Origin of the sequence: Parabacteroides sp. CAG:2, assembly GCF_000436315.1 — a bacterium.
Taxonomy (GTDB): Bacteria; Bacteroidota; Bacteroidia; order Bacteroidales; family Tannerellaceae; genus Parabacteroides; species Parabacteroides distasonis.
Map to the genome: position 1 here is coordinate 217,316 of NZ_FR885330.1, position 56,958 is coordinate 274,273.

The following is a 56,958-nucleotide window of genomic DNA, read 5'->3' on the forward strand; positions in this document are numbered from 1 at the left end:
ATCGCCCGGGGCGCTAGCCGTGGCCGAGGAGAACGCCCGACTGAATCAAGTTTCCGTATCTTTTCTCGAATTGGATATCCTTTCCGAAGGTTATCCCAGTTTCATGCAAGGAAAACTAAAGTTTCACGTAGAAGAAACAAAAGTTTCACGTAAGGAAAACAAAAGTTTCACGTACATGAAACCAAAATCCCATACGGAAGAAACCGCTGTTTCTCCTATAGGCAACTTCAATTGCATCGTCAGCAACCCTCCTTATATAATGAATAAGGAGAAAGCGACCATGGAAGCGAACGTTCTGGAGAACGAGCCTCATCTAGCCTTGTTCGTTCCCGACGACGATCCGCTTCTCTTCTACCGGGCCATCGCCCGCTTCGGACAAAGGCATTTGGCGGAAGGCGGGCATCTATACTTCGAGATCAACGCCCTTTGCGGAAAAGAGACCGTAGCGATGCTACGTCAAGAGAATTACACCGAAGTCGAATTAATACAAGATTTATACGGAAAAGACCGTATCGTAAAAGCAAAAATATGAAAGAGATAACCGAACCCGAGATGTTGCACCGGGCAGCCGCCTATTGCTCCGCCGCCGAACGCTGCATACAAGACGTACAGAAAAAGATCGATGCCGCCGGACTTCCTCCCGACGCCTCCGAGCGTATCATCGCCCGATTGCTGAAAGAGCGGGTTATCGACGAATCCCGTTACACCCGTTTCTTCGTGAACGATAAGCTACGGTTCAATAAATGGGGACGGGTAAAAATAGGATACGAGCTTTATAAGAAAAACATCCCCTCCCCGATCCGGGAAGAATCGCTCGCCGCCATCGACGAGGGAGAATACCGCTCCATCTTACTCGATTTACTAAAAAGCAAAAAGAAATCGACAAAAGGAAAAGACGAGCGGGACCTATTCAACAAGTTACTCCGTTTCGCCGCCGGACGAGGTTTCGAAAGCCAGATCACGTTGGATTGCCTAAGCCAATTATTCAAAGGAACAGACTGCGAGGATTATGCCGACGACATGGAATAATCTGCTCAACCTGTTTTTCCCAAACTTATGCAAAATATGTAAACGACCACTCGTCGAGGGAGAAGAACAAATTTGCCTGAAATGCCTATGCGACCTGCCGCACACGGGATATCATCGACAGGCGAACAACCCCGTCGAGCAACTTTTTATCGGAAAAGACCGGATCGAATACGCCACCGCTTATCTACGATACGAGAAAGGCGGAAAAGTACAAAGCCTGATCCACTCGCTCAAATACCATGATAATAAAGAGTTGGGCTATCTACTCGGACGGCAGATAGCGAGAGAGCTCCAAGCGGATCACAGCCCGATATGTACCGTAGACCTCCTTATCCCCGTTCCCCTGCATCCCCGCAAAAAACGGCAAAGAGGTTACAACCAGTCCGAATGGATCGCCTCCGGCATCCGTTCCATATGGGATATCCCCATCGATACGCAAAGTCTAGCCCGCACCACCCACACAAGTACCCAAACTCGTAAGGCCATTTACGACCGCTGGTTAAATGTATGTTCTATTTTTAATGTCATTCATCCGGAAAGCTTAAAAAACAAACATATCCTGCTCATAGACGACGTGATCACAACCGGAGCCACGATTTCCGCTTGCGCAAAGGCTTTATCAGGGATTCCGGGCATACGCATCAGCATTTTAGCCCTGTCTGTCGCATAAATATTAATAAAAAATTAACGTACGATATTCAAGGTAATGTCATTCAGTTTATCTATTTTTGCAGACTGATATAAATATAGGATTGTATGAAAACACTGGAAAGTTTAGTAGCAGAAAAATTATTAAAGATTAAAGCCGTAAAGTTGCAACCGGCCAATCCGTTTACTTGGGCATCCGGCTGGAAATCTCCGATCTACAATGACAACCGAAAGACTCTTTCTTATCCGGTCGTTCGTAGCTTCATTAAATTGGAGTTGGCTCGTGTGATTAGTGAAAAATTCGAGAACGTAGATGCCATTGCCGGTGTTGCTACAGGCGCGATCGCTCAAGGTGCTTTAGTAGCCGATTTATTAGGATTGCCATTCGTATACATCCGCTCTACGCCAAAAGATCATGGATTGGAAAACCTTATCGAGGGAGAATTGAAACCGGGTTCTAAAGTAGTGATCATCGAGGATTTGGTATCTACCGGAGGTAGTAGCTTGAAAGCCGTACAGGCCGTACGTAACTTTGGTTGCGATGTCGCGGGTATGGTAGCTATCTTTACCTATGGATTCCCTGTAGCGGAAGCCGCTTTCAAGGACGCTAAAGTAACATTGACTACATTGAGTAACTACGACGCTGTCTTGGAAGAAGCTGTCCGTACGCATTACATCGATGAGTCTGAGATCGCGGTTCTTCAGGAATGGCGTAAAGATCCGGCTAACTGGGACCCGAAATAAGTAATAAACAAAAAAACACTCAATGACTGAAGAATTTGTGAGTGAGGTCAAACAGATCCCACACAATGATGAACGTATCTTCACGATGTTGTCCGATCTTTCCAACTTGGAACGTATCAAGGATCGCATCCCGCAAGATAAAATAAAAAATTTTGAGTTCGACAGCGATACCTGTAGTTTCGCTGTCGATCCCGTTGGTAAGATTACCTTCCAGATCGTAGAAAGAGAGCCGAATAAATTAATCAAGTTCACGACGACCAACTCTCCTGTTCCCCTTTTCTTGTGGATACAATTGAAACAGGTGGCCGAGGACGACACACGGTTAAAAATCACGGTTCGTGCCGATCTGAATCCGTTCTTGAAACCAATGGTATCGAAACCTTTGCAAGAGGCTGTCGATAAAATCTCGGCCGTTATCGCCTCCTTGCCTTATTAATTCCTTTTTCATTATGGCTCAGAAACTTTGGGAAAAAAATGTACAGGTAGATCATGAAGTAGATATCTTCACGGTAGGTAAGGACCGTGAGCTGGATCTTTACCTCGCTAAATATGACGTATTAGGCTCTATGGCGCATATCACGATGCTGGAAAGTATCGGTTTGTTGACCAAAGAGGAACTAAACGTCTTATTAGCAGAATTACGGAATATATACGCCGTAGCGGATCGTGGAGAATTCATCATCGAGGAAGGCATCGAGGATGTGCACTCGCAGGTGGAACTCATGCTTACACGCCGTTTGGGCGATATGGGCAAGAAGATCCATAGCGGGCGTTCCCGCAATGATCAGGTTCTATTGGATCTGAAACTTTTCACCCGTTCGCAAATACAAGAATTGGTTGAGTTGGTTTCCGGCTTGTTCGACGTTTTGATCTCCCAGAGTAACCGGTACAAGGATGTACTGCTTCCCGGATATACGCATCTACAGGTAGCTATGCCCTCTTCGTTCGGACTTTGGTTCGGCGCTTATGCGGAGAGCTTGGTAGATGATTTGCAACTTATGCAAGCCGCATACCGTATTTGCAACCGTAACCCGCTGGGTTCCGCCGCCGGATATGGTTCATCCTTCCCGCTAAACCGCCAGATGACTACGGATTTATTAGGTTTCGACTCGCTGGACTACAATGTGGTATACGCCCAGATGGGACGTGGCAAGATGGAACGCACCGTAGCTTTCGCTATGGCGGGTATCGCCGCTACGCTCTCCAAGTTAGCGTTCGACGCTTGTATGTTCAATAGCCAGAACTTTGGCTTCATCAAACTGCCGGATCAGTTCACGACCGGCTCCAGTATCATGCCGCATAAGAAGAATCCGGATGTATTTGAGTTGACACGTGCCAAATGCAATAAGCTTCAAGGCTTGCCTCAGCAAATCATCTTGATCAGCAATAATCTTCCTTCCGGTTACTTCCGGGATCTCCAGATCATCAAGGAAGTCTTCCTACCGGCTTTCGACGAGCTGAAGGATTGCTTACGCATGGTAACTCATATGATGCGTGAGGTGAAAGTGAACGAGCATATATTGGACGATGATAAATATTCTCTATTGTTTAGCGTGGAAGAAGTGAACCGCCGTGTCTTGGCCGGAATGCCTTTCCGTGACGCTTATAAGCAAGTAGGTTTGGATATCGAGGCCGGTAAATTCGTTCCTTCGAAGAGCGTTAACCATACACACGAAGGCAGTATCGGTAATCTATGTAACGAACCAATCGCCACCATGATGCGTAGCGTGATAGGTTCTTTCTCTTTCGAACGGATGAACGAGGCTGAAAAGAAATTGATCCATGGATAAGATAAGACGGATATTTCCACTTTTGATCTTGTTTACGCTATTATCTTGCGCAGATACGATAGAGACTCGCATTCCCTATCGTGCGGTCTATCTGGAACTAGATCTGACTTATCAAGATAAAGCGTTGAATGCAATACAGGCTTATAAGATCTACACCTCTAAAGATGTAGACCAAGCTGGCGAGCAAACAGGTTTTGGAGGCGTATTGGTCTATCATGGATTGTCCAGTAACGGAACTGGAGCATTCTTCGCGTTCGATGCCGCTTGTCCTCATGAGGCATCCGCTAATGTCATCGTAGATGTGGACGAATCTGCCGTATACGCCATTTGTCCGAAATGCGGTAGTAAATTTGAACTTTTAAACGGTATCGGCAATCCGGTGGAAGGACCTTGCGCTGAGGAGAAACAAGCCCTCAAACAATATGTCGTCGATACAAACGGTAATAAAATTTACATCCATAATTAAATTTTTCACCGAAAATGTTTGGTAGTATAAATATTTGTACTACCTTTGCACTCGCAAAAGAGAAACAAACAATGCGGAAGTAGCTCAGTTGGTAGAGCATAACCTTGCCAAGGTTAGGGTCGCGGGTTCGAGTCCCGTCTTCCGCTCAACTCTTAGAGAAGAGGTGGATGCTCGAATGGTGGAATCGGTAGACACGAAGGACTTAAAATCCTTTGGCCATTGCGGCTGTGCGGGTTCAAGTCCCGCTTCGAGTACGATCTAATTTAATTGCGGAAGTAGCTCAGTTGGTAGAGCATAACCTTGCCAAGGTTAGGGTCGCGGGTTCGAGTCCCGTCTTCCGCTCGCTTCCAAAAGGCCTCGCTGTTCGAAAGAATAGCGGGGCTTTTTATTTCTAAAATATAATCGTATCTTTATCTTCAATTAAAGTGAGGGTTATGGAATTACGTACTGCGAATGTTACCCGATATATCATGCCTCTGCGGGAAGGCGGATCATTGCCTGCTTTAGCGGAGGCGGACGATGAGTTTAAATATGTCGTTAAGTTCCGGGGAGCCGGACATGGGACAAAAGCCTTGATAGCCGAGGTGATCGGAGGTGAGATCGCTCGTTGCTTGGGTTTCCATGTACCAGAATTGGTCTTCCTGAATCTTGACGAGGCTTTCGGGCGGTCGGAAGGTGACGAGGAGATACAAGACTTACTACAAGCAAGTCAAGGGCTCAATCTGGGATTACATTTTTTATCCGGAGCCTTAACTTTCGATCCGGTAGTCAATCGTGTAGATCCCAAACTCGCCTCACAAGTCGTATGGCTCGATGCTCTTTTGACAAATATAGACCGCACGGTCCGGAATACGAATATGTTGATATGGAATAATGAACTTTGGCTCATCGATCATGGAGCTTCCTTATTTTTCCATTTCTCATGGGTAAATTGGCAAAAACATGCGATCGGCCCTTTCATCCATATCAAGGATCATGTATTATTGCCACAAGCGACGCTGCTGGAGGAAGTAGACAAGGATTTCAAACGTATCTTAACGGAAGAGAAAATTCGTGAGATCGTAGGTCTAGTACCCGACGATTGGTTGCATTGGAACGATAGTCCCGGTACGCCTCAAGAGATACGTGATGTATATATCCGGTTCTTAATTGACCGAATCGCCCATTCTGACACGTTTATAAATGAAGTTCGACATGCAAGACAAACACTTATATGAATATGCCGTAATCCGTATCGTACCGAAAATCGAACGGGAGGAGTTTATCAATGTAGGCCTTATCATGTTCTGTAAACGGCCTAAATTCATCAAGGCTCGCTATCATGTAGACGAGAAGAAACTTCGTCTGTTCACATCAGATATAGATAAAGAATCTTTGTGCACCAATCTCCACGTTTTCGATAAGATATGTTCCGGCGCCAAGGATGGAGGCCCTATAGCTAGCCTAGATATTCCAGAGCGCTTTCGTTGGCTTACCGCCATAAGAAGTGCCTCTATCCAAACCTCACGTCCACATCCCGGTTTTTCCAACGATCTAGAACAGACATTTGAGAGATTATTTCAAGAATTAGTCTTATAGATAATAAACATAAATCTCCGTATCACGATAAAAGAAAAAAGACGGATCGTTTAAACAACCCGTCTTTCCTTATTAAATTAATAGATATTATACTTTTCCTTTTAAGTCCGCATCCATAGCGGCGGCGGCCTTACGACCGTCTCCCATCGCCAGAATCACGGTAGCTCCACCACGAACGATGTCACCACCGGCATACACATCGCCTAAAGTGGAACGCATACTGTCTTCCTCCACTACGATCGTACCCTTCTTGCTCACCTCCAAGCCTCCAAAGGCACGGGGTATTAATGGATTCGGAGATACACCGACGCTAACGATCACCTCATCCACATCAATTGTTTCGATAGCGCCCTCGATAGGTACCGGACGACGGCGACCAGAGGCATCCGGCTCGCCCAATTCCATCTTCTGCAAACGCATCTGTTTCACACGGCCTCTTTCATCACCTATATATTCAATCGGATTATGAAGCGTCAAGAACTCCACACCTTCTTCCTTCGCATGTTTCACCTCTTCCAGACGGGCAGGCATCTCCTCCTCGCTACGACGGTAGACGATCATAGCACGCTCAGCACCCAGACGACGAGCGGTACGGACAGAGTCCATAGCGGTATTTCCTCCACCGATCACGGCCACCTTCTTTCCTTGTAGCACCGGCGTATCACTTTCCGGATTCGCCGCATCCATTAAGTTTACACGGGTCAAATACTCGTTGGACGACATCACGCCCACAAAGTTCTCACCCGGAATGTTCATAAAGTTAGGCAGACCGGCGCCACTTGCCACAAACACGCCCTTAAAGCCATCCGCATGCAAATCATCATAACTGATCGTCTTGCCCACGATACAATCTTTCTCAAACTGTACGCCCATCTTCCGAAGGCCATCAATCTCCACGTCCACGATCTTATTCGGTAGGCGGAACTCCGGGATACCATATTTCAATACACCACCGATCTCATGCAATGCCTCGAACACAGTCACATCATATCCACGCTTCGCCATATCTCCGGCAAAAGACAATCCGGCAGGACCGGAACCTACCACGGCAATCTTGATACCGTTCTTCTCCGCGATCTCCGGAACCGAGATATTACCGCTCTCACGTTCGTAATCAGCGGCGAAACGCTCCAAGTAGCCAATGGCAACCGCTTCCTTACTCATTTTCAAATGGATACACTTGCTCTCGCATTGTTTCTCCTGCGGACAGACACGACCGCAAACAGCGGGCAGAGCACTTGTCTCTTTCAAGGTCTTAGCGGCCTCCAAGAATTCCCCACGCTCGATATTCTTGATAAAAGTAGGTATATTGATATTTACCGGACATCCCTGCATACAAGTAGGATTCGGACAATCCAAACAGCGCTCGGCCTCTTGCATGGCCTGTTCTTTTGTCAAGCCTAAGTTAACTTCCTCCAAACGGGTACGACTCCGGTATTCCGGGTCCAACTCGTTCATCTTCACGCGGGGGATATCCGCACGTTCTTTATTTTTCTTGCTTTTGCGAAGTGCCTCCCGCCAAGGTTCGGCACGACGAGCAGCGATTAATTCTTCTGTTGTCATGATTCAATTACGTGGTTTCGTTATTTCTTCTCTATATCCTTATAAGCGCCGAGACGCATAATCATCTCATCAAAATCCACTTGATGAGCATCGAACTCCGGTCCGTCCACACAAACGAACTTGGTCTTCCCGCCTACCGTGATACGGCAAGCACCACACATACCCGTTCCGTCCACCATGATCGTATTCAAGGAAGCTACGGTAGGAATCTCGTATTTCTTTGTAAGAGCGGAAACGAATTTCATCATAATGGCCGGACCGATCGTAACGCATAAATCCACCTTCTCCCGGTTGATCACGCTCTCCACACCATTCGTCACCAAGCCTTTCGTACCATACGATCCGTCATCGGTCATGATAATTACCTCATCCGAGTTTTGGCGCATCTGCTCCTCAAGGATCACCAAGTCCTTGGTACGGGCCGCCAATACGACGATCACACGGTTTCCCGCCTTATGGAAAGCCTCCACGATCGGCAACAACGGAGCGACACCTACGCCACCACCGGCACAAACAACCGTTCCAACCTTCTCGATATGGGTAGCCTGCCCTAACGGACCCACCACATCCGTGATATAGTCACCCTCGTTCAATTCACAGATTTTACGGGATGAGCCGCCTACCGCTTGGATCACCAAGGTGATGGTACCTTTCTCGGTATCCGCCCCGGCAATGGTAAGAGGTATACGTTCGCCTTTATCGCCAACCTTCACGATCACGAAGTGACCGGCCTTGCGGGAGCGGGCGATCAAAGGAGCCTCGACTTCCAGCTTCACCACGTTGGCTGAGAAATGTTCTTTACTTACAATCTTATTCATTATAATCGCTACTGTTGATAGTTTGTCTTGTTTTGCTGGCAAAAATAAGATAAAAAAGTGAATATAGCCCTATTTTCCTTAACAAAAGGCTTTATTCAAACAAACCTTCATCACGCACTAACATCAAAATAGCGGAATGAGGGACAATCAAGAACTTTTCGTCATTAAAATTGATCTCGTAAGCGGCATTCTGCAAATAGACAGCCAAATCACCTTCACGGGCTTGAAGCGGCAAGTATTGCACCTCCTCCCCTTTCTTTTTCTCCCAGACCTCATGCTCCTCAGATTGAGAAGGCAACGGATATCCGGGCCCCGTCTTTATGATATAACCCGCTTGTATCTTCTCCCCTTGTTGAACCGAGGGAGGCAGATACAATCCGGTCTTCGTCTGGCTCTGTGGATTCTTAGGCTTAATCAATACTTTATCGCCTATCATCAGAAATTTATCGATGTCTTTTTGATCTATGGATAGTTGCATGATTATAAGATGTTAAATTTTTATTTCGCGAACTTACGGAAAGTTTACCGAAAATAAAAGCGAGCCTTCTTGATGAAAGCCCGCTCTTATTTATAATGAACATTTATCTACATTAAATAGAACGTCCCTTGAACACATTCGACTCGCTCGAAGGATAGAGATTTCCCGTAAAGGATATACGGTTGCTATTAAAGTTAGGCGATACCGTGGCAGTACATTTATTCGTACCTTTCGCCATACGGAACGTAACCCTAGCGGATACCGCTACACCCTGCACATTCATCTCGTACATAACGTTTCCTTTTTTGTCAGTCTTCATCTGTACACCGGAAGTTGTTCCATCAACCGTTATACCTCCTATTCCGTTAGGACCGGCCGCCGGAGTATTAAACGCTAACTGAATGGTAGCCTTCTCACCCTTCACCGAAACGAAGTTCGTGTTCGGAGTAACATAAACAAAACTACCGCGCTTAAACTCTATACGATCCGCTTCCAATACGAAATCCTTATTCTTCAAAGCTTGCACCGCTTGTTCAAACAATGCGTTAGCCTCGGCTTCCTCCGCAGCTTTCTTCGCTGCCTTCTCTGCTTTCTTTGCTTCTTTCTCGGCCTGCTTCGCAGCTTTCTCTGCTGACTTGTCCTGCTGTGCCATCATCGACCCTGCACCAAATAATAAAACGGCGAGCAATAATACAATCTTCTTCATATTAACTCATTTTTAAAGGTTTGTCTATAAAAGTACTTTTATATGTACAATAAAAATACAATTAACATCGACATAAGTTCATCTTTAACCCTTATTTTTCACGTTTTTAACATGATACCATAAAAAGCCCCATGCGGTTACCGCCGCAATGAAATCGGAGAAAGGTTGCGCTAGCCAAACGCCATCCAATCCCCAGATCGGAGGAAATAGCAGAATAGCCGGTATCAAGAATAAAACCTGCCGACTTAGACTCAGAAACATCGCTTTCCATGCGACACCGATACTTTGAAAAAACTGGCTGATCGTAATCTGGGAACCGACAACGAAAAAGACCAGCATCGTCAGACGTAATCCATTATCCGTAATCGACACCAATTCGGCATCCGTCGAGAATACGCTAACGATCAGTCTCGGGAATAATAAACTGACGATACATCCTACCCCTGTAATCAAGGTCGATACTATAATAGACAACCGCAAGGTAGCCAATACCCGGTCATGATGCCCAGCGCCATGATTAAACCCGACAATCGGTTGCATCCCTTGGGCGATACCGATAATCAACATAACCAGCAGCATGGCGATACTGGAAATAATACCGCTGGCACCAATCGCCAAATCGCCTCCATTCTCTTTCAACGCATGGTTCATGATCACCACAACCACACTGCCCGCCAGCTGCATGGAAAATGGAGACATGCCGATCGTAAATATATTCCAAATAATGGGACCTTTCAACCGGAAATATTTCGTATGGAAACGTACGATACTATCCTTGCTGATAAAATGACTCATCACGAAAGCGGCACCGGCAGCCATGGAGATCACCGTAGCGATAGCGGCACCCTGTATCCCCATATCCAGCCAAAAGATAAAGATCGGATCTAGGATCACGTTCAAGACGGCACCGATCATCATCGTGAACATCGCCTTTTTCGGATATCCGGAAGCACGCATCACGGCATTAAAGCTAAAGCTTAATGTAGCTAGCAAATTACCCGGGATAGCGATATATAAATAGTCTTTCGCATAAGGTATCGTCTGCTCGCTTCCCCCGAACCACATTAACAAATCATCCAAGAAAATCATACTGGGGATAATCGTCAAGGCTCCGATAATGAATGTCAAAGTGAAAGCGTTTCCTAATACGTTATCTGCCAGATCATTCGCCTTACGGCCTAGATGAATGGAGACCCTTGTAGCGGCTCCCGCACCGATCAACATTCCAAATGCCTGCATAAAGAGTAGTATCGGGAAAGTCAAAGTCAATCCGGAGATAGCTAGCGCACCCACTCCTTGTCCGATAAATATACGATCTACGATATTATAAAGAGCATTAACCATGGTCCCGATAACGGCGGGAATCGCGTAATGTACCAACAAACGGCCTATATTCTCATTTTCCAGCCGCCATGTAATCTCATTTGACATATATAACTTATGATTTATGAATTATGATTGAGATCATCTCCGCCACACTTCCTACGATTCTCGTGCCCTCTTCCGCAGGGAACTGAATACGCAGGCTATCCGGAGCATTACAATAAACACTTATATAATCCTCGCTAACCGACGAGGGCTTAAAGCCATTCCGGATCAAGGCATTCCCAACCCAATAAGAAGTCATAAAATCCCCCTCAACCCCAATAAGCTTTGTTGGAGCTGCCGTATTCAATTTCCCGGTATTCGGATCAAACACGATTCCTTCCTTGCTAAAGAAAGTCTCGAAAGCTCCTCCCATAATCAAGTCCTCCGGCGTTCCACATGCCATTGGGCGACTTTTCTCCTGTAACCATAGACAGTCTCCCAGCTGGATCGCCAAATCAAGATCATGCGTCGATAGCAGAATCGCTTTTTGTTGCTCTACCGCTAAAGTATGTAACAAGACCATAGTCTCTATCCGACTTGTCACATCTAAAAAGGCCGTCGGCTCATCCAACAATATGATGGGGCATTGCTGTGCCAGCGCTTTGGCGATCATGGCTTTCTGACGCTCGCCATCACTAAGTTCCGACACATAATTATAAGCCTTATGAGCGATACCGGCGGCAGCAAGCGATTCCTCGATAATCCTGCGATCTTCCTGCCTTAATTGTCCGAAAAAGCCGGTATAGGGATGTCTTCCTAAAGAGACCAACTCGTAAACCGTTATTCCACCGGCATTTGTCTTCTCCGTGAGAACAACACCTACCATCCGGGAAAAATCACCTTGCGAGTAAGAGGCCAACGGCTTTCCTTTCAATTCGATCTCGCCCCCCAGAGAGGGCTGGAAGCCGCACAGCGTACGCAATAAGGTAGACTTTCCCGCACCATTCAACCCGAGAAGGCAAGTCACCTCGCCCGGATATAAATTCAAGTCGAGGGCATCATGCACCAACTTTAGGTGTCCACCTTTCAAAACATATCCAATACTCAGATTTCTTGTCCTTATAACTGGAATCCTTTCCATAACCACTAATTAAAATATTGAATATTCTTCCGGTTCACGATTACGTAAATAATAACAGGCGCCCCAAGCATAGGGGTAACGGCATTCAATGGCAGGATCGTATTACTGCCCGGTACCACCATCAGCATATTACATAGAAGAGCAACGCAGGAACCTGTCAGCATTGTAACTGGCACCAACATCTTATGATTGGAAGAGCCTAACATCAACCGGGCGATATGTGGAACTGCTAATCCGACAAAGGAAATGGGGCCGCAAAAAGCAGTAGTTGTAGCCGTTAATACTCCCGTACACAAAAGAATCGCGATCCGTGTTCGTTTGATCCGGATACCTAAATTAGCGGCATACATTTCTCCCAATAATAAGGCATTCAAAGGCTTGATCAGCAAGATCGCTAATAACAGCCCGATTAACGCACAAGTTCCAAAGAATGGTAATTGTTCCAAGGATACACCGGAAAAATTACCAAGCCCCCACATCACGAACGCATGTACCCGGTCTGTAGATGAATAATAATTCAAGATAGAAATAACCGAAGAAGCTAGATAGCCAATCATGATTCCGATAATCAGAAGCATGACATTATTCTTCACTTTTGCCGAAAAATAGATAATCAGTCCCAGTATCACGCAAGCCCCCACAAAGGCCGCGAGGATTACCGCCATATATCCGCTGATCGGCCAATCCGTGAACTGCTCCAACGTACCACCGAAATAGAGCATGATAGCGGCTACTCCAAGATTAGCGCCATCACTAATGCCCAATATGGAAGGTCCCGCCAACGGATTCCGGAACAATGTCTGTAATAGCAACCCGCTGGTAGCCAAGGAAGCCCCCGCCAATAATGCGGTTATAGCCTGAGGCAAACGAGATTGCAACACGATATTCTGCCATGCGATCTTATCAGATCCCTTCCCCAGCAAAATATCCATCACGTGATCCAAAGGAATCGGTACGGCCCCATACGCCAGCCCTCCCACAAAGAGCACCAAAAGAACCACCCCCAACAACGGATAAAAAAGCAGTGCTTGTTTGTTCATGGCGCGAAGGTATACAAAAAAGCGGAGTTATGTTATACTTCTCCCTACCTCACGAAGAAAACCAAAATATTGCTCACGTACGCAATTATTAGGAATACACATTCTTAAACGATCGCCTCGAGTACCACACATCGTAAGCAAACCGTAATAATAAAGTAGACTACGGAAATTATCTATATCCGTTACCCGTTCGGCAGGAAAGGATGTATGTAAGTCCACCAAGATCTTTCCTTTTGCCGCGATTTCCTCGATGGTACCCATACGATTTTCCTCCTGTACAGAGTCACGATCAATACGTGCCAGCATCTTCAGCTTACTATAGTCCGTTCGGATATTCTTATCGGCCATTTCTCCCGGGGAACAATGAAAATCAACTTGCCAACGTAAATAATACAAAGTCATATCACAGTTAAAAATCCGATCGTCACCCAAGCTCTCTCTTGCGAAACAGTAATTATCATACCAAGGCTTCATTTCCGTAATCATAGCCTCAGCATCCCCTTTGAGCATATCGTTTTGCTGATAATAACGGAACATCTCACGAACATCCGTTTCATCAAAACCCATCATGGCATTAAAACGAGGATCTACCGAGATATTCCAGTCTATATTATATCCACTCGACAAATCATCCAGCGTCACAGGGCTTACCCCCATCATGAATATACGGTCAAACATTCCCTTGAATTGTTTGAAATACTCCCGGTAGAAACCACTGGCGTGAGTCAAGTCATGAAACATTCGCTGCCCATGCTCACTCAATATCACATTGGTAAAGTTGTCGTACTCATCTATAATGAGATACAGGGGATATCCCTTTTCCTTCGCTTTTACCTCTATGTAAGCCAGCTTAGACTTCGCGCTTTCTATATGCTCGACGGTCTCCTTAAAATCAGCGTCATAATAAGCTGCGTACACATGCGCGAACTGATTAATGATTAAGCCGCAATAATCATTGAAACTTGTCATCAGGTCCGCTCCCGGCATCGAACAGCCCGCTTTAGAGAAATCGAAATAAAGTACCTGATACTTATTCCTTTCACCGGTTGGATGCGTACCAATCCAGAGATCTCCAAAATATGCATCAAAATCATCCTGACGCAATATATCATAATACGTTAATACGTACGCATCATGCTTAGGAATACGCTCTTGCCAAACCGTCTCGGACGGATCAAGAAAAGATAGCTAGGCATCTTCTCGATAAGCGGAAGGTACATCGTTTTATCCACGAAATAGAAATTACCATTCCTTATTCGATTGAAATCTGATAATCCGTAAGGGATTCCTTTCACTTGACTCATATACTGGATAACTTTTATACTTGTTGTAGGCAAAGTTAGTCTATTCCTTGCAATAAGCACTAATATTTAGAAAAAAGAGCAACCACAATGTTTGCAAATGCATTTATTCAAGTTTAGTTCACAAACGAATGCATCTGTCTGTTGTTTTGGTTCGATAAAACTCGATCAAGTCATTCATTTCAATATTTTGCTTACAGTTCCATTCTCTCAAAAGGAGATGCTTTGGTCGTTGAGAAGCACACTATTTTTGGCTGTTGAAGTGAATAACTAACGGCTTGTCGAGTGAATAACTAACGGCTTGTCGAGTGAATAACTAACGACTATACCTAGCCGTTAGCTTGCGGCTTGGGAAGTGAATAACTAATCACTTGAAAAGCCTTTTACGAGTGACTTAATCAACTGTATACCAGATATATTTCGCAAACGCATTTTACTACTCAACTAGCTCTTCAACTAAATTAAAGAAGAACCAGCTATTTCAAGAAAAGACACACTGTGGCTAAAGCCCAAAAAGCAAGTTATATTATACCAGTTAGATTGTCACGGTTATACTATGGGCATGATTTTGAGATGGGAAATAAGAATAAAGAGGAGATATGTTTCTGCACGGAAATAAGGTGTGTCAAGGAAACATCAAAAAAGGATCAAAAGGGCGTTTTTCAAGAAATCACTATAAGGCAATGGATTGCTAAAATTTTCTTTCAAATTTGATGACAAGACATACTTTGGCTCGAAATAAACGATTCTTCCTTACTTTAGTGAGCTAGACAAAGTACTACCGTACCTCATCTAGCTCTGAAAGTCTTTATTTGAATGCAGGATAACCCGGATTCTGAGTCAATTTATCGTTAGATTGATAAGCATCTTGAGATATAGGGAACAATTTCAAATAATCATCTGTCTTTCTCACACAATTTGAAGCAGCCCACATACCTTTGTCATAGACCCCGAAACGGATATCATCCTGGCGGTTGTGCATCTCCCAAGACAATTCGAGGCGACGCTCAAGAAGGATATCATCCAGCGTAACAGTAGCGTAATTGTGATTGGAATCACCAAACGCACGTTCACGGACTTGATTAACCAAGCTTGTGGCCTCAGACGCACTACCACCACTACGAAGCAATGCCTCTGCTTTCATTAAAAGAACATCCGCATAACGGAACACATGGAAGTCATTACCCATAGCGTCTGTCAAAGTCGTTGAGTACGGCCATTTCTGGCAACGTGCGCCATCGTGCTGATTTACCGCTCCCCAAGTTGTTCCATCATATTCCGTACCAGCCAACATAGTAACATCGATCGTATGGTTCAACAAGAAACCATGGTCTGTCTCAATAGGCTCACCGGTCGAGGCATTATACATCTGGCCGATCAAGAATGTAGCTTCCTTACGAGGATCGTCATCAGAGAACAATTTAACATATTCCGGCTGCGCACAAACACCATTCCAAGCAGAAACACCGTTAGAAAGAGCCAACTGATCTTTGTAGTGCAACGTACGGTTCATCAATTGCCAACGATTATCCTTATCCGTATCCGTCTCTGAGAACGGAGCGGCCAAGATCGCCTCACGAGAACTCTCGTTCGTCAAGGAGAAGTTTGCCTTAAAGTCCGGCTCTAATATATAACCCATCGCCATCACCTTGTCGCAACACTCTGCGGCCATCTGGTAAGCATTGTTACAACTTACACCCCAAGCTTCCGCATTCAAATATAATTTAGCCAACAACGTATAAGCTGCACCTTTCGTAAACTTAGCATAACCATTTTCACGACCCGGACAAGTTTCCGCAATCTCTGTCACTTCTTTAATCAACCAATCAAACACGGCCTGGCGAGGTTGGCAAGCCGGAAGTTCCTTATCCGCATAATCAGTAACCAATGGAATATTGCCCCAATCGTCCATCATCTTGTAAATCCAAAAAGCACGGATACCTCGGATTTCAGATGTATATAGAGACATCTGTTCGTCCGATAAGAAATCAGAAGATTCCACTACCTTCAAGTTGGCATTACAAGTACCGATAGCCTCAGAAGCCGTAGACCATGCTCCCTTGATCACAGAAGTCTGCGAAGTCCATGTGTGCATGTAGATCTCACGATACTGACCACCATCATACCAGTCGCCACCCTTACGGGTAGGAGTAACAGCATCAGATCCCGACATCACATCCAGCGCAATAAAATTTCCATCCGCAGGATAATTCTTCAATGTCTTATACACGGTCCCTACCAACACACTGATCTCCGAATCAGTATAACCGAATGAATCCGCAGGGACATTATCGTATACCGTTTCATCCAAGTTCGTACACGCTGGCATAGAAAAAAGGAGAGCCGTACCAGTCAAGAACGATATTATATTTCTTTTTTTCATAACGAATGCATTTAAAATTAGAATGATAAGTTAACACCAAATGTAAATGAACGAGCCTTCGGCATATAGTTACGCGGTTCGATACCCGGTGACAGACCGGCATCCGTATCGCTAGCCTCGCCACGGAAGAGCTCCACTTCCGGATCCAAACCGGAATAGCTTGTGATTACGAACAAGTTCTGAGCAGCTACATAAATACGGGCTTTGTCTAGCCAATCAATCTTCTTCGTATTGAATGTATAACCAATAGACATATTATCCAAACGGGCGAAAGAGGCATTCTCCAAATAATATGAGCTTACACGCGAATTCTCTCTCAGTAACATCAAGTCATCACCTTTCATAGCGTTAGCTCCGGCTACATAGGTATTATTACCATAAGCGGCACGCGGGTTGTTCAACAACTTGCCACCGATCTGCCCACGTAAGAAGAAGCTGGCATCCCAATTCTTCCAAGTGAAGGTATTGTTCCATCCAAATGTCAAATCCGGCTGGGAATCACCTACGTATGTACGGTCATCGTCCGAGATTTGTCCATCCTTATTGACATCTTCCATAATAAACTTACCGTTTTCATCAATGCCGTTACATTTCAACATAAAGAACTGACCGACCGGATAGCCTTCCTCTACCACATGAGAAGTCACGCCGGAAGCACCGCGGATCCACGGATCACCTACATAAACACGGCTTGTTGAAAACAGGTCGTTAGACAACTTCGTGATCTCATTCTTATTGTGAGACAAATTAATAGAAGTATTCCAGTTAAAGCTCTTGTTTCGGATCACGTCTAAGTTCAACATGACCTCGATACCCTTATTGCTCATATCACCAACGTTGGCAGCGATCTTTTTATACACATACGTTGGAGTCGGTACAGCATAGTCATAAAGCATATCGGAAGTCTTCTTACTATAATATTCTACCGTACCGCCCAAGCGACCGTTAAATAACTGGAAGTCTACACCGATATTAAACATAGCAGTTGATTCCCACTTCAAATCCGGGTTCGGGTTCTGCGTGATACGGAAAGAGGTAGATGTACCACCACCGTTATAATAAGTACCATACGGCTGATACAACTCCAAGCTCTTATAAGGCTTCAAACCATCTTGATTACCTGTCACACCATAACCAGCACGCAACTTCAAGTCGTTCAACCAACTGATATCCTGCATAAAGGCCTCTTGAGAAATACCCCAAGCAGCAGATACAGACGGGAACCATCCCCATTTATGATTAGCACCGAACTTAGAAGAACCATCACGACGCATCGTAGCGGTGATCATATATCGCTCATCGTAGCTATAGTGCGCACGAGCAAAGAAAGAGATCAATTTATAGTCATTCTTGCTGGAAGTCACATTACCGATCTTCAAATCGTTACCAGCTTGGATAGAGTTGGCACCCATAGATGCTACAGAGAACTGTGTTGCCAAAGATTCTTGCGACTGATAACCGTTGGTTTCCCAAGAATAACCCAGCAAAGCGTTCAGTTTATGTTTTTCCTCCGCACCGAAAGACTTGTTATAGTCGGCCGTCCATTCCATCAACTCACGATCCCATACGAAGTTGCGTCTCTTGGCATAGCCATTCGAGCTATCACCCAAAGAGTTTCCAGCACCACCACCTAACGCATTGTCGGGGCTTTCCCATTGGCTATAATCGCTAGTATAACGACTCTTATATAAGTTCGCCTTTACGTTCAGGCCCTCAATTACTTCAAACTGCACATCGCCTTGTCCATAGAAATAATTATTTTTGAATAATTTGTAGTTTTCATCTTGGGCTTTCACCATGTTACCTTGGTTATAAGCGTTGTCGTTACCCGTAAAATAAGAGCCATCCTCATTGTAAATCGGAACGACCGGAACATTATTGTAAGCAGCGATGAAATAGTCGGCAAACGTAGCTTGCATATCTGTCAAGGTAGCAGCTCCCGTCAAACCAATACGCAAACGATCATTGATAGCTCGTTGCTGGAATTGGAAGCGGAAACTGTGACGCTTCATCCAGTTATCACGAGCGATACCCTTACGATCTAAGTAAGTATAAGACGCACGATAGTTACTTTTGGAAGAACCTCCAGACAATGACAAGGCATGATTCTGAGAAATACCCGTACGTAATAAAGCACCGAACCAGTCAGTATCAGCGTTATATTTGTCATATTGCGAGATGTCACTACCCAATTGTTTGTTCACATCACGCCATTCGGAAGCATTCAGCATATCCGGTTTGTTAGCAACCTTATCCATTGTCACATAACCATCATAATTAATCTGAGTCTTAGCTCCCGAACCTCTCTTGGTCGTAATCAAGATAACACCACCTGCGGCACGAGAACCATAGATAGCAGCAGAAGAGGCATCCTTCAATACGGAAATAGACTCGATATCTGAAGGAGAAACCGTAGACATATCACCACCGGGAACACCATCGATAACGATCATAGGACCTTGATCGTTTTGCAAGGTAGAAGTACCACGCAAACGAATCTGAGAGCTACGAGTCACATCACCAGAGCCAGAAGTAATCTGCAAACCAGCCACTTTACCTTGTAGCAAATCTGAAGCATCACGATTAACACCCTTGTTGAAGTTTTCCTCGGAGACATTGGCTACAGATCCGGTAATCTCCTTACGAGTCTGCGTACCATAACCGATCGCAACAACCTCACCCAAATTTACTACGGATGGAGCTAATTTAACGTCCACTTTGTTACGTCCTTTAACACCTTCTTCCAAAGTGTTATAACCAATAAAAGAAAATTGAAGAACGGCTTTTTTCAAGTCGTTAAGCGTTAGAGTGTAATTACCGTCAATATCGGTAATCGTACCATTGGTAGTACCCTTTTCTACAATGTTCGCACCGATGATGGGCTCACCTTGTTCATCTAGAACTTTTCCTTTAACAGCGCCAGATTGGGCAAAAGCCGCTGTCATGCAAAAAGACATCAACACTGAAAGTATCACTACCTTACAGCGTCTGAAAGAATCAAATGTTTTCTTTCGTTGCATAATTACTTAATTTTTAGGTTAACAATCATTGAATTCACAAACACAATTGAGAATTTTCGAGGCAAATATAATAACTTTTTTAAAATTAAACCATGATAATGTAAAAAAACATTACATAAAACTATCCATACTTTATTTTGATGATTGATTTATTTTCACTCTATTGTGTAATACTCATATGGTACCTGATATACCTAGATGCTACCATGCTTGATTTTTTATTACAGAAAAATATTGAATATGTTTGATATTAACAAAGTATACGTAGCATGATTCTAAACCATGGTACTAGATGAACTTGGTGAACCCATCATCGGTGCGAACATCGTAGAAAAGGGAACTACCAATGGTACTATCACTGACATGGACGGTAACTACAGCCTTACCGTAAATGATTTAAAAAAGGCTGTTCTTCAAGCATCCTTTATTGGTTATAACACGATCGAAGAGAGTGTTAAAGGACGTAGCACGGTAGAGATTAAGTTATCTCCATCCGTAGTAAACTTAGGAGAGGTCGTGGCGATCGGTTACGGTACGCAGACCCGTAGGGAGATCACAGGATCCGTGGCGAACGTATCCGAAGAAAGTTTTAACAAAGGTATCACACGTGACGCTTCCGACTTGTTGCAAGGCAAGGTAGCTGGTTTGACGATCACTTCCGGCTCCGGTGATGTGACGCGTGGATCTACGATGCGTTTGCGTGGTACATCCACGTTGCAGAACGACCAAGGTCCGTTAATCGTTATCGATGGTATTCCCGGTGGTGATATGTCGACGGTAGCTCCTTCCGATATCGAGTCTATCTCCGTCTTGAAAGATGCCTCCTCCGCCGCTATCTACGGCTCTCGTGCCGCTGGTGGTGTAGTATTGATTACGACCAAGAGAGGTTCTGGCTCCAAGACACAAATCAGCTATGATGGTTATGTTGCCTTTGATCAGATGGCCAATAAGCCCGATTTAATGAATGCGGACGAATGGAGAGGTTACGCAAATAGCAAAGGTCTAGACTATAGCGTATACGACCAATATGGTGCCGACACAGATTGGTTTGATGAACTGACTCGTACCGGAGTTTCTCAGAACCATTCAATCTCTTTGTCTGGTGGTGGTTCTAAGAACAACTATCGTGCGTCCTATACCTATTTGGATCGAAATGGTATCATGCGCGATAACGATATGCAACGCCATAGCTTCCGCTTCCAGTTCCAGCAGCGTGCGATCAATGACCGTTTGCGTATTGGTTTGGCTGGATCTGCTACCTTGACAGACTCACATGTTCCGAATGGTGACAACTTCGTGTTGGCATACAGCATGTTGCCTGTTTACCCAGTTTATAACGCTGATGGTTCTTACTTCACGAAAGTTAATGTGGAGTATGACCAAGGTAATCCTGTTCAAAACCAAAATCTGAACGAGCGAAAAAACAGCAACGTTTATTTTTATGGTGCCGGTGATATCCAATTTGAGATTATCAACGGATTGAACATCAAGGCAAATTTATATAAGAGCCGTTTCTCTAATGAGTATAGCCGCTATGACGACTCTCGTACGACGGTCGGACAGGGTAATAATGGCTTTGCGCAAAAACGTAATCGGGCATGGGATCGTAACTTGATGGAGTGGACTTTGGACTACAATAAGTCTTTTGGTGCGGACGAAAAACATAAATTGAATGCGATTCTCGGTTACTCTTGGGAGGATAACACATATTCTTATTTCTTCGCTCAAAACCGCAACTTTTTGATCAACGATTTGTCATATAACGCTTTGCAATCCGGAGCCGGATTAAAGACAGGCGACGTTGAGTCTGGTAAGAACTACTACAAATTGATCTCTATGTTCGCCCGCGCTCACTATAGCTATGACGAGCGTTATATGATTACGGCTACCGTCCGTCGAGATGGTTCCTCTAAGTTCGGTGCGAATCATAAATGGGGTACGTTCCCCTCTGTTTCCGCAGCTTGGGGTATCTCACAAGAGGCATTCATGCAAGACGTAAACTGGATCAATGACTTGAAGTTACGTGCGGGCTACGGTGTTACCGGTAACCAAGATGGTTTACAGCCGTATAAGAGCATGGAGCTTTATGGCATGTCCGGTATCTATTATGACAATGGTAATTGGGCTACATCTTATAAGATTTCCCAGAATGCCAACCCGGATTTGAAATGGGAGTCTACGGCTATGTTAAACATCGGTTTAGATTTCTCTTTGTTCAATGGCCGTTTAGGTGGTACAATCGAATGGTATGACAAACGTACATCAGACATGCTTTATACTTACAAGGTTCCGACTCCTCCGTATGTTTACGACCGTATGCAAGCCAATGTAGGTGATATGAAAAATACAGGTATCGAGGTTTTGTTAAACTTAGATGTGATCCGTAACAAGACATTCAACTGGAATATGTCATTGAACTTGTCCCACAATAAGAATGAAATCACGAAGTTGTCAAGCGATCTTTATACGACAGACCGTATTTATACAGGCGATCCATGGATCCGTGGTGCTTCCGGCGTAACTTCTCACGTAGTAGAGGAAGGCCGTCCCGTAGGACAATTCTTCATGCTGGAATGTACGGGTATCAAGGACGGAAAATATATCATTACGGATTTGAACGGTGATGGTGAGATCTCGGACGATGACCGCACATACGTAGGAGACGCACAACCAGACTTGACATTTGGATGGCAAAATAATTTCACTTGGAAGAACTGGGATTTCAGCTTCTTCTTCCGTGGAACGATCGGCAACAAGGTATTGAACAACCCGCGTGCGGCTTATGCGAATAATACGTACTTGATCGGTACAAACGCATTAGATGATGAATTGACTTATACGATGAAAGAATCTTCTCGCGTATGTTCTTATTATTTGGAGAATGGTTCGTTCATCCGTTTGGATAACTTGGCCTTAGGTTACACCTTCGATACGAAGAAGATTAATTGGTTGGATAAAGCTCGTCTTTATTTCGCCGCTCAGAACTTATTCGTAATTACTGGATACAAAGGTTTAGACCCAGAGGTTGAATTGTTCCGTGGTGAATCTTCCGATACGGATGCTGGTTTGTCTCCGGGTATTGAGCCTCGTCAATTCTTCCCGAAGGCACGTACCTTCACATTGGGTGTTAATTTAACTTTCTAAATCAAATCGTTATTAATTATGAATAAAAAATCAATTATATCATTATTTACTGGTGCTGCACTAATGTTTTCCATGCCCTCCTGTACGGATTTGGATGAAACGGTGTATGATAAGATTCCAGCAGAAAACTTCGGTAAAACCGATGGTGAAATCAATTCGATCATTGGCCCTGCATACAATACATTTAAAAGATATTTCTCTGACGCATGTATTGCTTTATCGGAATGCTCAGGAGATATGGCGGTCGTACCTACCCGTAAAGGTGGTGACTGGTATGATGGTGGTCAGTATCGTGAGTTACACATGCACGCATGGACTGCGAATACCTCAGCCGTGAAAAACGCATGGTCAAGATCTACGGAAGCGATCTCTGCTTGTAACTTAATTTACGAGACTATTAGTACTTCCGCATTGGAAGAATCCGCAAAAGCTAGAGCGTTAGCGGAAATCCGCGGTGTACGTGCGTTCTGGATTTATTACCTGATGGATAATTGGGGAAATGTTCCATTGAGTATAGATTACAATGACACAGAACTGCCCACTTGCAAAACAAGGAAGGAAGTTTATGATTGGTTGGTTAAAGAGGTAAACGAGATCAAGGACTTGCTTCGTGAAGATGTTTCTGACGCTAGTTATGGAAAATTCACGAAAGGTGCCGCTTATACCTTATTGGCAAAGTTGTACCTAAACGCAGAGGCTTGGGGCGTAGACTCTCCTCGATATAAAGAGGCCGCTGACGCTTGTGATGTCGTGATGGGGCTTCCTTATATATTAGAGGCTAACTGGAAAACAAATTTCCAAGTAAATAACCAACAATCAAGAGAAGCTATCTTGGCTTGCTGCTTTAGTGCGAACGATACGGAATGGCAAAATCAATTACATTACCGTACTTTGCACTATAAAGATAATATACCTCTTGGAGCTACTTTCAGCGCATGGAACGGTATTTGCGCACAGCCGGATTATGTATTGCTATTCGACAAGGAAGATCCTCGCTATGAAGGCTCTTTCTTAGTAGGTCCAAGTATCGACCCAGCTACTGGGAAAGTGTTGATCACGGCACACGACCGTCCTTTGATACACACTCCGGAAGTTACAGTTATCCCCGGAACGGAACGTGATGGTACGATTTGGGGTGACGTGAACCAAGAAGACGGCGCTCGTTGTAACAAATGGACTTTCGATAAGTCCTTAACTAATGCGATGGAGAATGATTTCCATATCTTCCGTCTGGCTGATGTATATTTGATGAAAGCAGAGTGTTTGATACGCACAGGAGGCAACAATGCGGAGGCTACACGTTTGGTCAATGCGGTCCGCGAACGTGCTTACGGTAACTCTAACCACAATTACGCATCCGTAGATCTAGAAAAGATCGCCTTAGAACGTAAGTTCGAGTTGGCATGGGAATGCCACGCACGTCAAGACAATATTCGCTTTGGAACTTTCCAAAACGCTCGTTGGCTGAAATCTGAAACGAAAGGGAAAGACTACATGAATATCTTCCCGATCTCTCAAGACGCATGGCAAACGAACCAGAACTTAAAACAGAACCCGGGTTATCCCGCATTCTAAAATATTCTATGGGCTAGATGAGACTTTTTAGGTTTCGTCTAGCCCTTTTTGTATAATCTTAAAATAATACGAACATGAAGAAGTATTTGATTTTACTTGCGATGTTACTCGTCGCCGTTGCGAACTATGCGGAAAAGCCCGCTAATTATGTGGAAGCCTCCCAAGAAGCGTATAGAGCTTCTGACCCTCTGATGCTAGAAGGATATTTTACAGGTGATACTTTCTCCGGGCAGATTGAGTTGATGACCGCAAACCAGATTCCCGGATACAATACACCCACAAGGCTTACAATTGTCGTAAGTAATCCCGTATTATCTTCCTATAATTGGTCTGTCTCCGGTAATGGTATATCATCTTATATCTCTGATAGCCATTTATGTGAAATATTCTTCAAGACAGGAGGATCACGTGGCTGTACGGTTACTCTATCAGGTCCTCTTGCGTCTACCGGTCAACAGGTGACAAAGGTTTTCGGATTCTATTGATGTTGAAAGTGAAGACATTCTTAGAAAGTAATGCCCCGTCACCAACTTATTCGTAAGTCTGTGACGGGGCGTTGCTTGTTTTGTATCTTCTATTATTCTATTGGATATTTGTCAATACCATAGACCTTTTTTATATGAGGATCAATGTAGTAGATTCTTTGCCTCTTCTTGTCCCCCGATCTTGAATATTGCGCTCTTACCTACTAGGCGTTTGAAAGAATGAACGTGTGCCCAAATGCTTATGGGCATTAGGGGAGCGTTACAGTATGTCCGATACCCTATCTGTCAGGAACTACCGCTCCATCCTCTCCTTCTCCTTTATCAACCCATTCCGATACGCATAAAGCAGTTTCTCCAAGTCCTTGATCTGGCTTTGAAGATCCGCACCCTTATCCGTATCTTTCACCATCTGGCGATGGGAGCTTAATTCTACCACGATCGTAGTGGATTTGATATCCAAGCCTTCCTCGATCGCTTTCGCCCGGGATTCGAAGGGTTCGTGTTGCACAAGCTGGAAACCGCGGGAGTGATATACTAATGTATAGCCCGCGATACCGGTTTCCAAATGATACGGACGGGAGAAGCCTCCATCGATTACCAACATCTTGCCATTCGCCTTGATGGGATTCTCACCTTGATTGGAACGGACAGGGACATGTCCGTTGATGATATGCCGATGCATACCGGTCACCCCAAACTCATCCAATATCTTATCACAAATTTCCTCTTGCTCTCGTAACGTATAATAAGCGCCTTTTTCCTCCTTATGAGTCTCGGCCTCTTCGATAAAGGCACGCTCGAAAGTAGCCATCTTGCTTTTATCGAATAACGGAGAGTCCTTGCCGCCCCAAAGATACCAGATATAATCATGCGCATATTCCACTTCTTCCTGCTCCCCGGTCTTGAAATAAGCCGTACGGATCAGTTGGTCTACACGGTCCAACAAAGCACGGCCCTTATAATCCTGCCCCAAGATACGTACTGACTTAAACGTCCCATCCGGATTCATCGGGATAGAGGCATGAAACAGTAAATTGGAATTACAAACCTGATACATTCCCCCATGCCGGAAGAAACAACGCATATGCTTTTTCATCTTCTCGCTGCTCTCAAAAGAATGCAAGATCTTTCGGATCAAATCCTCCTCCTCAATAGAAAGACGATACGGATCTTTCGGGTCTAAAGTAGGCCAGTTAGTATCTTTAAGCGTATAATCCTTTCCATCGATATGAACCACTCCCCACTTCAGATCGATATGGTGCAACAACATCCGGTCATCCATCTCAAACTCCGGACGACGGCGGATGATCTCACCCTCCAGCTTGAACTGGATGATGGTGATCGCCTTGTGCATCTGGGCGATCAAACGGGTGGTCTTCTCATCCATTGCATTATCGGCGAACTTTGTTTTCGGCATGAATAACGCACAAGGATCATCCCCGTACGCCTCCATCGCGAAAGTGGCCAACGGCAAAAGATTGATGCCATATCCATCTTCTAAGGTAGCCATATTACCAAAGCGTAAACACATACGAATCACGTTGGCGATACTTACCAAATTACCGGAAGCGGCTCCCATCCATAAGATATCATGATTACCCCATTGAACATCGAAATTATGGTAATCGCAAAGGATATCCATGATCAGATGAGCGCCCGGACCCCGATCGTAAATATCGCCGATGATATGTAACAGGTCGATTGTCAACCGTTGGATCAAGTTACACATAGCGATAATGAAATCGTCCGCACGTCCCGTGGAGATGATCGTACAAATAATCTGATCCACATAAGCGGATTTATTCGGCTCTACGGAAGACTCGTGCAATAACTCCTGAATAATATAGGAGAACTCCTTGGGTAAAGCCTTACGTACTTTCGAACGGGTGTATTTGGAGGACACGTTCCGGCAAACACGTACCAATTGATTCAAGGTCACTTGATACCAATCTTCCAGATCTTGCTCTTGGCTCTTGATCAGTTCCAGCTTATCCTCTGGATAATAAATCAAGGAACAAAGCTCCTTCTTCTCGGATTCCCGGAGCGTATTACTGAAAATCTCGTTCACCTTGCGCTTTACGGCACCGGAAGCGTTTCTCAGCACATGGCTAAAGGCTTGATCCTCGCCATGTAAATCACTCAAGAAGTGCTCCGTACCCTTCGGTAGGTTCAAGATCGCCTCCAGATTAATGATCTCCGTACTGGCATCCGCAATCGTCGGGAAACTCCGTGCCAACAATTGCAAATACCGTAAATCGTTTTGTACAGATTCGGCTATAATATCTTTTGTCATCTTATCTCTTATTTATACGCGAATATAAATAGATCCGGTCATTTAAACCGAACCTGCTCCGGTTTATTTTTCTCGGCTACTTGCTGGATCTCATAGGGGCTGACCTCTACGGCGCCTTTCGTCAATTCCGGAATATTGTAGGAATACAACTGATAGTCATACTTATCCGGATCTTCTTGAGGCAATAAGAACGGTTTCGAAGGCTTACCGTCTTTCCCTAAGAACGGTTTCGACCGCTTACCGTCTTTCCCTATATAACAAATATAAGGTAAAGTATATAAACCGTTATCCCGGCGGCTACTAAATACGACCCAATCACTATTACTACTCCAAGAATGATAGCTATCCGTATCCGGGCTATTCAATGCGGACATATCCATCACTGTCCGATTCTCCAAATCCATCATCCGGATCTCCGCATCCGGGTGCCAAATAGGGAACTGCCCATAAGCGGTTTCCGTGTACATCAGGAAACGCCCATCGGGAGAGATACGGGGAAATGTATAGCTCAAGCTATCCGCATATACCAACGTATCGATCGGGAAGCTGATCTCGCCACGATCCGGATCGAACGCGACACGACAGAGATTATAACGTACCTTATCATAATTCTCCGGCATCTTCTGGGCCGGGGCCGTACAGAAATAAAGCCATTTACCATCCGGAGAGAATGCGGGGAAAGTCTCGAATGCATCTTTTGTGACCAATGAGGCTTTCGAAAGGATTTCTTTGTTTTTCACGTCATACACCACCACATCGGACTCCAAGTCGAACACTTCCATCTTTTTCTCTTTCACGGAATGGAAAAACTGTTTGATATCATTTACCGATGTGGTGATATAGCGCCCGGAAGGATGCCAGAAAGGATACGTCATATTACTGATCGTCCCATTCGTTTTCGTATTCAATTTACTGATTTTCTTGTCTTGGACAATATAAGTTCCCCCATTCGCCGCACGCATATGGAACATCATCTGCCCCGGATCTCCCATACAGAACGAATGGCAGTTCATACAATTATAGCCAGTCATATCGTTACGGATAATCGGCTGTTCGTCAAACGACTCCAAATTCCGCTGATAAATACCCACAATATGCCATTTCTCGTATCCCGGCTCTATCAAACGGTATACTAAATGAGAGTCGATCGCTTGATCACTGATATAGACAGAGAATGGTGCCCATTTAGTCCACTCATCACCTATCTTCGTGGCGATCGTAACAAAAAAGGCTTTCACGGTTCGCGCGTGTCAAGCGAATCCAATCCTTCATCTTAAAACGGATCGTATTTGTCCCATGATATTCAAATACTTCCGACTCACTACCTTCTATTTTCGCATAGCATTCATCCGCTGGTACATTTATCCGGAAATTCAACGGAGCTATATTATAAGGTATAGTCGTCCCTTTATAATCCGGAAAAATAGGAGGCGGGGACATACGTTCGTTCGTGACGTTCGTAATTCCTTCCGGATGCAAGGACCAAAAGCCTAAATATACGACTATAGTGAGAACTTGTATTATTAGATATCCGATCACAAAATTTCGGACGATCTTTCTTTTCTTTGTATTATCCATGTATTATTGTCGTTTAGGAGTCGGGATAAATTGAGCGTAATAATAATAGGTATCACCAAACTGTTGCTTCAAGGCTGCCGGCGGCATAGAGCGTGCCACTTTCATGAATTGCAGGAAGCGATTCTGCACCTCCTGACTGATCGGGAAGCTCCGGAACGCCTCCGGATCTTTCTGTACGGCCGCAAAGAACAAGCAAATAGCTTCTTGATAAAGCACCGGGAATGCCTCACCCCGTTCTTTCATCAATTCCATATAATGCATAAAAGTCATCAAATCCTTATAAACCAAAAGATATCCCATCCCATATTCGAAAGCCGGACGGTTATCGGCATGATCGTCGATCAAAAAAGCCAATGCGTTCGGAAAGATCAAGGTCAGGTCCAAAGGATTATCGGTAATCGGAAGCATCGCCCGTTTTGCCGCTATCCAATCTTCCGACGCACAAGCCACGGAGTCCAATAATGGACGTTGAGCGGTTGCCCAATCCCGGTAATGCGGGTTCGATTCCAGTATCTTGATATATTTCTCCGCCGCACGATATTCGCCGGTTACCAGATAAGTCTCCACCAAACGCTTCATCAAACGAGGTTGCACGCAACGTTGTGAACTTAATACCCCCACAAAGGCGAAACGTTGGGCGGCGTTCACTTGCCCGACTTGCCAAGCCACCTCACTCGCCTCGATCAATCCCATCCGGCTTTTCGGATCGTGCGGAATAAAACCACCCTCACCGATCTGGGGGAAACGCATCAAATCGGAAGTAAAACGTCCGGTTTTCGACAAAGCCAAATTCAGATAAATCAAGGCATCCATATCCCGCACAGAATGCGCACGAGCGTGCGAGACAATCTTCTGCCATTCTCCCAGCCGTGCATAGTAATCATACCGATAGGCCTGCTCCATCGGATCTTTCTTATAGAGAATCCCGGCGACCATCGCTATCAAAAGAAAAACGTAAGAAACGATTCGTTTCCAAGATTCCTTACGGATGAAAACTCGGCTCCTTACATAATAAAGAATGAAAGCGATCAAAGGATACGCAAGCATGATATATCCTAAAGAATTAGGTATCGGATATTCGGGATGGCATAGATGTTTGCTGAAAAAAGCTTCCCGCATCGGAAGAATATAAACCGTACGCATGGCGATCAACGGTAGCAAACCTCCCCAAGCGATAGCGATAATGGCTACTCCAAAACGAGCCTTATCCTCTTTAGCACAACACTCATAAACCGCGATCAATAAGGTCAACAATAAATTAGCGGGTGCCGCAAAAAAATAAGAGCCCCCCAAAAACAAGAAGCCAAAGAGATAACGAAGCCAATCAATCTTGATTGAAGTATACAAATACGCAAGAACCTGCACGAAAGCGAGCATCGTCAACAAGGCGATTGACTCCTGCGGATAGATCCAAATTAAAAAAGAGGGAAGAATAGCCGCCAACATAGAGGCACGCACCCCACAAGCTTTTAAGTAAAGGAAAAAACAACCGGAGATCAGTCCTAATAATAAAGCGATCACTACCGAAGCTCCATAAGGATGGATAAACGCAAGCGATAAGAACTCAGTCACATATTCATTCAATCCACCCGGTTCGACCAATCGGTCTTGGAAATAACTACCGGTAGTCTGAAACATCATATACTGCTCCAGAAAACGATACCAATACCGAAAATTCAACTCTATGAATAGGAAACTTCCTATAATAAAAAGGAATAGTATAATGGTATTATTGTTAACAAATAGTCTATTCTTCATTCTCCAACTGTTTTTCGGATCGTAAAGATAGAAAGTATATAGAAGACGGCAAAAGAAAAGGTTTAATTATTATATTGAACACGGAATACACGAAACACACGGACTGATACTATATACCTCAGTGTATCGCTGTGTGTTCCGTGTTCAATCCTGTACTTACATCTGCTGCTCGCCGCCGCCAGAGCCGCCGCTCTTCACATCATCGTTATTGATACCGCGTTTTACTTTCTTGATAGCATCTTTCAAGGTACCGAAACGATAGGATACGCTAACTTGTAACATGCGCATCGTTCGGTAATTGGTCTCACGGCGGAAGAACGTATCGTCTGAAGAAGTGTTTTCCATCTTCATTCGTTTCCAGAACGGGTTCTGGAAAGACAACTGAACCGAGAGCTTTTTCTTCAAGAAATCCTTATTTACGGAGATTCCCGTAAAATAGAATGGAGAACGTTTACCCTGCAACTGAATCCAAGGAGAGAAATATCCTCCATGCAAGTTCAAGCGAAAATCCATCGGGAAATTAAACTGCGTACCGGCGAATATACGTCCGCTGAAACCACTGTTCGCCATATCATTCATATCGCTCTTCAAATCCGTATAATCCACACCTCCATTCATATAAATACGGAACAAAGGAACCGGGTTCCAATTTGCGTATACGAACAAGCCCGTAGATTGTTTCTTTCCTATATTACCATAAGTAGTCTGGAAAATACCCGGGTTCTTCGGATCGATAAAGGTATATTGCTCGATCGAATTATTCACGAACGTATAAGTAGCGCTCGCGTTAATGCTGAATTTCTGGGCGAACATACTATAGTTCAAGTTAATATTATTACTTTTCTCAGAGTCCAGATTTGGGTTACCGAAGGATATATTCTGCGGATCCGCATTGTTTACATAAGGATTCAAATACCAGATACCCGGACGCTGGATACGCATATTATATCCCAAGCGAAGCTGTTGCGCCATGCTCAGTTGATAAGAGATCGTAGCGTTTGGCACCACGTCGAAATAATGGGTGTCAAAATTCATATCGGGAGCCATCTCGTATTTCACATCCAAAGAAGTTCCTTCCGCACGGACACCCGCTTTCACGCCAAACTTATCAAACTTCATCGAATAGCCCAGATAAGCGGAATAGATATGTTGGGTATGACGGAAATGGCTATCCTTGGAAGTAACATCTTCCCATATATTCAGCGAATCGTTGAAAGCGGTACGATCTGTATTACTCCGGCTCTGGCGAAATATGTATTTCGCGCCAACCTCCAAGGTCTGGTCCTTCCATGTAGGAGTCGTATAATCCACCTGTCCGGTGTGCTCATTCGTAGAAGCCTTATTGATATTATTTTGCGGATAGCCGAGCCAAGGATTGTAATTCACGACATTCTCTAATTCCGTATAATCCTTACTATCATTCGGAGAATGGCTGAAACGGTAAGAGACCGTCAGCAACTCATCTTTCTTATGGGTAGAGTGCTGGTAATCCACGTTCACGTCCGTAGAACCAAATGTCTCTGTCGTTTCCGAGTTACGGTTATAACTGTAGACCGGATTATGATTGATATCCTGCATATTCACGTTATACTCCGAGAAACTTTTCATCTCGCCACGGAATAAGTTCGCGCCAACGGTCAATAGATTCAAAGAGTCGATCTCATAACTTCCCTCCAAATAACCGAATTGGAACGGTCCACGGCTCTTTTTACGTCCATTTTGTGTCAAGAAGTGTTCCCCGTCATTTTGCAAATCTTCCCGTACGGAGTTAGCGTCATTCCATGGGTCCCGCTCCCGATTATAGTTATAGTTGGCGGTAAGTCCTAATTTTCCGGCTTTTAGAGATACATAACCACCACCGCCTACACGCCCCAACGAACTACCGTTCACACGAACCGTACCAGTATATCCTTGTAGAGCATTTTTCGTTGTAATGATATTAATAATACCACCGATACCCTCGGCGTCATATTTAGCGCCCGGGTCTGTGATCACCTCTATGTTTTTCACGGAATTGGCCGGCATACTCTTTAATACCTCAGCAGGATTATTACTCAACAGGTTAGAAGGTTTACCATTCATGTAGATCTTGAAGTTCGTGGAACCTTTCAATTGGATTTGGTCATCTCCATCCACGGTTACCATCGGCACTTTGCGCAACATATCCAACGTATTGTTGGTCTGTGCCTCGGGGTCATCTTCCAAGCTATAGGTAAGTTTATCGATCTCAGCCTTCACCAAAGGTTTCTGCGCCGTAACCGTCACTTCCCCCAGCCGCTGGTTATCCTCCTGCATATATAACTTACCCAAATCCAAGTTCCTCTGTTTATCCGAGATCGTAAATATTTTCTCGGCAGGAGCTTTTCCTATAGATTGCATAGAGATGATATATTTGCCGGCGCTACTCAATGGTGCCTGAAACTTACCATCCACATCACACGCTAAAAGCTTGACCGGTTTCTCGGGGGTCTTCGCAAAAGCAATTCTCAACGTCGCATAGGGTACGGACTCGTTACTCAGCGAATCTAACACCTGTCCCTTAATTGAATAGGAACCGGTTTTATCAGCCTGCGCATACAGAGGAAGCGCAAGGAACAGTACCCAAAATAAGGTAAATAATTTCTCTTTCATACGTTCATCTATCACTATAAAAATAATACATTTTACTGCAAATTACACTATTTACGATTTCATCGTACAAATAAAGTCATTAATAATGTTCATATTTCCTTTTTCTTCTAAAGAAGTCTGAAAAAAGAGTATTTTTTCATATATAGACGGACATCAAGTAAAACAGGTTGCACAATAATCCTAGGAATCTTTGAGAAAACGAATATATTGTTATTTTTGCATTCGTAATTCTTTAAAATACAATGTCATGAGAACTATCTTTTGTGTATTAGCCACTTTGATGTTGGGTTTGACGAGTCTGCAAGCCCAAAGTTTAAAAGCCATTAAGTTGAACGCTCCCGACAAGACCCGAGGCGCTTCGGTGATGGAAGCCCTGGCAGATCGTCACTCCGAGCGTGAGTTCGCCAACAAGAAACTCAGCCAACAAGATCTTTCCGATTTGATGTGGGCCGCCATTGGGATCAATCGCAAGGACGGGAAACGTACCGCCGCCTCTGCCTTGAACAAACAAGACGTGGATGTTTACGTATTGATGGAAGAGGGTGCTTATCTGTATGATCCGAAAGCCCATCAACTGAATCCGGTAGCGGAAGGTGACCACCGTCCACTGATCGGAGGAAAGCAAACCTCCGTGAACTCAGCTCCCGCTTGTCTATTGATGGTTTCTGATGTTTCCAAATTCGGCAATGTAGGTACACCGCAATTACGAGAGCGTTTTGGAGCGTTAGATGCCGGGCTGGTCTCTCAGAATATCGCCTTGTTCTGTTCCGGATGCGGCTTGGTAACAGTTCCCCGAGGTAGCATGGAGGCAGATGCTTTGAAAAAAGTGTTGAAGCTATCCGACTCCCAAATCCCAATGATTAATCATCCCGTGGGTTACGCTAAATAACAGGGGTACCCCCATCGCCTCACGGCAGTAGTCCCATAAGCCAACACCACTACTGCCGTAGGCTTACGCCACTACTCCTTATGGGGCATGCCAGTAGTCACATTAAAAACACACGCTCCAAGCGAAGATCAAAGCCAGCAACGCAAAGATCACCACCAAAATCGTATTCCCCCAGCGAATCAGGAAAGAGGGTAAACGCTCGATAAATCCCTCTATATTAGCGATACGGGCTGCCAATAACAAGCGAGATTTATCAATCTCACCGTCATCCACGGCGATATTGCGTGCGATCGACTCTGAGAACAGATAACCGTCTTGCATCACTGCGCCACATTGGTCACGCCACCATAAAAGGCTGAAAGATCACAAATCATCTCCACCCACCCGGATATCGCCTTCTACCGGATTATAGTAACCCAATAATAACTTGATCAAGGTTGTTTTCACCGTAAAAAAAGTCTTGTTATAAATAGACTCTTCGATTTGAGACAGCAGAAATATCCAAAAAACATTTTTAGCGGTAGAGCCTATAAATGAGTTTCCCAGCAAAGGATACAAGGTTTGTTACGCCAACACGTTAAGCGGTATTCAAGACATATATCATATCTATTGGAGATTATCAGCTGGAACTATCCACACATCAATTATTCTATAAACAAGAGCTGTTAAAGGTATTAAGCCCCAAAGATTTCAAGTTACTCTATCAGTTATCCAAACCATTGAATCAACCGGTAAGCAGAGAAAAGCTTTTCCAAGAAATTTGGGAAGGTCAAGAAGCTCATGATAGCTTGAATAATAGTATCTCACGTTTACGTAAGTTATTGGAAAGGGATACCACGCTTTCAATAGATGCCGTAAAAGGAATTGGCTATATATTACAAAAAAAGACCTATTCCCCTCATCGCAATTAAGGGAGGCTTATTGTAGATTTCTTTATACGCTCTTGTTCCCTAGCGCATGATTCAGGAAAAACACGTACGACTTTTTTGAAAAACACGTACGACTTTTCCCGGAAACACATACGTGTTTTGAAAGAAAGATAGCCATGTTTTAAACACACTAATTCTCAACACATTACACACCTATGTCATTCGCTTGCTTATTGTCTGGAATTTGTCTTGGAATACAACGCATCCTTACTTGCCCTGTATTTACATCCACGTAGAGACGCAGCACGCTATGTCACTACAATTAGAGGACATAATGCGGTGAAAATCGAGCAGAAAAAGTCTTTCGCAAATCATACCATTTGCCGCATAAAGAGTTTTCATTATCTTCGCGGAAAATTAATTGAGATGTGGACGTTCTTTATCATACTTCCAATCCTGTATCTTGCAGGGAATATTTATATTTATCTAAAGGGAAAACAGGCTTTGAAAAGCCAGTCTACCGGAGTTAAAGTATTGTTATCCATTGTTTTTTGGGGAGGAGCTTTATCGTTCTTCAGTAGTTTTCTATTCAGGAATCTGGATATGCCGGCTTCTTTCGCTCAAACGGTTTCTCAAGTAGGGACAGGATGGCTCGTGTTCACTTTATACATGGTATTAGCCCTGTTGGTATTTGATATCTTACGACTTTTCCACCTACGTTTCAAATACTCATTCTATTTATCATTATTCTTAACACTCAGCTTATTAGGATATGGAAACTATAATTACCAACATCCTGATACACGAGTTATCAACATGGTTATCAACAAACCGGCCGATACCGATGGACAGTCGCTGAAGGTCGTAGCCATTAGCGACATACACTTAGGATACGCTACCAACAAGACGATGCTTGCCGGATATGTGGATATGATAAACGCCCAACGCCCGGACATCGTTCTTATCGGTGGAGACTTGATAGACAACAGTGTCGCACCTCTGCGATACGAGCATATGGAAGAGGAACTGTCCAAGATCTACGCCCCATTAGGCGTTTATATGGTACCGGGTAACCATGAGTATATCAGTGGCATAGAGGAGAGCGAGAAATTCATAGCGCAGACGCCCATCGTACTTTTAAGGGATTCCGTGGCTATCTTGCCCAATCAGATCCAACTCATAGGACGGGATGACCGGCATAACAAAGGACGGAAAACTTTAGGTCAGCTTACCGCGAACCTTGATAAAAGCAAACCTGTTATCTTACTAGACCATCAACCCTACGATTTAGAGAAAACGGAAGAGGCTGGCGTAGACTTACAGTTTAGCGGACATACACATCGAGGACAAGTATGGCCGATGAACTGGATCGTGGATCATCTGTTCGAATTAAGTTACGGGATTAAAAAAATCGGAAATAGTACGATTTATGTCTCATCCGGCTTATCTTTGTGGGGACCGCCTTTCCGTATCGGGACGGACAGCGAAATGGTGGTGTTCAATATTACATTCAAAGAGTAAAGATGAAAGTATTTATTCAATCGATCGTAGCGCAGCTATTACTAAATCCGTATATTTTCTGGAGAGGATATCAAGCGCTTCCTCCTAAGAAAAGTTGCCGGATTCCTTTTATCTTGTTTTTCGTACTCGAACTATCGCTTTATTTTTTCGGATTTATTTTTAGGAATGAACTACCTGATAACGTGATAATCACGATCCAATACATCTGTAACACTTGGTATATAGCGTCCATTTATATCACTTTATCTCTCTTGGTACTTGAGTTGATCGGGCTCTCCCAACGTATCAAGCCATGGTTCCCCAAATGGATGAAAGGGCATTGGCAACAAACCAAGGTAACCCTGTTTTTTCTTATCGTATTCGGTGTTACCGGTTTAATGATTCACGCATACCATACGGTAATGAATCCGATTGTTAAGAACGTATATATCACGTTGCCCAAAGCCGCGGGGGATCGGGATAGCCTGACTATTGTCATGATGAGCGACTTACATATCGGAGAGGTTATCGGGAAGGATTTGGTACAAAAATACGTGAAGCTTAGCAACGAGCAGCACCCCGACATGGTAGTATTGGTAGGCGATATCATGGATTACGAGTCACGGTTCGCCGAGAATGCCCATATAGAGAAGGATTTAAGACAACTCAAGGCCCCTTTGGGCGTATATATCGTTTACGGGAATCATGAATACCGGGCAAACCGAAATGCGAAATATCGTTGGTTGCAAAAGACCGGAGGTACGCTACTAATAGACTCGGTGGTCCAACCGGACTCAACTTTTTATTTGATAGGGAGGGATGATTTCATCCATAAGAAACGAAAATCGCTTCATTCGTTAATGGAAGGGGTGGATACCGGCAAACCGATTATCGTTTTGGATCATCAACCTTGGTCGTTCGCCGAGATGAATATGAATGGGGTGGATTTGGGACTGCACGGACATACGCATAACGGACAGTTATGGCCTTATCCCCTACTGATGAAACTTGTGTATGAATGCCCGTACGGATATTATAAGAAAGGACCTACGCAATTCTATGTATCTTCCGGCATTGGTATAGCAGGACCTCCTTATCGGGTGGGAACCGTCTCGGAATTGGTCGTATTGCATATCCGCTTCAAAGCCCCCAAACAGACTGGCGAAAGAGGGAAAAGCACGATGCCCATTCAAGGGAGCTGACAATGGGCATCGTAAGCTCGCTTGAATGGGCATTGTAAGGCCCTTTGAATGGGCATCGGCAGAAACCCGCCTATTCGGTACCCTTGGTGGCCGCTTCCAACTCAACCGGCACGCTCAATGTACGCCTGTATAAATCCGGATCGCCCAATACCTCCAACGCTTTCTCCAATACAAGATCATCTTTCAAGCTTTCTTGCAACTCTCCTCGTTGGTAATAATAACGTTTTACGATCTCGGCGGCCATTACTCGTTTCACCTCATCCTTGAAACGATCGAAATCTTTTTCCAGATTCGGAGTCAGCTTAGCCTCTAATTCCTTGAACGCAGTAGAATCCTCCTCCAGATACCCCTCAAACTCAGCCACTTCTTTCAAGTTCTTCAATACTTTCTCGCTTTGGCGGTCATAGGTGAAATTCTTGGACTTGGCGTATTGCTTCAAAGCTTCGAAATCCTCATCGGAAACCGTAAATTCCTCGATGGGAGCGATCGTCTTATGCTTTTGTGCCCAATCCGTAACGAAGTCGAACAAGACCGTATCCGCCGCCAAATAATACATCATGGTAGGCACTTTCGGCTCCTTCACCTCAAACTCCGGACGTACGCCACCCCCATCACGAACCGGACGCTTCTTGGACGTATAGAATACGGAAGTCAAGCTATCCGGAATAGCCGCCACGCTACCATCCTCTTTCCGGTGCGAATAATCGATTTGCTGGATGCAACGACCACTCGGGATATAGTATTTACTCATCGTGATTTTCACTTTCCCATTATAAGGCAGGTCACGAGGAGCTTGCACCAACCCCTTACCAAACGAACGTTGTCCCACCAACACGGCACGATCCATATCCTGCAAAGATCCCGATACGATCTCAGCGGCGGAAGCCGTACCTCCATTGATCAATATAGCCAACGGCATTACCGTATCCAAAGGCTCCGTAGAGGTTCGGTACGTACGATCCCATTGCTTGATCTTTCCTTTCGTTGAAAGCACCTCGCTGCCTTTCGGTACGAACATACCTACGATTTGTACGGCACCTTCCAGCACGCCGCCGCCGTTACCGCGCAAATCCAGTACCAAAGACTTAATATTATGATTTTTCTTTAAATCCAAGAACGCCTCTTTCACCTCTTGAGCACTCTTGATAGTAAATGCCTTTAGATAAATATAACCGATACTGTCATTCTTAACCCCGTAGTAAGTAACTTGAGGTGTCGTGATCTGCTTACGGGTAATCTCGAACTTCCGGGGTTTCTTCTCGCCCGGACGTTGGATCGTCAAAACCATCTTCGTATTGGGAACACCTTTCAATAACTCGCTGACCCGGGAGTTTGTCGCCTTGGAAACATCGATCGTATCGATCGCCAAGATCAGATCGCCCGGCTTCAGACCCGCTAAATCGGCCGGCATTCCCTCGGTAGGCTCGGCAATCATCACGCCTCCCTCATTGTTACGCTGACGGATCAAGGAACCGATACCTCCGTATTCGCCGGTCGTCATCAGACTCAATTCCTCCGTTTTTTGCTCAGGATAGTATTCCGTATAAGGATCTAAACCAGCCAACATTGCCTCGATTCCCCGCTGAACGGTTTTATCCACATCCACTGAATCCACGTAGAACATCTCTACTTCTTTCAATAAAGAATTGAAAATGTCTAGGTTCTTACTCACCTCAAAGCGGTTATCTTTTTGCGCCCATCCCGGCACTACGCTACTTGCGACGAACAGCAAGCAAAATAAACCTATAATTCCTCTTCGTTGAACCAATCTGTACATACAATATTTAGTTAATTAACGGCATAAATGTAAGGAATAATACGCCGCCTAAGCCAATATCCCTTTTACTTTTAACTTTATTTGTTCCCATTTATCATACGGAATCTCCGGGCCAACCACGTCGATCACATAGCCCGCCAACATCGATCCGATGCGTGCGGATTGTACCAAAGACGCTCCTATGGATTGACCGTACAAGAATCCGGCGGCGAAGTTATCACCGGCGCCAGTCGTATCAACAGGCTTGCCCCCCTCAGCCGGGACAGAATAAAATTGACCATGACTACCGATCAAGGCACCTTCCTTTCCCAAAGTGACCAATGAGACCTCTACCAACTCAGACAAGGTATGTACGGCCTCAGCAGCCTTCTGCCCGGTAAAAGCCTCAGCCTCACTCTCATTAGAGAACAAAATATCCACATATTTAGGAATGATATCCTCCAGCATTCCTTTAAAAGCATTCACGATATTGAAGTTCGACAAATCCAGCGCTACTTTCAAGCCCAACTTTTTAGCCTTCTCCATCGTAGAACGAACCAACGGTTCGTTTACGAGCAAGTAACCTTCTATATAAATACATTGATATTTACTTAGCATCTCCTCGGTGATCTCATCCGGGGTTATTGTCGGGGCCGGGCCAAGGAAAGTCCCCATCGTACGTTCCCCATCCGGAGAAATCATCACCGTACAGCTACCTGTAAGTCCGTCCGTCTTGATAAAATAGGAACTGACACCCGCTTTTTCCAACGCATCCTCATAAAATCCGCCGATCGAATCATCCCCGATCTTACCGATAAAACCGGAATTCGCCCCTAAAGAAGACATCGAACGCATCGTGTTGCAGACAGATCCTCCCGGGGTTTGCGTACGTGGCAAGCCGGCTAAAGTTGTACGGATAGCGATCATTTGTTCCCTGTTAATCATATCCATAGCTCCTTTCTGTATCCCGATTTCCGATAGGACATCATCATTTTCAAGCCTCAATAAAACGTCAACCAAAGCGTTTCCTAAACCTATTGTATTCATTTTTTCGTAATTTTTTTCGCAAAGATATTGCATATTTCGAAAATACCCCGTACTTTTGCAGTGCAATTTCAGAAAGGGGTTACGGAATAACCTTTGAAAGAGCGAAAAATTCTTCCTTAGCTCAGTTGGTTAGAGCATCTGACTGTTAATCAGAGGGTCCTTGGTTCAAGTCCAAGAGGAAGAGCGAAAAGACATCGGGAAAGACTGAAAAACATTCTTCTTTAGCTCAGTTGGTTAGAGCATCTGACTGTTAATCAGAGGGTCCTTGGTTCAAGTCCAAGAAGAAGAGCGAAAAGAGTTTTCATATAGAGATTAAAAAGTTAAAAACTGATTCTTCCTTAGCTCAGTTGGTTAGAGCATCTGACTGTTAATCAGAGGGTCCTTGGTTCAAGTCCAAGAGGAAGAGCAAAAAGAGAGATACCTATTAATAGGTATCTCTTTTTTCTTTTGTTCTTTTTCCGTTATTCACAGGGTTTTCAACAGGGTTATTAACAACCCTGTAATCCTCCTACCCTCTCCAAGCGATTAAAAATAAGTTCTTTAATTCTTCCGCAAGGACTCCACGACGCATATTGGGAAGATGAACGTTATCCCGCAAATCAGCGGGCATGTCTTTAATAAGTACATCCGACTCCTGCGAAGCCTTATAAATAAACTCCGTATCAAATAAAAAGCGATTCACCTGAGTTGAGGCCAAGAACGATTTTCCTCGCTGGTTAAAACCTTTCAAACCTCCTTGAGCATCCGTATGCGTTAATCCTAGAAGCGTAAAATTCAATATACGGGAAGCATAACTCATAATCTTTCTTCGAGTACTTAAATGGGTATAATAAGTATGATTCCGCACGGCGATAACGACATCATATCCCGATTCCAACCATTCTACCATCCGGCAGATAGAATCCGTCTCATACGGAAAATCATAATCCGTATATAAAGTAATGGATGAAGTGGAATGAGACAAGCCAGCCCTAACAGCGGCTCCTTTTCCCTTATTCGTATCATAACTTACGATCATCGTATCAGGGAGAGCCTCCAGAAGACGTCCCACCGCATCCTTCGTAAATCCTCTCTTCGAAGCGTCATTCACGACGATAAAACGAAGTGAGCGACCTTTAAGCATCTTTACCAATTCCGCATGTTTCTCGATCATCAGACGTTCCCAGCCTTCTTGTGGGTTATAGCAAGGCAAGATAAGGTCGATCGCCTCCTCTTTACCCGGGAGAGTCTTCGGCCGATGAAGCGGCTCTGAAAAATCCAATGTCAATTGCTCCCATACGATCTTAAACCAGATCAACACACAAGGTAGTGCTTTCAACGCATAAGGAATAACATACGTTTTCCGGATATAACAGGGAAATATATCTGTAGGGGAAAGGGATGTCAGAATAAAACAGAAAACGAATAGTACCGTATTCAAGCCAGGAGTCGTCTTACGGGTAGGCGTACCTATATACCAAAGGCAGACGGCTATCATGGCTCCCAAATATCCGCTATTCTCTGTTCCGGAGCTAAAAAGAACCATGAACAAAAGAGTAGAGCAAAGAAAATGCATGCGGAACCGCCGGTTATCATATTGATTTATCCTAAAATAAGGAGCAATAAATAAAAGTAGCCCGGGGATAACCAACCAGAGATCACTATACGTATTGACTCCCGAAATCTTACGAACCATCCCCAACAAAGAGATATTTGTATAAGGAGTAAATAAATTCTCTACATTCTTATCGAGTAGTACCTCATACCATTTCACGTATTGACTTGCCACATATTGAGGAGACGTATATAACATCGGAAGAACATACAAGACTATGCCCCAGAAAATAAGTCCTTTCAAAAAGGCGATCCGGCGTTTTGAGAATAACAGGAAAGCAAGACCGACAATGCCATAAATCTTAGTCATCGTACCCAAAACGATCATTAGCGCCGCCCAAAACTCCTGTTTCCGCTCAATAAAAATAAACGAGAATAAAATCATGCCGGCTATGGCTATGTTAAATTGCTGCATAAGAACACACGTAAACAACTCATTCAGGCATACCCAAATGACAAACGCCTGTTTCCAATCCGCCAGTCCGAGTTTACGGATAGCCATATAAAGCAGCAAGCTATTCGCGAGACACCATAGCAACATCCCGATATAAGGAGAGAAGAGGGAGAAAGGCGCTATTATAGCCGTAAAAGGGATCCCGTATAAAAACCGATCGTGGTATTCATTCGGATAATATATATAAAGGTCTTTCAACTCTAACGCATGGAAAAAGGAAGCCCTATAAATCATAAAGTTATTATAAGTCCTTCCCACAGGTAATTTCAATAAGCAAGCGACAAGGGCCGTCGCAAACCAAACAAATCCGACAAACCTCGGATTCTTAAATATCGGGCGTCTAAAAAATACTCTCAACATATCCTTTTTTATTCGTTACAACTCCACTTTCAAATAAAACTTCTGACAGCCTATATGTTCAAAAGACTCGCCAACGTATAAAAACCCCTATCTAAAACAGTAGAAAAAACGTAAAAAGCATTTTTTTAAGTATTATCTTCGCGACATGGGAAAGAATAAATTAGCTAAGTTTGACGATATGGCGGGCTATCCGCACGTATTCCAATACCCTTTCGCCGCCCTACAAGAAAAAGGGTTTGATATGAAAGGACAGTGGCATGAACGTTTTTTCAAGAACGATCACCCTATTGTCTTGGAATTGGGATGCGGAAAAGGGGAATATACCGTAGGTTTGGGAAAGCTTTTCCCAAATAAGAATTTTATTGGTGTCGATATCAAGGGAGCACGTATGTGGACCGGAGCGAAAGAATCGCTGGAAGCCGGGATGAGTAACGTGGCTTTCCTACGTACGAGTATCGAATTGATTTCCTATTTCTTCGCTCCGGGCGAAGTAGCCGAGATCTGGATCACATTTCCGGACCCTCAAATGAAAAAGGTCAATAAGCGTCTGACCGGAACCCGCTTCATGAAAATGTATCGGGAAATCCTTTCCGGAGATGGTATTATCCATTTAAAAACGGACAGTAACTTCATGTATACCTACACGTGCGAGATGGTAAAAACGAACCATTATCCCGTATTGTTCAGTACAGACGACCTATATCATTCCAATCTGGCGGATGAGATCTTATCCATCAAGACCTATTACGAGCAACAATGGCTGGATCGTGGCTTAAACATCAAATACATCAAATTTGTTTGTGAGGAAAGGGAACGATTGGTGGAACCTGACGTAGAAATAGAGTTAGATCCTTATCGTAGCTTTAATCGCAGTAAACGAAGCGCTTTGGCTTCTGGTAAATAAAAGAATGACTTAAAAAAATCAACAGATATGACAATCTATCCGAATCTGATTATTGAGGCGTTGAAGAACGTTCGTTACCCGGGTACGGGAAAGGACATCGTTTCCATGGGCCTCGTAGAAGACAACATTCGTATCGATGGTATGAATGTCACCTTCTCGTTATTATTCGAGAAACCAAATGATCCGTTTATCCGTTCCGTAGTAAAAGCCGCGGAGACAGCTATCTTAACCTATGTAAGCCCGGAGGTGAATATCAAGGGAAACATCACGGTAAAAGCCCGTCAGTTAGCTCGCCCGGAACCGGATAAATTATTACCGCAAGTAAAAAATATTATCGCCGTATCTTCCGGTAAAGGAGGAGTTGGTAAAAGTACCGTTGCCGCTAATCTAGCTGTCGCATTGGCTTTACAAGGATATAAGGTAGGATTGCTGGATGCCGATATATTCGGGCCGTCCCAACCCAAGATGTTCAACCTAGAAGAGGCTCGCCCTTATATGGAAGAGGTAGAGGGCAGGGAACTGATCAAGCCGGCCGAAAATTATGGTGTCAAGATGTTATCCATCGGCTTCTTCGTAAATAAAAACGACGCAGTCCTATGGCGTGGAGCAATGGCTAGCAACGCATTGAAGCAATTGATCGGCGACGCCAACTGGGGTGAGCTTGATTATTTCTTAATCGATTTACCTCCCGGAACGAGTGATATCCATTTGACAATGGTACAAACACTAGCGATAACCGGAGCCGTTGTGGTAAGTACGCCGCAAGAGGTTGCTTTAGCGGACGCTCGTAAGGGTATCAGCATGTTCACTGGGGATAAGGTTAATGTCCCTGTTTTAGGATTGATCGAGAATATGGCTTGGTTTACCCCTGCGGAATTACCGGAAAACAAATATTATATATTCGGAAAGGAAGGTTGTAAACGCCTAGCTGAAGAACTGAACGTGCCGTTACTGGGACAGATTCCTATCGTACAAAGTATCTGCGAAGGAGGAGATCAAGGTAAGCCGGTAGCGTTGAACCCGGACTCGATCACAGGTAAGGCATTCCAAGAATTGGCCGAGAATGTAGTCAAGCAGATAGACTATCGCAACGAGCATCTGGCTCCGACAGAGCGAGTGATTGTAACCAAGAAATAAAGATGATTTATACGTATATACGTGTGACCTCGCACGTATATACGTATCGTCCTACACGTACGCTCGCATGGGCCTACGCCTATATACGTATCAGCCTATGCGAACGTACGTATAAATTCAGCCCACAATATACTTGGCTTTCTTACCGCAAATCATTCTGATACCCAACACAATCAGCCAAGATACAGCGAATGCTACCACAGAAGCGGCAGGAATCTGTAAACCCAAAGGGATATTCAAGGCTCTCGCCAACAGCACGCTGGGTCCCGTAAAGAAATAATGTACCATATAGATACCGAAACCGCATATGGTTAAATTCGCCAACATTCGCTTAATCGTATCCGACTTAACATTTACCTTCTTCGCCAGTAAGAAGATAGGAATCGTCATCATCACCACATTGGGAGAACAATAATAGAAGAATAACTCTAACTGTTCCTCCGTGTAAGCAGGCAAAGCGGTCGTATAGCGAAAACCGAAGAAAGTAATGGCATAGCCTACGACAAACATAGGAATGCCTATCCCAACGATCTTTCCTAACGACCAATCATGATTCCGCAGATAATGCCCCAATAGCAAGTAACCGTTAAACCCGGCGAAATAATAAAGCATACTGAATTCATTCCATGAGCATCCACCCCAAATGTAAGGAGATACGAATTCCCGATAATAAGGAATAAACAAAGTCGCTCCCCAACCTGCCAGAAACCATAATTTCGCCTTATCCGAAACTTTCTCGACCCAAGCGGAGAAGATCGGCAAATAAAGATATAAACCTATCAGTAAATAGATATACCACATATGTACATCCAACAATGAGAAATTGAACGGTATCTGGGCGATATAGCCTAAAGACACACTCAACGATTGACGAGTCACCTCTTCTCCCGAATAAGGGAAGAAATCAAGAATAAGTTCCGGCCTCAAACCAAGCAGTCCCGTAAACCAAGGAAATAAATTATAAATAACAGACCAAATCAAGAAAGGCCAGAATACACGCAATATCCTTTTCTTATAGAAAATAGAAGTCTCTTCCCGGACCGGTAGCAACAAGGCTCCCGTAATCATAACGAACAGAGGTACACAAGGACGAAGAAAAGCCCCATAGGCAGCTCCCCAAAACTTAATATCCCCAATAATCGGAGAATCTCCGGGATAGAAATTAAACGGGTCTGTACAATGACAGCAAACAACAGTAAACATCGCGATTAGGCGAACAACGTCCAACCATACGACATGAGTTTTCACGGTAGAGATTTGCTTTTGTTCCATATAAATAACTGTTTCATTCGTAATAGTTGGCGAATATACAAAAAAAGGAATAGTCATACATCGTATCCACGGCTATATAGCTCCGGCTCTCGCTCTTCACCCGACAGAACGGGTGATCGCAACCAAGAATCAAGAAAAGATAACATAAATTGCACCGCAAGTAGTGCAATTCTTTACGAAAAATGCACTATTCACAGTGCAAATTAGTATATTTGCGAAAACATTATAATATATGGATAAGTTACAAACAAGTTTCGATGCGATGTTACGTACTACACCTACCTCATTCCATCGATATATGTTCGACCGCATTAATTGGAACAACCGGCTATTGGGCTTAGTAGGTCCGCGTGGCGTTGGGAAAACTACTTTGATGTTGCAATATGCCAAAGAAAAACTGAACAGAAATACGACCTTGTTCGTCAACGCTGATGATTTGTACTTTTCCAGCCACCACTTAGTGGATTTAGCTGATGACTTCGTCAAGCGAGGAGGGACCCATCTTCTTATAGACGAAATCCATAAATACAAGGACTGGGCCCGCGAGCTAAAACTGATGTATGACTATCACGCGGATCTAAAGATATTCTTCACAGGTTCCTCCATCCTTGATATCAACAAGGGATCGGCAGACCTGAGCCGACGGGCTATCGTCTATTCTATGCAAGGGCTTTCATTTCGCGAATATCTTAATATGTTTCACAACATAGAGATCCAGACCCATACACTAGCCGATATCGTAGAGCACCGCATAGAACTCCCCGAGAAATTCCGTCCTTATGCCTATTTCCAATCCTATCTAGAGAAAGGGTATTATCCGTTCTCGAAAGAAGACCAATTTCATATACGCTTACAACAAGTAATAAACACGACGTTGGAAGTTGATATACCGCAGTATTCAGAAATGAGCATATCAACAGCACGAAAACTAAAGCAATTGCTCACCATCATTGCCCAAAGCGTACCATTCAAACCGAATATGAGTAGCATAGCGATTATGCTAGGAGTGAGTCGCAACAATTTATCCGATTACTTTCTTTATCTCGAGGAATCCGGATTAATCTCCCAACTACGCGATGGAGTCGGTGGCATCAGAGGGCTAGGCAAAGTAGATAAAGTTTATCTGGATAATCCTACTCTTATGTACAATTTGGGGAAGGAAATATCCAACATCGGGAACATCAGAGAAACATTCTTCTTGAATCAAACACGTGTGGAGCAAGAAGTCATCACCTCCCCTATATCGGATTTTCAAATAGCCGACTATACTTTCGAAGTTGGAGGGAAAAATAAAAAGCAAAAGCAACTGCAAGGAATAGAGAACGGCTTCGTTGTAAAGGACAATATCGAACAAGGATACATGAATGTAATCCCTTTGTGGCAGTTCGGGCTCAATTATTAAATCCGCTCATTTAGTTTCATTCGTAATAGTTGGCGAATATACAAAAAGAACACGGAGCACACAGGATACACGGCATCGCACAGATCAATATTACATATCGCAAAACAAATCCGTGTATTCCGTGTGCTCCGTGTTCCTAAAATTAATATACAAAGTCTTTCCTACGAATAAACGCCACCGTACGATGTATTTCCGTGTACATGATAATATCCTCATCGATAAATGGCACCTCTTTCCGGTAATCCTTCAAGAACTTCTCTAATATCGGGGAAGTCCTAGCCGGACGACGGAACTCGATTCCTTGTGCCGCATTCATCAACTCGATCGCCAAGATATGATCCAAGTTGTCCATGATCTTAAACAACTTCGTCGCCGCATTCGCCCCCATACTCACATGATCCTCTTGCCCATTACTGGACACGATAGAATCGCTGCTCGCCGCATAGCAATACATCTTATTCTGGCTTACCATACTAGCAGCCGCATATTGAGGGATCATGAAACCGGAGTTTAGGCCGGGATTAGCGACCAAGAACTCAGGCAATCCCCGCAAACCCATGATCAATTGAGCGACACGACGTTCCGATATATTTCCTAACTCAGCCAAGGCAATCGCCAAGAAATCATAAGAAATCGCCAAGGGCTGACCGTGGAAATTACCGCCGGAAATAATCTTATCCTCCTCCGGGAAGATCGTCGGGTTATCCGTCACGGAATTTACTTCGGTAAGCAGGACATTCGCCACATAATTGATAGCGTCCTTCGTAGCCCCATGCACTTGAGGGATACAACGGAATGAATACGGGTCCTGAACATGTTCCTTTTTCCGGGCGATTAACTCACTTCCCTCCAATAACCGTCGAAAAGCGGCCCCGGTCTCGATTTGTCCGGGATGCGGACGCATCTGCTGGATACAATCCATGAAAGGATCGATACGCCCATCGAAAGCCTCCAAAGATAAAGCGGCGATCAGATCCGCTTTCTTGGACAGGCTAAACGCACGCATCAAGGCGAATACGCCATTGGCGCTCATAAATTGCGTACCGTTCAATAAAGCTAACCCCTCCTTGCTTTTCAGCTTCACAGGCTTCCAAGCGAACTCGTCCAATACGCTGATCGCTTCCCGTTTGCGGCCCTTATAATAAACGTCACCCACGCCGATCAGAGGCAGGAACAAATTCGCCAGAGGCGCCAAATCACCGGAAGCGCCTAAAGAGCCACGATCATACACGATCGGAAGCACGTCATTATTGAAAAAGTCCAGAATACGTTGTACGGTGATCACCTGTACGCCACTATGCCCCAACGAAAGGGCATGCGCTTTCAATAACATCATCAAACGGACGATCACCGGACTAACCTCATCCCCTACGCTACAGGCATGACTTTTCACCAAGTTCTCTTGCAAGGTACTCAATTCGTCCGGAGAGATATTCTTATTGCATAAGGACCCGAAACCGGTAGTAATCCCATACAAAGGCCCCTCCTGTTGCTCGATCTTATGATCCAAGTAATCCCGGCAACGCTGGATGCGCTCCTTCACCTCGGGTGAAAGCTCCAACTTCATATTTTGAGTAAGTATCCGTTCGATTCCCTCAAAAGAGAGAGGCTCGGAACCCACATAATAGACATTGCTCATATGCTATAATTTAGTCTTCACCCAATCCAATAACTTTTGCTCTACACGGATAGCGTTCGCCTCCAGTTCATCCGCTTTCTTCCGCATCATTCCGACGAACACCTCGTCTTGGATGGACGTTAAGTTAATTCGGACATTCAATAAAGCCCCCAATACACAAGTACGGGCAGCCATCATCGCCACGCAAGCATCCGTGACGGCATTCTGATTACCTTTGTGAGCCACATAGATAATCGTCTCCATTACGGAACCGATCTCCTCCGCCACCCTCATCGGAACAATAGCCGCCTCCTTCGTTGCGCTCTGTATCGCATTCGTACGGATCACCTGTTCGTCAGGCGTTTCTTTCGGCAACTTAAAAGCGGAGAATACACGATCATAAGCCTCGCTGTCCTTATCGATATATTCAGTAAGACGTTCACGGATCATAGCCGCCTCGGTAGCGATCGTCTTCATTTGTCCTTCCACTTCCGCATATTTCTTTTTGCCAACAGTCAGATGGGCCACCATCTCTGTCAAAGCTGCCGCTATAGCGCCATTCAAGGCTGATATACTTCCACCACCGGGAACGGGAGCACTACCCGCCGTTTCCGCCAAAAAATCTTTAATTGTCAAGTCTGCTAACATAGTATTTTGATTTAAATGATTCAACAATTCTTATCTTACATCATATAAAGTTCCCCGTCCTTAATTACGGTATCCACGAGATTCATTCCCACATGATAAGGTAGGAACTTATAAGACGGGTATTTCAGCAAGATCACGTCCGCACGTTTTCCCACGCTGATACTTCCAATCTCGGAGGCACGTCCCACAGCTGCGGCTCCATTAATGGTCAATGCCGTTACCGCTTCTTCAGGGGTCATCTTCATATAGATACAGGCCAAGGCTATCATCATCGGGATCGAGGCGGAGAAACAACTTCCCGGATTTAGATCGGAAGCTAAAGCCACCGCGCAACCGGCATCTATCATCTTCCTTGCAGGCGCATACGGCTCATTCAAGGAAAAGGCAGTCAGCGGAAGTAAGGTAGCTACGACACCCGCTCTTGCCAGACGTTTGATGCCTGTGTCCGATATATGTAACAAATGATCAGCACTTACACACTTCAAGGAGGCCGCCAGTTCCGCCCCTCCGAAAGGAACGATCTCATCCGCATGCATCTTCAATTTAAAACGATGATGACGGGCGGCACGAAGCAAGCGCTCACTCTGTTCTAACGAGAAAACGCCTTTCTCACAAAACACATCACAAAATGTAACCGTATGTTCGGCTCGTATGGCAGGAAGAACTTCCTCGATCATATAATCCACATAATCGTCCGTACGACCGGCAAATTCAGGAGGAACAGCATGAGCTCCCAAAAAGGTCGATACGACATCCATCGGATGAGACTCATTCAGGTCCGACATGACACGAAGCTGAACTAATTCTGTTTGCAAATCCAAACCATAACCACTTTTCCCTTCCACTGTGGTAACACCCATGGAGAATAACTCATCCAAACGTTCTTCCCCTCTGTCCCATAGTGTATCGAAATCACTTTCACGGGTAGCTTTCATCGTATTCACGATACCTCCACCACGCTCCATGATCGACATATAACTATCTCCTCGCAATCGCCAAGAGAACTCCTCCTCCCGGTAACCGCCAAAGATAAAATGCGTATGGCTATCTACAAATCCGGGTAACACCGCTTGGTTCTCCGCCCGAATCTCCAAATAATCCTCCGCATGGATGTTTCGAAGTACCTCCTCCGTAGGTCCTACATGCGTAATAACCCCATCAGACATCGCTACGGCTCCATCCTCGATAACGCCTAAATCAGACATCTCCGCTCCCCGTCGCGCCTTATCCCCATGGCAAGTGACGATCTGGGCAGCATTCCTGATTAATATCTTGCTATTCTCCATACGCTATTCCATAATACGGGCTTCCAATACTTGATTCATAGAAAAGTCCTCTAATCCCAAATAGTAAGAGGCCGTATCGATCAACGCCTCCATAGGAACCAAGCCGATAATCTCGCTCCCCACCACCGAAACACCATATCTGCGAGCTTCGATACGAACTAACTCGAAGGCCCGGTACAAGGCCGTACGGGTATAATCGGTCATATTAATAGAGACCTGTACGATACCACGTTCCTTCAACTCAACCCCCATCGCTTTACAATAACGTAAACCTCCGCCGATGAAACGGATTTTCTTCGCTATATCCGTAGCGATCTGCAATTGATTCGTTCCTAAGTTCACATTATAGGCGACCAAAGGCATGCGGGCTCCTATGGCGACCGTACCGGCTGTCGGATGTCTTTCGGCCGGACCAAAATCAGGTTTCCACTCCGGTTGATGGATTTTCTCTGCCATCCCCTCAAACTCTCCTTTACGGATCGCCGCCAGATTCTCCCGATAAGGGGCGGAAGCTGATTTCTCATATAAGAAGACAGGTACGGCATAACGAGTGCCCACTTCCTCCCCTACTTCCTTAGACAAGGCGATCGCCTCTTCCATCGTACATCCGCGAATCGGTATAAAAGGAACAACATCTACGGCCCCCATTCGAGGATGTTGACCGCTATGCTTGTTTAAATCGATCAGCTCAACAGCAACTCCAATGGCCTCCAATACGGCTTGTTTTAAAGCGACTGGCTCCCCTACCACGGTAACAACCAAACGATTGTGATCCTCGTCATTACTATAGTCCAACAGTTTAACACCCGTCTTAGCCCGGAAAGGCGCTACGATCTTATCTATCTTCTCCAAATCCCGTCCTTCACTGAAGTTAGGGACACATTCCATAATCTTATTCCAAGTACTCATACCTTTTTATTTAATGATGTTTGTACGATTTCATGAATAAACGCTTTCTCCGGGATATACGGGAGGGTAATATGATACTGTTCGCCACGATTCTCATTGAAAGTAGCGCTCGTACGCATCGCATTCGGGTTACGAGCCCATGAGCGACGGGCGACACCCCCCATCACGTCCCATATCATAGCGGAACGAAGTATCTCATCCACCCGCTCACTACCATCGAGAACCATACCAAAACCTCCGTTTATCGCCTTACCGATACCAACCCCTCCACCATTATGAAGAGCGACCAAGCTCATACCCCGGGCGGCATTTCCAGCGAAGCACTGCACCGCCATATCAGCCATCACATTGCTCCCGTCCCGTATATTAGAGGTCTCACGGAATGGAGAATCCGTACCGCTCACGTCATGATGGTCTCGTCCCAACATAATCGGGCCTACCTCCCCATCACGTACCATTCGGTTAAACTCAAGGGCGATCTTCAAGCGCCCCTCAGCGTCTTGATATAAGATCCGGGCTTGCGTACCCACCACCAAACGGTTCTTCTCCGCGTCACGTATCCAATTATAATTATCCATATCCTGCCCTCTTCGAGTCGGATCGATACACGCCATAGCCGCATGATCCGTGCGAATCAAATCTTCCGGCTTACCGCTTAAACATACCCAGCGGAAAGGACCGTACCCATAATCAAATAATTCCGGCCCCATGATATCTTCCACATAAGAAGGCCATATAAAACCATCTTTCTCGTCCACACCGTTACGGGAAATCTCATGTACACCGGCATCATAGATCGCTTTCATGAAGGAGTTCCCATAGTCAAAGAAATAGGTACCCCGGGCAACCAGACGTTTGATCACCTCGAAATGTCTCTTCAACGTTTTATCGACCAAAGCACAAAAGTCTTCCCGGTGATGAGCCAATAATTCCGTACGTTCCTCAAACGTCACGCCTACCGGACAATAACCACCTTCATAGACCGCATGACACGAGGTCTGATCACTCAAAAGGTCGATGGAAAGCCCCTGTTTATCGGCATATTCCAATAAATCCACAATATTACCATGAAAAGCGATAGAGATCGGTTCTTTCTTACGAATCGCCTCGTTGGCTAAGGAGAAAGCTTTCCCCATATCATCCGTCACATGCTGGACCCATCCTTGGCATCGGCGTGTCTCGATACGGGAAGCGTCTACCTCGGCGATTATACTGGCAGCACCGGCGATCACAGCGGCTTTAGGTTGAGCGCCACTCATTCCTCCTAAACCGGAAGATACAAACAGATAGCCTCGCAAATCCTTATCTTGTGGAATCCCTAATTTCTTACGTCCGGCATTCAACAATGTATTAAACGTACCGTGTACGATACCTTGCGGGCCAATATACATCCAACCTCCGGCCGTCATCTGTCCATAATTAGCGACTCCCATCTGGGCGGCGATATGCCAATCCTTTTGGTTATCGAACATTCCCACCATCATGGAGTTCGTGATAATCACCCGTGGGGCATCCGGCTTGGAATGAAACAATCCCAGAGGATGCCCGGATTCGATCACCAAGGTCTGCTCCTCGGTCAGCTCCTCCAAATACTTCTTAATCAAACGATATTGCATCCAATTTTGGCAGACCTGCCCAGTCTCGCCATACGTAACCAACTCGTAAGGGTACAAAGCGATATCAAAGCAGAGGTTATTATCGATCATTACTTGAAAGGCCTTTCCCTCGATACATTTACCTTTATATTCAGAGATAGGCTTCGCTTTCAGGTCTCCCTGCGGACGGTAGCGATAACCATAGATCCGTCCCCGGGTCAATAATTCCTCCATGAACTCAGGAGCTAGCTTCTCATGTAATTCAACAGGGATGTAACGAAGCGCGTTCATCAATGCCGTTTCTGTTTGAGCGGGCGTAAGCGAATAGCCGCGATCGGGAGCACGGCGAATACCGGAAACGAAGGAAGGATATTCCGGCAAATAGTTATCAAGATGTATTTCCATAACGTGAATGATTTAGTAGGTGCTTACAATCTGCAAGGAATTTCACGGATTCAGCGCCGACAAGTTAGCGATTATCCAAATCCCAACCAATTATCATTCCATGTTTAGAAGCATAAAAAAGCCCCCGTCTCTCTCATCCTCCCTAAGGGAAAGAAAGACGGGGGCATAATTATAATTGTTCAGTAGTAGAAGTTTTTCCTGATCCATTAGGACCAGCAACAATACAAAGTGTAGGGCGTTTCTCTTTCATTACAAATCACTATTTAGATTCGTTCGATCTATATATCTTCAGTTTTTCTCTCACTTCCTGCATTCTTCGTTTCAGTTCCATCTCCACTCTAAGTGAACTTTCTCGAGCGGCAATAGCTACTTGCTCCATTATATCTTTCCTATCATGAAGTAACTTTAATTAAATGAATAGATTATCAATTAAATCTTCGCTCTATCAATCCAATTCTCTATTTTAAGATGAGGAATACGTTCTAGGTGCTTTACATTTTCTGTAACTAAAATCAAATCATTTGCTACGGCAGAAGCTCCAATCAACAAATCAAAATCATCTATTAAAAGTCCTTGAGATCTCAATGTGCTTTTTAGTTCAGCGAACATAAGCAAAGAACCGTAAATTGGTAAAACTGTAAACTGCGAGATAAAAGATTCTACCTCTTTCAACATTTTATCCTTTCGATTTGAGCAAGTAGCTCCATATAGAAGTTCGGCAATAGTAATTTCAGAAATAAAGCAATATCGCTTCATTTTATCATCAATCTTCTCATTTAAATGAAATTTCCCTTTCATATAGAAGATACATATGTTGGTATCTAAAAGATAACGCCTCATTCGTCAAAAGATTCAATAGATCGCGTTCCCAAAACACGTGCTTTATTAATTTCAGCAATAATCTCTTCTGCACTTTTGTCATCATCCCAAGCGCCAAACGAATCTTGTATGGATGTCTCTTTCTTTTTACCCCTCAAAAGGCTCTCTGAAAGCTTACGAATGACACGCAACTTTATCTCATCGCTAAACGAAGACAATAAATTTATATAACTATCCGCTATTTTCACCGTTGTATCCATAATCTTTTTCTTTTACAGAAACAAATATAATCATTATTGATTATAATACAGTATTTAGTCTACTTTTTTTGCAAGCGTGAACCACCAATACAGCGTACCCAGTATTTATCAACAGGTTAACCATACCAGTTTTTCTGAACAAAATTCAGATTTCTTATTCTTTAACAATTAAGCGGCTGTTTGAGACGGCTTTGTTATCTCAGCATCCTTGCCGTCTCCATAACGACGAACATAGTCACATGGCAAGAACAAAGCGTCCACATTGTTCAACTTGCAACTTTCTACCAAACACAAAAAAAGGTGCATCAAAATGACACACCCTCCTCGTAACAAAAATAAAATCTTTATGATTAGCCTCTACTTAGGCCTACACAGTAAAACGAATTTAACTCATGGAATAGCTGTTAAAATCAACGCTCAATCAAGCCCCTTATACCTCCAACGATATACTCAATATCCCGATCCGTTACATACGGGCCGGAAGGCAGGCACAACCCGACCTTAAACAAAGATTCGCTCACCCCATTCACATAAGCCGGGCAATTCTTATAGACAGGTTGCTTATGCATCGGTTTCCACAAAGGACGGGATTCTATACCCATCGCGTCAAGTCCCATACGCATCGCCTCGACATTGGCATTCGGCTCGCAATCCGTATGTGCGTTAACCGCTACGTAAGCCGGGCAATCTTTATAGACAGGTTGCTTATGCATCGGCTTCCACAAAGGGCGGGATTCTATACCCATCGCATCAAGTCCCACACGCATCGCCTCAACATTGGCATTCGGCTCGCAATCCGTATGTGCGTTAACCGCTACGTGAGTCACGCCACCCGCACCACCAACAGCACCTTGTACCGTTGCTTGATAAGCATTCTCCTGCCCTTTCACCCTCAATAAAGGATCCAAGACAATCGTATTCAACCAATAATTACTATCAAAACGACCGGAAGGATTCTCATGCAAGGTGATCCCTCTCACATCCTTCAACAGCTCCCGATATAAATCACACGTATGCTTATGATGAGCCACATGAGCGTCAGCCACCGTCATCTGACCACGCCCGATACCCGCACAAATATTCGACATCCGGTAATTATACCCGATCCGCTCATGCTGGTAATACGGATAAGCCTCCCGAGCCTGCGTAGCGTAGAACATGATCTCCTGCTTAGCCTCCCCGTCCGGACAAATCAACGCACCACCACCACTGGTCGTAATCATCTTATTCCCATTGAACGACAACACCCCATATTTTCCAAACGTACCCAACATACGTCCATCATAACGAGAGCCAAAACCCTCCGCCGCATCCTCAATGACCGGAATCCCATACCGATCAGCGACCGCCATAATCTCATCCACCTTATAAGGCATCCCATATAAGGCCACCGGTACAATCGCTTTCGGTGTTTTTCCCGTCTTCTCGATACGATCTTTAATAGCCTCTTCCAACAACACAGGATCCATATTCCAAGTATCCACCTCCGAGTCCACGAACACAGGCGTAGCCCCCAAATAAGTGATCGGATGCGAGGAAGCACAGAAGGTAAAGCT

Annotated in this window: 45 protein-coding genes, 6 tRNA genes and 2 pseudogenes; 25 read left to right on the forward strand and 28 right to left on the reverse strand. The window is 44.5% G+C overall.

All coding sequences use genetic code 11. The features are described 5' to 3' along the window. The 12 genes from QVP94_RS19015 to QVP94_RS19070 all read left to right on the forward strand — a co-directional run. Positions 1-532 (forward strand): N5-glutamine methyltransferase family protein (locus QVP94_RS19015; protein ID WP_502685456.1); only part of this gene is annotated, 532 nt, incomplete at its 5' end. Then, positions 529-1,029 (forward strand): regulatory protein RecX, encoded by a 501-nt coding sequence (locus tag QVP94_RS19020; RefSeq protein ID WP_022193248.1) that lies wholly within the window; start codon positions 529-531, stop codon positions 1,027-1,029. The genes QVP94_RS19015 and QVP94_RS19020, both read left to right, overlap by 4 nt. Then, a complete protein-coding gene (locus QVP94_RS19025) occupies positions 1,010-1,699 on the forward strand; it encodes a ComF family protein (RefSeq protein ID WP_008772663.1) in 690 nt (229 codons plus the stop codon). Before QVP94_RS19020 ends, QVP94_RS19025 begins: the two co-directional genes overlap by 20 nt. Positions 1,700-1,785: 86 nt before the next feature. Continuing rightward, positions 1,786-2,421 (forward strand): orotate phosphoribosyltransferase, encoded by a 636-nt coding sequence (gene pyrE, locus QVP94_RS19030; RefSeq protein ID WP_005858992.1) that lies wholly within the window; start codon positions 1,786-1,788, stop codon positions 2,419-2,421. Positions 2,422-2,443: 22 nt separating this feature from the next. Then, the gene (locus QVP94_RS19035) at positions 2,444-2,857 is read left to right on the forward strand and encodes an SRPBCC family protein (protein WP_022193249.1); all 414 of its coding nucleotides are present in this window, start codon (positions 2,444-2,446) and stop codon (positions 2,855-2,857) included. Between the two features lie 13 nt (positions 2,858-2,870). Beyond that, positions 2,871-4,211: an argininosuccinate lyase gene (gene argH, locus QVP94_RS19040; RefSeq protein ID WP_009016977.1), complete on the forward strand. Its 1,341-nt coding sequence runs from the start codon at positions 2,871-2,873 to the stop codon at positions 4,209-4,211. Continuing rightward, a complete protein-coding gene (locus QVP94_RS19045; RefSeq protein WP_005867883.1) occupies positions 4,204-4,677 on the forward strand; it encodes a Rieske (2Fe-2S) protein in 474 nt (157 codons plus the stop codon). The genes argH and QVP94_RS19045 overlap by 8 nt, the downstream gene beginning before the upstream one ends. A 73-nt stretch (positions 4,678-4,750) precedes the next feature. After that, positions 4,751-4,823 (forward strand) — tRNA-Gly (locus QVP94_RS19050). A 23-nt stretch (positions 4,824-4,846) separates the two neighbouring features. Next, positions 4,847-4,931, forward strand: a tRNA-Leu gene (locus QVP94_RS19055). 15 nt (positions 4,932-4,946) lie between these two features. Further along, positions 4,947-5,019 (forward strand) — tRNA-Gly (locus QVP94_RS19060). A 92-nt stretch (positions 5,020-5,111) separates the two neighbouring features. Then, positions 5,112-5,894 (forward strand): HipA family kinase, encoded by a 783-nt coding sequence (locus tag QVP94_RS19065; RefSeq protein ID WP_022193250.1) that lies wholly within the window; start codon positions 5,112-5,114, stop codon positions 5,892-5,894. Next, positions 5,872-6,255, forward strand: a complete 384-nt coding sequence (locus QVP94_RS19070) for a DUF3037 domain-containing protein (RefSeq protein WP_022193251.1) — start codon at positions 5,872-5,874, stop codon at positions 6,253-6,255. Before QVP94_RS19065 ends, QVP94_RS19070 begins: the two co-directional genes overlap by 23 nt. 87 nt (positions 6,256-6,342) lie before the next feature. On the opposite strand, the gene gltA is transcribed toward QVP94_RS19070, so the two are convergent. The 10 genes and pseudogenes from gltA to QVP94_RS19125 form a co-directional block, all read right to left on the reverse strand. Next, the gene (gltA, locus tag QVP94_RS19075) at positions 6,343-7,818 is read right to left on the reverse strand and encodes an NADPH-dependent glutamate synthase (RefSeq protein WP_022193252.1); all 1,476 of its coding nucleotides are present in this window, start codon (positions 7,816-7,818) and stop codon (positions 6,343-6,345) included. Between the two features lie 20 nt (positions 7,819-7,838). After that, positions 7,839-8,636 (reverse strand): sulfide/dihydroorotate dehydrogenase-like FAD/NAD-binding protein, encoded by a 798-nt coding sequence (locus tag QVP94_RS19080; protein WP_005859007.1) that lies wholly within the window; start codon positions 8,634-8,636, stop codon positions 7,839-7,841. A gap of 91 nt (positions 8,637-8,727) precedes the next feature. Next, positions 8,728-9,114, reverse strand: a complete 387-nt coding sequence (locus QVP94_RS19085; protein ID WP_005859009.1) for a co-chaperone GroES — start codon at positions 9,112-9,114, stop codon at positions 8,728-8,730. 112 nt (positions 9,115-9,226) lie between these two features. Beyond that, entirely contained in the window at positions 9,227-9,820 is a 594-nt protein-coding gene (locus tag QVP94_RS19090; RefSeq protein WP_005859017.1) for a DUF4251 domain-containing protein, read from the reverse strand. An 84-nt stretch (positions 9,821-9,904) separates the two neighbouring features. Then, complete coding sequence (locus tag QVP94_RS19095; RefSeq protein ID WP_008779310.1) at positions 9,905-11,251, reverse strand: MATE family efflux transporter; 1,347 nt, start codon at positions 11,249-11,251, stop codon at positions 9,905-9,907. A 7-nt stretch (positions 11,252-11,258) separates the two neighbouring features. Further along, a complete protein-coding gene (locus tag QVP94_RS19100; RefSeq protein ID WP_005867848.1) occupies positions 11,259-12,269 on the reverse strand; it encodes an ABC transporter ATP-binding protein in 1,011 nt (336 codons plus the stop codon). Positions 12,270-12,274: 5 nt separating this feature from the next. Further along, positions 12,275-13,309, reverse strand: coding sequence for an iron chelate uptake ABC transporter family permease subunit (locus tag QVP94_RS19105; protein WP_005867847.1), 1,035 nt, complete (start codon positions 13,307-13,309; stop codon positions 12,275-12,277). Between the two features lie 48 nt (positions 13,310-13,357). Next, a pseudogene (locus tag QVP94_RS19110) lies at positions 13,358-14,613 on the reverse strand (ATP-binding protein); the annotation flags it as partial. Positions 14,614-15,418: 805 nt separating this feature from the next. After that, positions 15,419-16,993 carry a RagB/SusD family nutrient uptake outer membrane protein gene (locus tag QVP94_RS19120; RefSeq protein ID WP_022193254.1) on the reverse strand — a complete coding sequence of 525 codons (1,575 nt, stop codon included), beginning with the start codon at positions 16,991-16,993 and terminating at the stop codon, positions 15,419-15,421. 17 nt (positions 16,994-17,010) lie between these two features. Further along, on the reverse strand, positions 17,011-20,013 hold the full coding sequence (locus QVP94_RS19125) for a SusC/RagA family TonB-linked outer membrane protein (RefSeq protein WP_008777904.1): 3,003 nt from the start codon (positions 20,011-20,013) through the stop codon (positions 17,011-17,013). 282 nt (positions 20,014-20,295) lie between these two features. Here QVP94_RS19125 and QVP94_RS19130 point away from each other — a divergent pair, with 282 nt between their 5' ends. From QVP94_RS19130 to QVP94_RS19140, 3 genes are all read left to right on the forward strand, one after another. Then, positions 20,296-23,157, forward strand: a complete 2,862-nt coding sequence (locus QVP94_RS19130; protein ID WP_022193255.1) for a SusC/RagA family TonB-linked outer membrane protein — start codon at positions 20,296-20,298, stop codon at positions 23,155-23,157. An 18-nt stretch (positions 23,158-23,175) separates the two neighbouring features. Then, on the forward strand, positions 23,176-24,732 hold the full coding sequence (locus QVP94_RS19135; protein ID WP_005867840.1) for a RagB/SusD family nutrient uptake outer membrane protein: 1,557 nt from the start codon (positions 23,176-23,178) through the stop codon (positions 24,730-24,732). Positions 24,733-24,806: 74 nt separating this feature from the next. Continuing rightward, positions 24,807-25,217, forward strand: a complete 411-nt coding sequence (locus QVP94_RS19140) for a hypothetical protein (protein WP_005867839.1) — start codon at positions 24,807-24,809, stop codon at positions 25,215-25,217. 292 nt (positions 25,218-25,509) lie between these two features. Here the strand turns inward: QVP94_RS19140 and QVP94_RS19145 are convergent, their stop codons facing one another. The 5 genes from QVP94_RS19145 to QVP94_RS19165 form a co-directional block, all read right to left on the reverse strand. Then, positions 25,510-27,510, reverse strand: a complete 2,001-nt coding sequence (locus QVP94_RS19145; RefSeq protein ID WP_022193256.1) for a fructose-bisphosphatase class III — start codon at positions 27,508-27,510, stop codon at positions 25,510-25,512. 38 nt (positions 27,511-27,548) lie between these two features. Next, positions 27,549-28,748 (reverse strand): TolB family protein, encoded by a 1,200-nt coding sequence (locus QVP94_RS19150; RefSeq protein WP_022193257.1) that lies wholly within the window; start codon positions 28,746-28,748, stop codon positions 27,549-27,551. Further along, positions 28,708-29,088, reverse strand: a complete 381-nt coding sequence (locus QVP94_RS19155; RefSeq protein WP_022193258.1) for a hypothetical protein — start codon at positions 29,086-29,088, stop codon at positions 28,708-28,710. The genes QVP94_RS19150 and QVP94_RS19155 overlap by 41 nt, the downstream gene beginning before the upstream one ends. Before the next feature lie 3 nt (positions 29,089-29,091). Continuing rightward, entirely contained in the window at positions 29,092-30,846 is a 1,755-nt protein-coding gene (locus QVP94_RS19160) for a DUF6057 family protein (RefSeq protein ID WP_022193259.1), read from the reverse strand. 156 nt (positions 30,847-31,002) lie between these two features. Beyond that, entirely contained in the window at positions 31,003-33,477 is a 2,475-nt protein-coding gene (locus tag QVP94_RS19165; RefSeq protein ID WP_288213323.1) for a TonB-dependent receptor domain-containing protein, read from the reverse strand. Between the two features lie 247 nt (positions 33,478-33,724). Here QVP94_RS19165 and QVP94_RS19170 point away from each other — a divergent pair, with 247 nt between their 5' ends. After that, positions 33,725-34,366 (forward strand): SagB/ThcOx family dehydrogenase, encoded by a 642-nt coding sequence (locus tag QVP94_RS19170; protein WP_022193261.1) that lies wholly within the window; start codon positions 33,725-33,727, stop codon positions 34,364-34,366. A gap of 189 nt (positions 34,367-34,555) precedes the next feature. Here QVP94_RS19170 and QVP94_RS19175 read toward each other — a convergent pair. Next, positions 34,556-34,810 (reverse strand): annotated as a pseudogene (locus QVP94_RS19175) (ATP-binding cassette domain-containing protein); the annotation flags it as partial. A gap of 218 nt (positions 34,811-35,028) precedes the next feature. Here QVP94_RS19175 and QVP94_RS19180 point away from each other — a divergent pair. The 3 genes from QVP94_RS19180 to QVP94_RS19190 all read left to right on the forward strand — a co-directional run bounded on the left by QVP94_RS19180 (position 35,029) and on the right by QVP94_RS19190 (position 37,937). After that, the gene (locus QVP94_RS19180) at positions 35,029-35,277 is read left to right on the forward strand and encodes a winged helix-turn-helix domain-containing protein (protein ID WP_502685457.1); all 249 of its coding nucleotides are present in this window, start codon (positions 35,029-35,031) and stop codon (positions 35,275-35,277) included. Positions 35,278-35,661: 384 nt separating this feature from the next. Then, positions 35,662-36,756: a metallophosphoesterase gene (locus tag QVP94_RS19185; protein ID WP_005859129.1), complete on the forward strand. Its 1,095-nt coding sequence runs from the start codon at positions 35,662-35,664 to the stop codon at positions 36,754-36,756. A gap of 2 nt (positions 36,757-36,758) precedes the next feature. Then, positions 36,759-37,937, forward strand: a complete 1,179-nt coding sequence (locus QVP94_RS19190; RefSeq protein ID WP_022193262.1) for a metallophosphoesterase — start codon at positions 36,759-36,761, stop codon at positions 37,935-37,937. Between the two features lie 70 nt (positions 37,938-38,007). On the opposite strand, the gene QVP94_RS19195 is transcribed toward QVP94_RS19190, so the two are convergent. Both QVP94_RS19195 and QVP94_RS19200 read right to left on the reverse strand, forming a co-directional pair. Then, positions 38,008-39,714: a S41 family peptidase gene (locus tag QVP94_RS19195; protein WP_022193263.1), complete on the reverse strand. Its 1,707-nt coding sequence runs from the start codon at positions 39,712-39,714 to the stop codon at positions 38,008-38,010. 48 nt (positions 39,715-39,762) lie between these two features. Continuing rightward, entirely contained in the window at positions 39,763-40,740 is a 978-nt protein-coding gene (locus tag QVP94_RS19200) for an adenosine kinase (RefSeq protein WP_005867821.1), read from the reverse strand. 110 nt (positions 40,741-40,850) lie between these two features. On the opposite strand from QVP94_RS19200, the gene QVP94_RS19205 reads away from it, so the two are divergent. The 3 genes from QVP94_RS19205 to QVP94_RS19215 all read left to right on the forward strand — a co-directional run bounded on the left by QVP94_RS19205 (position 40,851) and on the right by QVP94_RS19215 (position 41,146). Beyond that, positions 40,851-40,924, forward strand: a tRNA-Asn gene (locus QVP94_RS19205). A 31-nt stretch (positions 40,925-40,955) separates the two neighbouring features. Then, a tRNA-Asn gene (locus tag QVP94_RS19210) sits at positions 40,956-41,029 on the forward strand. Between the two features lie 43 nt (positions 41,030-41,072). Next, a tRNA-Asn gene (locus QVP94_RS19215) sits at positions 41,073-41,146 on the forward strand. A gap of 102 nt (positions 41,147-41,248) precedes the next feature. Here QVP94_RS19215 and QVP94_RS19220 read toward each other — a convergent pair. After that, positions 41,249-43,147 carry a glycosyltransferase 87 family protein gene (locus QVP94_RS19220; RefSeq protein ID WP_022193264.1) on the reverse strand — a complete coding sequence of 633 codons (1,899 nt, stop codon included), beginning with the start codon at positions 43,145-43,147 and terminating at the stop codon, positions 41,249-41,251. A gap of 145 nt (positions 43,148-43,292) precedes the next feature. Here QVP94_RS19220 and trmB point away from each other — a divergent pair, with 145 nt between their 5' ends. Both trmB and QVP94_RS19230 read left to right on the forward strand, forming a co-directional pair. Further along, complete coding sequence (gene trmB, locus QVP94_RS19225) at positions 43,293-44,051, forward strand: tRNA (guanosine(46)-N7)-methyltransferase TrmB (RefSeq protein WP_012056121.1); 759 nt, start codon at positions 43,293-43,295, stop codon at positions 44,049-44,051. Between the two features lie 27 nt (positions 44,052-44,078). Beyond that, a complete protein-coding gene (locus tag QVP94_RS19230) occupies positions 44,079-45,188 on the forward strand; it encodes an Mrp/NBP35 family ATP-binding protein (RefSeq protein WP_005859141.1) in 1,110 nt (369 codons plus the stop codon). 117 nt (positions 45,189-45,305) lie between these two features. Here the strand turns inward: QVP94_RS19230 and QVP94_RS19235 are convergent, their stop codons facing one another. After that, positions 45,306-46,460, reverse strand: coding sequence for an acyltransferase (locus QVP94_RS19235; RefSeq protein WP_022193265.1), 1,155 nt, complete (start codon positions 46,458-46,460; stop codon positions 45,306-45,308). 232 nt (positions 46,461-46,692) lie between these two features. Here QVP94_RS19235 and QVP94_RS19240 point away from each other — a divergent pair, with 232 nt between their 5' ends. Further along, positions 46,693-47,862 (forward strand): ATP-binding protein, encoded by a 1,170-nt coding sequence (locus tag QVP94_RS19240; protein WP_005867817.1) that lies wholly within the window; start codon positions 46,693-46,695, stop codon positions 47,860-47,862. A 142-nt stretch (positions 47,863-48,004) separates the two neighbouring features. Here the strand turns inward: QVP94_RS19240 and hutH are convergent, their stop codons facing one another. From hutH to QVP94_RS19280, 8 genes are all read right to left on the reverse strand, one after another. Continuing rightward, a complete protein-coding gene (gene hutH / locus QVP94_RS19245) occupies positions 48,005-49,501 on the reverse strand; it encodes a histidine ammonia-lyase (RefSeq protein WP_022193266.1) in 1,497 nt (498 codons plus the stop codon). Positions 49,502-49,504: 3 nt separating this feature from the next. After that, entirely contained in the window at positions 49,505-50,128 is a 624-nt protein-coding gene (locus QVP94_RS19250; RefSeq protein ID WP_008772697.1) for a cyclodeaminase/cyclohydrolase family protein, read from the reverse strand. A 35-nt stretch (positions 50,129-50,163) separates the two neighbouring features. Beyond that, positions 50,164-51,414 (reverse strand): imidazolonepropionase, encoded by a 1,251-nt coding sequence (hutI, locus tag QVP94_RS19255; protein ID WP_005859151.1) that lies wholly within the window; start codon positions 51,412-51,414, stop codon positions 50,164-50,166. 3 nt (positions 51,415-51,417) lie between these two features. Further along, positions 51,418-52,323 (reverse strand): glutamate formimidoyltransferase, encoded by a 906-nt coding sequence (ftcD, locus tag QVP94_RS19260; protein WP_022193267.1) that lies wholly within the window; start codon positions 52,321-52,323, stop codon positions 51,418-51,420. Then, on the reverse strand, positions 52,320-54,323 hold the full coding sequence (gene hutU, locus QVP94_RS19265; RefSeq protein ID WP_022193268.1) for a urocanate hydratase: 2,004 nt from the start codon (positions 54,321-54,323) through the stop codon (positions 52,320-52,322). Before hutU ends, ftcD begins: the two co-directional genes overlap by 4 nt. Positions 54,324-54,752: 429 nt before the next feature. Then, positions 54,753-55,163 carry a type II toxin-antitoxin system VapC family toxin gene (locus QVP94_RS19270; RefSeq protein WP_005859157.1) on the reverse strand — a complete coding sequence of 137 codons (411 nt, stop codon included), beginning with the start codon at positions 55,161-55,163 and terminating at the stop codon, positions 54,753-54,755. Next, entirely contained in the window at positions 55,160-55,402 is a 243-nt protein-coding gene (locus QVP94_RS19275; RefSeq protein WP_005859159.1) for a hypothetical protein, read from the reverse strand. Before QVP94_RS19275 ends, QVP94_RS19270 begins: the two co-directional genes overlap by 4 nt. Before the next feature lie 410 nt (positions 55,403-55,812). Next, the coding region (locus QVP94_RS19280; protein WP_288213324.1) for a DegT/DnrJ/EryC1/StrS family aminotransferase at positions 55,813-56,958 on the reverse strand (1,146 nt) is incomplete at its 5' end.

What these genes read in the sequence shown, in the direction of transcription:
- QVP94_RS19020 (WP_022193248.1), top strand. Translation starts at nt 529, where the DNA reads ATGAAAGAGATAACCGAACCCGAGATGTTGCACCGGGCAGCCGCCTAT.
- QVP94_RS19025 (WP_008772663.1), top strand. Translation starts at nt 1,010, where the DNA reads ATGCCGACGACATGGAATAATCTGCTCAACCTGTTTTTCCCAAACTTA.
- pyrE (WP_005858992.1), top strand. Translation starts at nt 1,786, where the DNA reads ATGAAAACACTGGAAAGTTTAGTAGCAGAAAAATTATTAAAGATTAAA.
- QVP94_RS19035 (WP_022193249.1), top strand. Translation starts at nt 2,444, where the DNA reads ATGACTGAAGAATTTGTGAGTGAGGTCAAACAGATCCCACACAATGAT.
- argH (WP_009016977.1), top strand. Translation starts at nt 2,871, where the DNA reads ATGGCTCAGAAACTTTGGGAAAAAAATGTACAGGTAGATCATGAAGTA.
- QVP94_RS19045 (WP_005867883.1), top strand. Translation starts at nt 4,204, where the DNA reads ATGGATAAGATAAGACGGATATTTCCACTTTTGATCTTGTTTACGCTA.
- QVP94_RS19065 (WP_022193250.1), top strand. Translation starts at nt 5,112, where the DNA reads ATGGAATTACGTACTGCGAATGTTACCCGATATATCATGCCTCTGCGG.
- QVP94_RS19070 (WP_022193251.1), top strand. Translation starts at nt 5,872, where the DNA reads ATGCAAGACAAACACTTATATGAATATGCCGTAATCCGTATCGTACCG.
- gltA (WP_022193252.1), bottom strand. Translation starts at nt 7,818, where the DNA reads ATGACAACAGAAGAATTAATCGCTGCTCGTCGTGCCGAACCTTGGCGG.
- QVP94_RS19080 (WP_005859007.1), bottom strand. Translation starts at nt 8,636, where the DNA reads ATGAATAAGATTGTAAGTAAAGAACATTTCTCAGCCAACGTGGTGAAG.
- QVP94_RS19085 (WP_005859009.1), bottom strand. Translation starts at nt 9,114, where the DNA reads ATGCAACTATCCATAGATCAAAAAGACATCGATAAATTTCTGATGATA.
- QVP94_RS19090 (WP_005859017.1), bottom strand. Translation starts at nt 9,820, where the DNA reads ATGAAGAAGATTGTATTATTGCTCGCCGTTTTATTATTTGGTGCAGGG.
- QVP94_RS19095 (WP_008779310.1), bottom strand. Translation starts at nt 11,251, where the DNA reads ATGTCAAATGAGATTACATGGCGGCTGGAAAATGAGAATATAGGCCGT.
- QVP94_RS19100 (WP_005867848.1), bottom strand. Translation starts at nt 12,269, where the DNA reads ATGGAAAGGATTCCAGTTATAAGGACAAGAAATCTGAGTATTGGATAT.
- QVP94_RS19105 (WP_005867847.1), bottom strand. Translation starts at nt 13,309, where the DNA reads ATGAACAAACAAGCACTGCTTTTTTATCCGTTGTTGGGGGTGGTTCTT.
- QVP94_RS19120 (WP_022193254.1), bottom strand. Translation starts at nt 16,993, where the DNA reads ATGAAAAAAAGAAATATAATATCGTTCTTGACTGGTACGGCTCTCCTT.
- QVP94_RS19125 (WP_008777904.1), bottom strand. Translation starts at nt 20,013, where the DNA reads ATGCAACGAAAGAAAACATTTGATTCTTTCAGACGCTGTAAGGTAGTG.
- QVP94_RS19130 (WP_022193255.1), top strand. Translation starts at nt 20,296, where the DNA reads ATGGTACTAGATGAACTTGGTGAACCCATCATCGGTGCGAACATCGTA.
- QVP94_RS19135 (WP_005867840.1), top strand. Translation starts at nt 23,176, where the DNA reads ATGAATAAAAAATCAATTATATCATTATTTACTGGTGCTGCACTAATG.
- QVP94_RS19140 (WP_005867839.1), top strand. Translation starts at nt 24,807, where the DNA reads ATGAAGAAGTATTTGATTTTACTTGCGATGTTACTCGTCGCCGTTGCG.
- QVP94_RS19145 (WP_022193256.1), bottom strand. Translation starts at nt 27,510, where the DNA reads ATGACAAAAGATATTATAGCCGAATCTGTACAAAACGATTTACGGTAT.
- QVP94_RS19155 (WP_022193258.1), bottom strand. Translation starts at nt 29,088, where the DNA reads ATGGATAATACAAAGAAAAGAAAGATCGTCCGAAATTTTGTGATCGGA.
- QVP94_RS19160 (WP_022193259.1), bottom strand. Translation starts at nt 30,846, where the DNA reads ATGAAGAATAGACTATTTGTTAACAATAATACCATTATACTATTCCTT.
- QVP94_RS19165 (WP_288213323.1), bottom strand. Translation starts at nt 33,477, where the DNA reads ATGAAAGAGAAATTATTTACCTTATTTTGGGTACTGTTCCTTGCGCTT.
- QVP94_RS19170 (WP_022193261.1), top strand. Translation starts at nt 33,725, where the DNA reads ATGAGAACTATCTTTTGTGTATTAGCCACTTTGATGTTGGGTTTGACG.
- QVP94_RS19185 (WP_005859129.1), top strand. Translation starts at nt 35,662, where the DNA reads ATGTGGACGTTCTTTATCATACTTCCAATCCTGTATCTTGCAGGGAAT.
- QVP94_RS19190 (WP_022193262.1), top strand. Translation starts at nt 36,759, where the DNA reads ATGAAAGTATTTATTCAATCGATCGTAGCGCAGCTATTACTAAATCCG.
- QVP94_RS19195 (WP_022193263.1), bottom strand. Translation starts at nt 39,714, where the DNA reads ATGTACAGATTGGTTCAACGAAGAGGAATTATAGGTTTATTTTGCTTG.
- QVP94_RS19200 (WP_005867821.1), bottom strand. Translation starts at nt 40,740, where the DNA reads ATGAATACAATAGGTTTAGGAAACGCTTTGGTTGACGTTTTATTGAGG.
- QVP94_RS19220 (WP_022193264.1), bottom strand. Translation starts at nt 43,147, where the DNA reads ATGTTGAGAGTATTTTTTAGACGCCCGATATTTAAGAATCCGAGGTTT.
- trmB (WP_012056121.1), top strand. Translation starts at nt 43,293, where the DNA reads ATGGGAAAGAATAAATTAGCTAAGTTTGACGATATGGCGGGCTATCCG.
- QVP94_RS19230 (WP_005859141.1), top strand. Translation starts at nt 44,079, where the DNA reads ATGACAATCTATCCGAATCTGATTATTGAGGCGTTGAAGAACGTTCGT.
- QVP94_RS19235 (WP_022193265.1), bottom strand. Translation starts at nt 46,460, where the DNA reads ATGGAACAAAAGCAAATCTCTACCGTGAAAACTCATGTCGTATGGTTG.
- QVP94_RS19240 (WP_005867817.1), top strand. Translation starts at nt 46,693, where the DNA reads ATGGATAAGTTACAAACAAGTTTCGATGCGATGTTACGTACTACACCT.
- hutH (WP_022193266.1), bottom strand. Translation starts at nt 49,501, where the DNA reads ATGAGCAATGTCTATTATGTGGGTTCCGAGCCTCTCTCTTTTGAGGGA.
- QVP94_RS19250 (WP_008772697.1), bottom strand. Translation starts at nt 50,128, where the DNA reads ATGTTAGCAGACTTGACAATTAAAGATTTTTTGGCGGAAACGGCGGGT.
- hutI (WP_005859151.1), bottom strand. Translation starts at nt 51,414, where the DNA reads ATGGAGAATAGCAAGATATTAATCAGGAATGCTGCCCAGATCGTCACT.
- ftcD (WP_022193267.1), bottom strand. Translation starts at nt 52,323, where the DNA reads ATGAGTACTTGGAATAAGATTATGGAATGTGTCCCTAACTTCAGTGAA.
- hutU (WP_022193268.1), bottom strand. Translation starts at nt 54,323, where the DNA reads ATGGAAATACATCTTGATAACTATTTGCCGGAATATCCTTCCTTCGTT.
- QVP94_RS19270 (WP_005859157.1), bottom strand. Translation starts at nt 55,163, where the DNA reads ATGAGGCGTTATCTTTTAGATACCAACATATGTATCTTCTATATGAAA.
- QVP94_RS19275 (WP_005859159.1), bottom strand. Translation starts at nt 55,402, where the DNA reads ATGGATACAACGGTGAAAATAGCGGATAGTTATATAAATTTATTGTCT.